At 64.9% G+C, this 57,671-nt stretch carries 53 protein-coding genes and 1 pseudogene (1 of these 54 running past the window's edge); 31 read left to right on the top strand and 23 right to left on the bottom strand.

Annotated features, from left to right (window positions below; all coding sequences use genetic code 11):
* The 4 genes in view from opcA to tkt are tightly spaced (at most 6 nt apart) and all read right to left on the bottom strand, a layout consistent with a single transcriptional unit that may run on beyond the window.
* On the bottom strand, nt 1–267 hold the 5' end (the start) of the coding sequence (gene opcA / locus RM2_RS10095; protein WP_072688762.1) for a glucose-6-phosphate dehydrogenase assembly protein OpcA. It extends 645 nt beyond the left edge of the window; the window shows 267 of its 912 coding nt (coding positions 1–267); its start codon is at nt 265–267; its stop codon lies off the left edge, out of view.
* Complete coding sequence (zwf, locus tag RM2_RS10090; protein WP_072688761.1) at nt 268–1,812, bottom strand: glucose-6-phosphate dehydrogenase; 1,545 nt, start codon at nt 1,810–1,812, stop codon at nt 268–270.
* Between the two features lie 3 nt (nt 1,813–1,815).
* Nucleotides 1,816–2,940, bottom strand: coding sequence for a transaldolase (gene tal / locus RM2_RS10085; RefSeq protein ID WP_072688760.1), 1,125 nt, complete (start codon nt 2,938–2,940; stop codon nt 1,816–1,818).
* Between the two features lie 6 nt (nt 2,941–2,946).
* A complete protein-coding gene (gene tkt, locus RM2_RS10080; RefSeq protein WP_072688759.1) occupies nt 2,947–5,055 on the bottom strand; it encodes a transketolase in 2,109 nt (702 codons plus the stop codon).
* Nucleotides 5,056–5,271: 216 nt separating this feature from the next.
* Here tkt and RM2_RS10075 point away from each other — a divergent pair, with 216 nt between their 5' ends.
* The gene (locus RM2_RS10075) at nt 5,272–6,255 is read left to right on the top strand and encodes a heme o synthase (RefSeq protein ID WP_072688901.1); all 984 of its coding nucleotides are present in this window, start codon (nt 5,272–5,274) and stop codon (nt 6,253–6,255) included.
* A 24-nt stretch (nt 6,256–6,279) separates the two neighbouring features.
* On the opposite strand, the gene RM2_RS10070 is transcribed toward RM2_RS10075, so the two are convergent.
* Nucleotides 6,280–7,242 (bottom strand): quinone oxidoreductase family protein, encoded by a 963-nt coding sequence (locus tag RM2_RS10070; RefSeq protein WP_072688758.1) that lies wholly within the window; start codon nt 7,240–7,242, stop codon nt 6,280–6,282.
* A gap of 75 nt (nt 7,243–7,317) precedes the next feature.
* Between RM2_RS10070 and RM2_RS10065 the strand changes: the two genes are divergently transcribed.
* Nucleotides 7,318–7,668 (top strand): hypothetical protein, encoded by a 351-nt coding sequence (locus RM2_RS10065; protein WP_072688757.1) that lies wholly within the window; start codon nt 7,318–7,320, stop codon nt 7,666–7,668.
* Here RM2_RS10065 and RM2_RS10060 read toward each other — a convergent pair.
* The 5 genes from RM2_RS10060 to mptB all read right to left on the bottom strand — a co-directional run bounded on the left by RM2_RS10060 (nt 7,665) and on the right by mptB (nt 14,379).
* Nucleotides 7,665–8,627, bottom strand: a complete 963-nt coding sequence (locus RM2_RS10060; protein ID WP_072688756.1) for a COX15/CtaA family protein — start codon at nt 8,625–8,627, stop codon at nt 7,665–7,667. The two genes, RM2_RS10065 and RM2_RS10060, sit on opposite strands and share 4 nt — an antisense overlap.
* A gap of 58 nt (nt 8,628–8,685) precedes the next feature.
* Nucleotides 8,686–10,230 carry a hypothetical protein gene (locus tag RM2_RS10055; protein WP_245813816.1) on the bottom strand — a complete coding sequence of 515 codons (1,545 nt, stop codon included), beginning with the start codon at nt 10,228–10,230 and terminating at the stop codon, nt 8,686–8,688.
* A 611-nt stretch (nt 10,231–10,841) separates the two neighbouring features.
* Nucleotides 10,842–11,636, bottom strand: a complete 795-nt coding sequence (locus RM2_RS10045) for an ABC transporter permease (protein WP_072688755.1) — start codon at nt 11,634–11,636, stop codon at nt 10,842–10,844.
* A gap of 7 nt (nt 11,637–11,643) precedes the next feature.
* On the bottom strand, nt 11,644–12,588 hold the full coding sequence (locus tag RM2_RS10040; RefSeq protein WP_174553844.1) for an ABC transporter ATP-binding protein: 945 nt from the start codon (nt 12,586–12,588) through the stop codon (nt 11,644–11,646).
* A gap of 6 nt (nt 12,589–12,594) precedes the next feature.
* Nucleotides 12,595–14,379: a polyprenol phosphomannose-dependent alpha 1,6 mannosyltransferase MptB gene (mptB, locus tag RM2_RS10035; RefSeq protein ID WP_072688753.1), complete on the bottom strand. Its 1,785-nt coding sequence runs from the start codon at nt 14,377–14,379 to the stop codon at nt 12,595–12,597.
* A gap of 139 nt (nt 14,380–14,518) precedes the next feature.
* Here mptB and RM2_RS10030 point away from each other — a divergent pair, with 139 nt between their 5' ends.
* From RM2_RS10030 to RM2_RS10000, 7 genes are all read left to right on the top strand, one after another.
* A complete protein-coding gene (locus tag RM2_RS10030) occupies nt 14,519–15,268 on the top strand; it encodes a helix-turn-helix transcriptional regulator (RefSeq protein ID WP_072688751.1) in 750 nt (249 codons plus the stop codon).
* A gap of 89 nt (nt 15,269–15,357) precedes the next feature.
* Nucleotides 15,358–16,818 (top strand): Fe-S cluster assembly protein SufB, encoded by a 1,461-nt coding sequence (gene sufB, locus RM2_RS10025; protein WP_072688749.1) that lies wholly within the window; start codon nt 15,358–15,360, stop codon nt 16,816–16,818.
* On the top strand, nt 16,818–18,047 hold the full coding sequence (gene sufD, locus RM2_RS10020; RefSeq protein ID WP_072688747.1) for a Fe-S cluster assembly protein SufD: 1,230 nt from the start codon (nt 16,818–16,820) through the stop codon (nt 18,045–18,047). The genes sufB and sufD overlap by 1 nt, the downstream gene beginning before the upstream one ends.
* A gap of 45 nt (nt 18,048–18,092) precedes the next feature.
* Nucleotides 18,093–18,917 (top strand): Fe-S cluster assembly ATPase SufC, encoded by an 825-nt coding sequence (gene sufC / locus RM2_RS10015; protein WP_072688745.1) that lies wholly within the window; start codon nt 18,093–18,095, stop codon nt 18,915–18,917.
* 6 nt (nt 18,918–18,923) lie between these two features.
* Nucleotides 18,924–20,183 (top strand): cysteine desulfurase, encoded by a 1,260-nt coding sequence (locus RM2_RS10010; RefSeq protein WP_072688743.1) that lies wholly within the window; start codon nt 18,924–18,926, stop codon nt 20,181–20,183.
* On the top strand, nt 20,180–20,698 hold the full coding sequence (sufU, locus tag RM2_RS10005) for a Fe-S cluster assembly sulfur transfer protein SufU (RefSeq protein WP_072688741.1): 519 nt from the start codon (nt 20,180–20,182) through the stop codon (nt 20,696–20,698). The genes RM2_RS10010 and sufU overlap by 4 nt, the downstream gene beginning before the upstream one ends.
* The gene (locus RM2_RS10000) at nt 20,698–21,111 is read left to right on the top strand and encodes a metal-sulfur cluster assembly factor (RefSeq protein ID WP_072688899.1); all 414 of its coding nucleotides are present in this window, start codon (nt 20,698–20,700) and stop codon (nt 21,109–21,111) included. Before sufU ends, RM2_RS10000 begins: the two co-directional genes overlap by 1 nt.
* A 70-nt stretch (nt 21,112–21,181) precedes the next feature.
* Here the strand turns inward: RM2_RS10000 and ku are convergent, their stop codons facing one another.
* The 3 genes from ku to RM2_RS09985 form a co-directional block, all read right to left on the bottom strand.
* The gene (ku, locus tag RM2_RS09995; RefSeq protein WP_445009099.1) at nt 21,182–22,072 is read right to left on the bottom strand and encodes a non-homologous end joining protein Ku; all 891 of its coding nucleotides are present in this window, start codon (nt 22,070–22,072) and stop codon (nt 21,182–21,184) included.
* Between the two features lie 40 nt (nt 22,073–22,112).
* Nucleotides 22,113–23,261, bottom strand: a complete 1,149-nt coding sequence (locus RM2_RS09990) for a lycopene cyclase family protein (RefSeq protein ID WP_084721714.1) — start codon at nt 23,259–23,261, stop codon at nt 22,113–22,115.
* 277 nt (nt 23,262–23,538) lie between these two features.
* Nucleotides 23,539–24,561: a phosphatidylinositol-specific phospholipase C gene (locus tag RM2_RS09985; protein WP_084721713.1), complete on the bottom strand. Its 1,023-nt coding sequence runs from the start codon at nt 24,559–24,561 to the stop codon at nt 23,539–23,541.
* Between the two features lie 1,225 nt (nt 24,562–25,786).
* On the opposite strand from RM2_RS09985, the gene RM2_RS09980 reads away from it, so the two are divergent.
* From RM2_RS09980 to RM2_RS09955, 7 genes are all read left to right on the top strand, one after another.
* Nucleotides 25,787–26,569 (top strand): SDR family NAD(P)-dependent oxidoreductase, encoded by a 783-nt coding sequence (locus tag RM2_RS09980; protein ID WP_072688738.1) that lies wholly within the window; start codon nt 25,787–25,789, stop codon nt 26,567–26,569.
* Nucleotides 26,570–26,573: 4 nt separating this feature from the next.
* A complete protein-coding gene (locus RM2_RS09975) occupies nt 26,574–27,548 on the top strand; it encodes a FadR/GntR family transcriptional regulator (protein WP_084721712.1) in 975 nt (324 codons plus the stop codon).
* 246 nt (nt 27,549–27,794) lie between these two features.
* A complete protein-coding gene (locus tag RM2_RS24445) occupies nt 27,795–27,938 on the top strand; it encodes a hypothetical protein (RefSeq protein WP_169846702.1) in 144 nt (47 codons plus the stop codon).
* Between the two features lie 5 nt (nt 27,939–27,943).
* Entirely contained in the window at nt 27,944–29,158 is a 1,215-nt protein-coding gene (manD, locus tag RM2_RS09970) for a D-mannonate dehydratase ManD (protein ID WP_072688736.1), read from the top strand.
* 33 nt (nt 29,159–29,191) lie between these two features.
* A complete protein-coding gene (locus RM2_RS09965) occupies nt 29,192–30,274 on the top strand; it encodes a zinc-dependent alcohol dehydrogenase (RefSeq protein WP_072688734.1) in 1,083 nt (360 codons plus the stop codon).
* 112 nt (nt 30,275–30,386) lie between these two features.
* Entirely contained in the window at nt 30,387–31,808 is a 1,422-nt protein-coding gene (locus RM2_RS09960) for a sugar porter family MFS transporter (protein WP_072688732.1), read from the top strand.
* Nucleotides 31,809–31,957: 149 nt separating this feature from the next.
* The gene (locus RM2_RS09955; RefSeq protein WP_072688730.1) at nt 31,958–33,589 is read left to right on the top strand and encodes an ABC-F family ATP-binding cassette domain-containing protein; all 1,632 of its coding nucleotides are present in this window, start codon (nt 31,958–31,960) and stop codon (nt 33,587–33,589) included.
* A gap of 33 nt (nt 33,590–33,622) precedes the next feature.
* Here the strand turns inward: RM2_RS09955 and RM2_RS09950 are convergent, their stop codons facing one another.
* Nucleotides 33,623–34,189, bottom strand: coding sequence for a TetR/AcrR family transcriptional regulator (locus tag RM2_RS09950; protein ID WP_072688728.1), 567 nt, complete (start codon nt 34,187–34,189; stop codon nt 33,623–33,625).
* Nucleotides 34,190–34,283: 94 nt separating this feature from the next.
* On the bottom strand, nt 34,284–37,088 hold the full coding sequence (gene acnA / locus RM2_RS09945) for an aconitate hydratase AcnA (RefSeq protein WP_072688726.1): 2,805 nt from the start codon (nt 37,086–37,088) through the stop codon (nt 34,284–34,286).
* Between the two features lie 319 nt (nt 37,089–37,407).
* On the opposite strand from acnA, the gene RM2_RS09940 reads away from it, so the two are divergent.
* Nucleotides 37,408–38,013, top strand: coding sequence for an Rv1476 family membrane protein (locus RM2_RS09940; protein ID WP_072688724.1), 606 nt, complete (start codon nt 37,408–37,410; stop codon nt 38,011–38,013).
* Between the two features lie 20 nt (nt 38,014–38,033).
* Here RM2_RS09940 and RM2_RS09935 read toward each other — a convergent pair whose 3' ends face one another.
* On the bottom strand, nt 38,034–38,408 hold the full coding sequence (locus tag RM2_RS09935) for a hypothetical protein (protein WP_139277724.1): 375 nt from the start codon (nt 38,406–38,408) through the stop codon (nt 38,034–38,036).
* A 98-nt stretch (nt 38,409–38,506) separates the two neighbouring features.
* On the opposite strand from RM2_RS09935, the gene RM2_RS09930 reads away from it, so the two are divergent.
* Genes RM2_RS09930 through RM2_RS09920 form a run of 3 tightly spaced genes read left to right on the top strand, consistent with a single transcriptional unit; the run spans nt 38,507 to nt 40,174 of the window.
* Entirely contained in the window at nt 38,507–38,824 is a 318-nt protein-coding gene (locus RM2_RS09930; protein WP_072688720.1) for a hypothetical protein, read from the top strand.
* A complete protein-coding gene (locus RM2_RS09925) occupies nt 38,821–39,024 on the top strand; it encodes a hypothetical protein (RefSeq protein ID WP_072688719.1) in 204 nt (67 codons plus the stop codon). The genes RM2_RS09930 and RM2_RS09925 overlap by 4 nt, the downstream gene beginning before the upstream one ends.
* Nucleotides 39,025–39,082: 58 nt before the next feature.
* A complete protein-coding gene (locus RM2_RS09920; RefSeq protein ID WP_072688717.1) occupies nt 39,083–40,174 on the top strand; it encodes a hypothetical protein in 1,092 nt (363 codons plus the stop codon).
* A 291-nt stretch (nt 40,175–40,465) separates the two neighbouring features.
* Here the strand turns inward: RM2_RS09920 and RM2_RS09910 are convergent, their stop codons facing one another.
* The 5 genes from RM2_RS09910 to RM2_RS25605 all read right to left on the bottom strand — a co-directional run bounded on the left by RM2_RS09910 (nt 40,466) and on the right by RM2_RS25605 (nt 45,400).
* Nucleotides 40,466–41,431 carry a beta-propeller fold lactonase family protein gene (locus RM2_RS09910; RefSeq protein ID WP_307718085.1) on the bottom strand — a complete coding sequence of 322 codons (966 nt, stop codon included), beginning with the start codon at nt 41,429–41,431 and terminating at the stop codon, nt 40,466–40,468.
* Between the two features lie 240 nt (nt 41,432–41,671).
* Nucleotides 41,672–42,760: a beta-propeller fold lactonase family protein gene (locus RM2_RS09905; protein ID WP_245813814.1), complete on the bottom strand. Its 1,089-nt coding sequence runs from the start codon at nt 42,758–42,760 to the stop codon at nt 41,672–41,674.
* Nucleotides 42,761–42,936: 176 nt separating this feature from the next.
* Nucleotides 42,937–43,515 carry a DUF4913 domain-containing protein gene (locus tag RM2_RS09900; protein ID WP_084721711.1) on the bottom strand — a complete coding sequence of 193 codons (579 nt, stop codon included), beginning with the start codon at nt 43,513–43,515 and terminating at the stop codon, nt 42,937–42,939.
* Nucleotides 43,515–44,711, bottom strand: coding sequence for a type IV secretory system conjugative DNA transfer family protein (locus RM2_RS09895; RefSeq protein ID WP_072688710.1), 1,197 nt, complete (start codon nt 44,709–44,711; stop codon nt 43,515–43,517). Before RM2_RS09895 ends, RM2_RS09900 begins: the two co-directional genes overlap by 1 nt.
* 557 nt (nt 44,712–45,268) lie before the next feature.
* On the bottom strand, nt 45,269–45,400 hold the full coding sequence (locus RM2_RS25605) for a hypothetical protein (RefSeq protein WP_281250406.1): 132 nt from the start codon (nt 45,398–45,400) through the stop codon (nt 45,269–45,271).
* Between the two features lie 364 nt (nt 45,401–45,764).
* Between RM2_RS25605 and RM2_RS09890 the strand changes: the two genes are divergently transcribed.
* The 7 genes from RM2_RS09890 (at nt 45,765) to RM2_RS09860 (ending at nt 53,396) form a co-directional block, all read left to right on the top strand.
* Nucleotides 45,765–47,261 carry an NlpC/P60 family protein gene (locus tag RM2_RS09890; RefSeq protein ID WP_169846701.1) on the top strand — a complete coding sequence of 499 codons (1,497 nt, stop codon included), beginning with the start codon at nt 45,765–45,767 and terminating at the stop codon, nt 47,259–47,261.
* A 202-nt stretch (nt 47,262–47,463) separates the two neighbouring features.
* Entirely contained in the window at nt 47,464–48,636 is a 1,173-nt protein-coding gene (locus RM2_RS09885; RefSeq protein ID WP_072688889.1) for an AAA family ATPase, read from the top strand.
* Nucleotides 48,633–49,622 (top strand): DUF58 domain-containing protein, encoded by a 990-nt coding sequence (locus tag RM2_RS09880; protein ID WP_072688707.1) that lies wholly within the window; start codon nt 48,633–48,635, stop codon nt 49,620–49,622. The genes RM2_RS09885 and RM2_RS09880 overlap by 4 nt, the downstream gene beginning before the upstream one ends.
* Nucleotides 49,619–50,599, top strand: coding sequence for a VWA domain-containing protein (locus RM2_RS09875; RefSeq protein ID WP_072688705.1), 981 nt, complete (start codon nt 49,619–49,621; stop codon nt 50,597–50,599). The genes RM2_RS09880 and RM2_RS09875 overlap by 4 nt, the downstream gene beginning before the upstream one ends.
* Before the next feature lie 62 nt (nt 50,600–50,661).
* A complete protein-coding gene (gene fabG1 / locus RM2_RS09870) occupies nt 50,662–51,411 on the top strand; it encodes a 3-oxoacyl-ACP reductase FabG1 (protein WP_072688704.1) in 750 nt (249 codons plus the stop codon).
* 48 nt (nt 51,412–51,459) lie between these two features.
* Nucleotides 51,460–52,257: an NADH-dependent enoyl-ACP reductase InhA gene (gene inhA / locus RM2_RS09865; protein WP_072688702.1), complete on the top strand. Its 798-nt coding sequence runs from the start codon at nt 51,460–51,462 to the stop codon at nt 52,255–52,257.
* Nucleotides 52,258–52,298: 41 nt separating this feature from the next.
* Complete coding sequence (locus tag RM2_RS09860; protein WP_072688700.1) at nt 52,299–53,396, top strand: ferrochelatase; 1,098 nt, start codon at nt 52,299–52,301, stop codon at nt 53,394–53,396.
* A gap of 65 nt (nt 53,397–53,461) precedes the next feature.
* Here the strand turns inward: RM2_RS09860 and RM2_RS09855 are convergent, their stop codons facing one another.
* Nucleotides 53,462–54,265 (bottom strand): Rv1486c family protein, encoded by an 804-nt coding sequence (locus RM2_RS09855; protein WP_072688699.1) that lies wholly within the window; start codon nt 54,263–54,265, stop codon nt 53,462–53,464.
* 66 nt (nt 54,266–54,331) lie between these two features.
* On the opposite strand from RM2_RS09855, the gene RM2_RS09850 reads away from it, so the two are divergent.
* From RM2_RS09850 to RM2_RS25140, 4 genes and pseudogenes are all read left to right on the top strand, one after another.
* On the top strand, nt 54,332–55,171 hold the full coding sequence (locus tag RM2_RS09850; RefSeq protein WP_072688888.1) for a DUF3097 domain-containing protein: 840 nt from the start codon (nt 54,332–54,334) through the stop codon (nt 55,169–55,171).
* Nucleotides 55,172–55,179: 8 nt separating this feature from the next.
* Nucleotides 55,180–55,614 carry an NfeD family protein gene (locus tag RM2_RS09845; RefSeq protein ID WP_072688697.1) on the top strand — a complete coding sequence of 145 codons (435 nt, stop codon included), beginning with the start codon at nt 55,180–55,182 and terminating at the stop codon, nt 55,612–55,614.
* Entirely contained in the window at nt 55,615–56,811 is a 1,197-nt protein-coding gene (locus RM2_RS09840; RefSeq protein ID WP_072688695.1) for an SPFH domain-containing protein, read from the top strand. It abuts the gene before it with no gap.
* A gap of 177 nt (nt 56,812–56,988) precedes the next feature.
* A pseudogene (locus RM2_RS25140) lies at nt 56,989–57,201 on the top strand (DUF4158 domain-containing protein); the annotation flags it as partial.
* Between the two features lie 35 nt (nt 57,202–57,236).
* Here RM2_RS25140 and RM2_RS25135 read toward each other — a convergent pair.
* Nucleotides 57,237–57,407: a hypothetical protein gene (locus RM2_RS25135; protein ID WP_245813830.1), complete on the bottom strand. Its 171-nt coding sequence runs from the start codon at nt 57,405–57,407 to the stop codon at nt 57,237–57,239.
* Nucleotides 57,408–57,671: the final 264 nt, after the last annotated feature.

Here is a 57,671-nt window from a genome sequence, read left to right as displayed (position 1 = left end):
GGCCCCTGCGTCGCCGCCCACCCGTATCTGGGCGTCCAGGCGCGCCGAGGCCTCCCGCGGACCCCGCGCGATCACTATTACGCGACACGGATGCTCACGGCTCGCCTCGTTGGCGGCGTCGATGACGTGTTCTGTGTTCTCACCGTCGCGGGTGCACACGACCAGGGTGAGAACGCGTCCCAGCGTTACTACACCGCCGGTCTTACGGACATCGATCAACTTCTTGTTGACCGCTCCGGTAGTCGTCGAAGGAATGTCGATGATCATCTACGGCCTTCTCCATTCGCGACCGGTGCGGCGCATCATTTCGTCTGCAGAAGGCGGACCCCAGGTTCCCGCCTCGTACGGTTCGGGCGCGCTGCCCGCGGCCCAGAAGTCGAGCACCGGGTCGAGAATCTCCCACGACAGCTCCACCTCGGCGTTGACGGGGAACAGCGAGGGCTCCCCGAGCAGCATGTCGAGGATCAGCCGTTCGTACGCCTCGGGTGAGGACTCGGTGAACGCCTGCCCGTAACTGAAGTCCATGTTGACGTCGCGTACTTCCATGCTCGACCCGGGCACCTTGGAGCCGAAGCGCATGGTTACGCCCTCGTCCGGCTGCACCCGAATCACCAGCGCGTTCTGCCCCAACTCATCCGTCATCGTCTGGTCGAACGGAAGGTGCGGTGCGCGCTTGAAGACCACCGCGATCTCGGTGACTCGGCGTCCCAGGCGCTTTCCGGTGCGCAAGTAGAACGGCACGCCTGCCCAACGACGCGTGTCCACCTCGAGGGTGATCGCGGCGAATGTTTCGGTGGTCGAGTCGGCCGCGAAGCCGTCCTCCTCCAACAGGCCCACGACGTGTTGTGCACCCTGCCAGCCGCCCGCGTACTGGCCGCGGGCGGTGGTTTCGTCGAGGGGTTCCGCAAGTCGCGTCGCCGAAAGGACCTTTATCTTCTCAGCCTGAAGCTCGGACGGTTCGAACGAGATCGGCTCCTCCATTGCGGTGAAGGCGAGTAGCTGCAGAAGGTGGTTCTGGATGACGTCGCGGGCAGCACCGATGCCGTCGTAGTACCCGGCTCGACCACCGAGGCCGATGTCTTCCGCCATGGTGATCTGGATGTGGTCGACGTAGTGCGCGTTCCATATGGGGTCGAACAACTGGTTCGCGAACCGTAACGCCAGGATGTTCTGGACCGTCTCCTTGCCGAGATAGTGGTCGATCCGGAATACCGTGTCCTCGGGGAACACCTCGTTCACGACCGTGTTGAGCTGCCGTGCGCTGTCGAGGTCATGCCCGAACGGCTTCTCGATGACGACGCGCCGCCACTGACCGTCCGGCGCCTGCGCGAGGCCCGCCTCCGACAGCTGCTTGAGGACCACGGGGAACGCGGCCGGCGGAATCGCCAGATAGAATCCGTGATTTCCGCCGGTGCCGCGCTCGCGGTCGAGCTCTGCCAGTGTGGATGAAAGCTTGTCGAAGGCATCGGGATCGTCGAAGGTGCCCTGGACGAACCGCAGGCCCTTCGAGAGGTGGGCCCACACCTCCTCCCGGAACGGGGTACGGGAGTGCTGGCGAACGGCGTCGTGAACCACCTGGCCGAAGTCCTCGGCGGCCCAGTCCCTGCGGGCAAACCCGACAAGAGCGAACCCCGGCGGCAGCAGTCCGCGATTGGCCAGGTCGTAGATCGCGGGCATCAACTTCTTCCGGGCGAGGTCCCCGGTGACCCCGAAGATCACCAGGGCACACGGTCCCGCGATGCGCGGCACACGCTTGTCCCTACCGTCACGGAGTGGATTGACCCATTCGTCCGACGCCACGGGTTCGCTCACGTGTCAGCTCTTCTGCCCCGCCACGCGCAGTTGCTCTGCGGTGGCGTCCAGCAGTTCGTTCCATGACGTCTCGAACTTCTCTACGCCCTCGTCCTCGAGGACTCGGAACACGTCGGTGAGGTCGATGCCAGTGGCGGTGAGTTCATCGAAGACCTTCTGGGAGGCGACGGCGGCGCCGGAAATGGTGTCGCCGTGGACCTCTCCGTGGTCGGCGACGGCGTCCATCGTCTTCTCCGGCATCGTGTTGACCGTGTTCGGTGCAACGAGTTCGGTGACGTACATCGTATCGGGGTAATCAGGGTTCTTGACGCCGGTCGAGGCCCAGAGCGGACGCTGCGGGCGGGCACCGTTGTCGCGGAGCCCTTGGAAACGTGGCTGCACCTCGAACACGCGCTGGTACGCGGCGTACGCCAGGCGGGCGTTCGCCAGTCCGGCCTTGCCGCGCAAGCCGAGAGCCGCAGGGGTGCCGATCGCGGTGAGCCTGTTGTCGATCTCGGTGTCCACCCGGGAGACGAAGAACGATGCCACTGAGTGGATGTGGGAGAGGTCGTGACCTGCGGACCGGGCGGCTTCGAGGCCGTCGAGGTAGGCGCCCATGACCAGTTCGTACCGCTCGACGGAGAAGATCAGGGTCACGTTGACGCTGATGCCCTCGCCGATGACCTTGGCGATGGCCGGGATACCGGCCTCGGTGGCCGGGATCTTGATGAACAGGTTCGGGCGGTCGACGATCTTCCACAGCTCGATGGCCTGCGCGACGGTCTTGTCCGTGTCGTGGGCCAGGCGTGGGTCGACCTCGATCGACACCCGGCCATCGACGCCGTGGCTGGACTCGTGCTGGGGTGCGAGTACATCGCAGGCGGCCCGGACGTCGTCGGTGGTCACCGTGCGGACGGTGGCAGAAGCATCCGCACCGCGCTCGGCGAGTTCGTTGACCTGCGCGTCGTAGACGTGGCCCTTGCTCAGCGCGGACTGAAAGATCGACGGGTTGGTGGTGACACCGACGACGCTCCTGGTGGCGACGAGTTCGGCGAGGTTGCCAGACTCGATGCGGTCACGGGAGAGGTCGTCCAGCCACACCGAGACACCGGCTTCGGACAGCTTTTGGAGATTGGGGTTCTGCGTCATGACGGTCTATCCCTTCACACGTGCGAGTGAGCGCTGCGCGGCTGCTGTGACGGCCTCGGAGGTGAAGCCGAACTCCCGGAACAGGGTCTTGTAGTCGGCTGACGCGCCGAAGTGTTCGATCGAGACGATCTCGCCGTCGGAGCCGACGAACCGATACCACGGCATGGAGATGCCGGCCTCGACGGCGACGCGGGCCCGCACCGTCGGGGGAATGACATCGTCGCGGTAGGCCTGGTCCTGGGAGTCGAACCACTCGACGCACGGCATGGACACCACGCGCGTCGGAATACCCCCAGCTTCGAGTGTTTCGCGGGCCGCGACGGCGAGCTGCAGCTCGGAACCGGTCCCGATAATGACGACCTCGGGAGTGCCGGATGACGCCTCCGCGAGGATGTAACCGCCGCGCGAGACACCGTCGTAGTTCGTTCCCTCGAGGACCGGGAGGTCCTGGCGGGTCAATGCCAGGCCGGCGGGTGCGCGGGTGGCCTCGTCGGCGCCCTTCTCGAGGACCGTACGCCAGGCGTGAGCGGTCTCGTTGGCGTCACCGGGACGGACGACGTCGAGACCCGGGATGGCCCGCAGTGCGGCGAGGTGCTCGATCGGCTGATGCGTGGGGCCGTCCTCGCCGAGGCCGATCGAGTCGTGCGTCCACACGTAGGTGACCGCCGTCTTCATGATTGCCGCGAGGCGCACCGCGGGGCGCATGTAGTCGCTGAACACGAGGAACGTGCCGCCGTACGGGCGGGTCGGACCGTGCAGCGCGATGCCGTTGAGGATCGACCCCATGGCGTGCTCACGGACACCGAAGTGCAGGGTGCGGCCGTACGGGGTGGCGGTCCACATGTCGGTGGAGATCGACTCCGGGCCGAATGACTCGGAGCCCTTGATGGTGGTGTTGTTGCTCTCGGCGAGGTCCGCGGACCCGCCCCACAGTTCGGGTAGTACCGGCCCGATAGCGTTGAGTACAGCGGCGGAGGCCTTACGGGTGGCGATACCCTTCGGGTCCGGCTGCCACGTCGGAAGCACGTCGGACCAGCCTGCGGGCAGATCGTGGCCGAGGAGCCGGTCGAGAAGTTTCTTGTTCTCCGGGGCGCGGACGGCCCAGTCGTCGAAGCTCTTCTGCCATTGCTTGTGCGCCTGCGCGCCCCGTTCGACGACCTTCCGGGTGTGCGCGATGACCTCGTCGGCCACCTCGAACGTCTTGTCGGGATCGAAGCCGAGCGCTTTCTTCACCGCTGCGACCTCGTCGGCGCCCAGGGCCGCGCCATGCGCCGCGCCGGTGTTCATCTTGTTCGGGGCCGGGAATCCGATGATCGTGCGCAGCAGAATCAGCGACGGACGCGAGGTCTCTTCCCGCGCCTTCAGCAGCGCTCCCTCGATCGCGACGACGTTCTCGCCGCCCTCGACGACCTGGACATGCCACCCGTACGCCTCGTAGCGGGCGGCGGTGTCCTCGGACAGCGCGATCGCGGTGTCGTCCTCGATGGAGATCTTGTTGTCGTCATAGATCAGGGTGAGGTTGCCGAGTTGCTGGACACCGGCGATGGACGACGCCTCCGATGTGACGCCCTCCTCGATGTCACCATCCGAGGCGATCACGTAGATGTGGTGATCGAACGGGCTCTCGCCCTGCTCGGGCTCGGGATCGAACAGACCGCGTTCACGACGGGCTGCCATCGCCATACCCACAGCTGAGGCCACACCTTGACCCAGCGGCCCGGTGGTGATCTCGACGCCGCGCGTGTGACCGTACTCCGGGTGTCCCGGGGTCTTCGAACCCCACGTCCGCAGCGACTCCAGGTCGGTTAGTTCGAGGCCGTAGCCGGAGAGGTAGAGCTGGATGTACAGCGTCAGGCTCGAGTGCCCACAGGAGAGGACGAAGCGGTCCCGGCCAATCCAGTCGGCATCGGTGGGGTCGTGGCGCATCACGCGCTGAAAGAGCGTATAGGCAAGGGGGGCAAGGCTCATCGCCGTACCGGGGTGGCCATTCCCCACCTTCTGCACCGCGTCTGCGGCGAGCACACGAATGGTGTCGACGGCCTTGGTGTCCAGTGCGGTCCAGTCTGCTGGGAGAATCGGGTTCGTGAGGACATGGATGTCGTCTGTGATCGACACGGGCGGAAGTCTCCTGACATGGGTGAACGTGGAGCCTGAGGATGCATGGGCCTCTTGTGCAACTCCAGCCTAGTGTGCGGTCCGATCCGGGTCGATTCGGTTCGCTCAATACGGCGGTCTACCATCTTGTGTAGTAGACCGTCGGCCGTCATGCCGGACTTCGCGAGCAGCCGACGGCATTCGGATGTGGAATTACGCGTGCTGCGAGGAGAAAACGTGCGGACAGGGCATCAGCCGAGTGGACACGGCTTCGGCAGCCCCAGCCCCGCCCCCCGCGAGACCGACACCGACACGGTGCTGGGCCGCGTCGCGGGCAAGGTCCTGGCCTACATTGCGTTGACCAAGCCGCGGGTGATCGAGTTGCTCCTGGTGGCAACTATCCCAGCGATGCTGCTGGCTGATCGCGGCAACGTCGACATCGCGCTGATCCTCAGCACGCTGTTCGGCGGATGGATGGGTGCGGCGAGCGCGAACTCCCTCAATTGCGTCGTCGACGCCGACATCGACAAGGTGATGAAGCGCACCGCGCGCCGCCCACTGGCCCGCAACGCGGTACCCACGTCCCATGCGTTCGTGTTCGGTATAACACTCGGAATCGCGTCATTCGTGTGGTTGTGGTGGCGTGCCAATCTGCTCGCCGGATGCCTGGTCGTTCTGACTATTGCGTTCTATGTGCTCGTCTACACGATGGTGCTCAAGCGCCGGACCTGGCAGAACGTGGTCTGGGGCGGGGCTGCAGGCTGTATGCCGGTGATGGTCGGATGGGCAGCGGTCACCGGCTCGCTGAGTTGGCAGCCGATCGTGCTGTTCCTTGTCATCTTCTTCTGGACGCCGCCGCACACGTGGGCCCTGGCCATGCGCTACAAGGAGGATTACAAGGCAGCGGGGGTCCCGATGTTGCCGGTGATAGCCACCGAGGAGCATGTGACCAAGCAGATTCTGCTGTACAGCTGGGCGATGGTGATCACGTCCCTGGCGCTCGTTCCCGCGGCGGGTGTCGTCTACGCTGCGGTGACGCTCGCCGCCGGCGTGTGGTTCCTGCTGATGGCTCATCAGTTGTACCGCAGCGTCCGCGGAGGAGCGGCGGTGAAGCCGCTCCGGCTGTTCCTGCAGTCCAACAACTACCTGTCCATCATCTTCGTGGGTCTCGCGGTCGACTCCGTATTGGGCCTTCAGACCGTCGGCAACCTGCTGAGCTGATCTCGCCGCTGAACCGATCTCGACTCACGGCACCAGAACGATCGATCCGGTCGTCGCACGCCCTTCCAGGTCACGGTGCGCTTCTGATGCCCGCTCGAGCGGGTACTCGCCACCAATTCGTACCGTCAACGTTCCGTTGGCCAACGCGGAGAGAACATCCCCCGCCCGCCAGTTGAACTCCTCGCGGTCCCTGATGAAATGGCGGAGCGTCGGCCTGGTGAGCAACACCGAACCCGCCGCATTGAGTCGCTGTGGATCGAAGGGGGGAACTGGACCGCTCGCCGCGCCGAACAGGGCCAGGGTGCCGCGGATGCGCACCGATGCGAGACTGTGCTCGAATGTGGTCGCGCCGACCCCGTCGTAGACGGCCGCCACTCCCTCGCCGTCGGTCAGCTCGCGCACTCGGGCCGCGAAGTCGTCGTAGCACAGCACCTCGAAGGCTCCCGCATCGCGGGAGAGTTTCTCCTTGGCATCGGAAGACACGGTGGTGATCACGCGGGCGCCCAGTTGGGTGGCCAGTTGCGTGAGTATGAGTCCGACGCCGCCGGCGCCGGCGTGAACCAGGACGGTGTCCCCGGAGCGGATCGGATATGTCGAATGCACCAGGAAATGCGCGGTCATACCTTGCAGCAAGACTGACGCGGCCACAGATGCCGGCACCGAGTCGGGAATAGCGATCGCCGCGGCCGTCGGCACGGAGACCTTCTCGGCATAGCTGCCGGGAGCAAAGCACCACGCCACTCGGTCTCCGGGCGCGAAGTCCGTGACCTCGCTGCCGACGGCCTCCACCACCCCGGAACCCTCTTCGCCCGGAACATAGGGCAGTGTCCGCGGGTACAGTCCGCTCCGGAAGTACGTATCGATGTAGTTGATGCCGATCGCATCGGAGCGAACCAGAAGATCCGATGCCGCGGTCTCCGGTTCGGGGACCTGTGCGGGTTCGAGGACGTCGGGACCACCGGTACGGGAAACCTGTATCGCTCGCATGGATTCCGTTCTACACCGTGCGTCGTCCGGAGCCTGAAGGACAGTTCGCCGCTACCGCCCAGTATTCTCGAGATCATGAGTACCGATACCCACGCGGAACATGCGCCCTCGCTGCCGTCTCACACGGTGGGCGCGATCAAGAAGTTCGTGGCCGAGCACGGCGGTTCGGCGAGTGCCGTGATTCAGCCGGTCGGTCTCGGCGGCGTCCGCATCACACTCGTCGGGGCCGACGGTGTCCTCGGCGATCAGGTGGTAGAGGATCTGGCCACAGCGAACGCCGTCGTCGCGTCCTTCGACACCGTCACGGTCTCGGAGTGGGATCGCACCATCACCAGCATCGTGACGCCCCGCAAGGGCCACTTTCAGCAAATGGCGGGCTGGGTGGCGCGGCAGACACGATTCCCGAAAGCGCGCAACGAGCGCTAGACCCTCGCGGTGTCGGGTTGCGTGACGTGCTTCCGAGTGCGTCCCGCAGCCCATACCGCGGCGGTTGCCGCTGTGCACAACCCGGCCCCCGCCACGTGGAAGGCCACGAGAACCGAGGGAACGCCCGTGAAGAACTGGACGATTCCGATCAGTGCCTGCGCCACCACCAGTCCGATAAGGACCTGCACACGTATCTTCACCGCGCGAGTGGTCCCGACGGCGTACAAGCCGAAGCACAGGCCGATCAGTAGTGCCAGGTAGCCCACCAGTAGCTGTGCGTGAAGGTGGACGAGCGTGACGACCTCGATTTGGAGACGGGGAACGACTCGGTCGACGCTCTTGTCCCCCGCGTGTGGTCCAGCACCCGTCACGAGCGTCCCGGCCACAAGCACGCCGGCCAGTGCGACGCCGGACAGGGCAGTAAGCCACCTCAGTGGACCTCGGATCACGTCGACCGCTTGCGCGTCGTCCGGTTCGCAGATCTTCGCGTACATCACTGTCGCCAGCCACACCATCGCCATCGAGGCGAGTAGATGCACCGCGACCGTCCACCAGAGCAGGCCGGTCAGGACCGTGATTCCGCCGATGACGGCCTGCATGACGGTGCCGAGGGGCATCATCCACGCGTAGACGAGGACTTCATTCCTGCGGCGCGCGCGGGTGACCGCCAGAACGATCAGGGCGGCGGCCGCGACGACGACGAACGTCAGCAAGCGGTTCCCGAACTCGACCGCCTGATGAATCACCGCGACCTCGCCGTGCCCGACCGGTACGAAGCTTCCGGGGAAGCACTGCGGCCAGGTGGGACAGCCGAGACCGGACGCCGTCACCCTCACGACGGCTCCGGTGACGGCGATCCCACCTTGCGTGAGTATTACCGCGAACGCGATGACACGCTGCGTGGTCAGCGATGGAAGGGGCAGACGGTCTACCACGCTCAGGAACCCTCGATACAGCACGACGTAGATGTTAGAGGGCCGTCAACTACAGTGCGTCGTTGGGCCGGTGGCGACAATGTCACCCTCCGCTACCTGAACCTCCGCTACCCGAACCTCCGCTACCCGAACTCCCGCTACCCGAACTCCCGCTACCCGAACTCCCCTGGCCGGGGTGATCGTCAGCGCGAAGGCGCAGAATACCGGTTACGGTCCCCTGCCAGAAGTCGCCGGCCTCGGTGACGAGGCCGGACATCTGCAAGGTGTCGTTGACGATGGTGCCGGGGAGTGCTTTGGTGTGCTTCACCGATCCGTCGACAGGATCGATTGCCGCGAACGCGAAGCCGTCCAGCGGTGTCGTGACGTCGAAGCCCTCGCGGATCACGGTGTACAGCAAACCGTCACCCGTCGACAGATGGGGCACCGCGGCGCTGCGGATGTTGTTGCCCCACACTTGATGGCAGCCGACCGGGTCGATGTCGACGCGGGTCAGGCCGCCAGTGAAAGGGGCGTTCGTCGGCACGGCCGGTCCCGCTCCGCCCGGGACGGCGGGGTATGGGTATCCGTAGGTTCCGGCGACGAACACCGAGTTGCCGATGCCGATGGGTGAGTTCTCGCTGCCACCGGGGCTGTCGAGCACGGGGATCTTGCAGATCTCGGCGCCGGTATCGGCGCGGAACACCTGGAGATTGACCTGCGGGTCGGCGTTGTCGACGATCGCGACGAAGTCGCTGCCCGTCGACGGGCCGAAGTACGTCGGCGTGGAACCGGTTCCCCAGCTGAGTTGCCCAGGCTTCCTAGCTGTGCCGCGGTCGTACTCCTGTCGCCAATCCTGGTCGACGTTGCCGTCATCGAACGAGAATTGGTACAGGGCGTGTGTCGATGCGACCGACATACCCGCGGGGGATGTGGAGATGCTGTTCTGGACCTGCTCGCCCGCCGGAAGCGCAAAGGTGTGGGGGACGCCCGCGGTGTCCACTGCCCCGACGACACCGCCGCCGGTGGCGAACCAGACGTTGCCCTCCCAGTCCGGTGTCAGTCCGGTGACGTTGTCACCTGCAGGAATGATGCCCGAGAGATCAATTGACGACTCGACGACCAGCTGCCAGGGGTCTTCAGGACGATCCTGTTTGTGTCCTACACGCAGCAACTGCTGGTTTCCGTCCACCACGACCAGACGGTTCTCGTTGTCGAGGTACGCATATACCCCACCCAGCAAACTGCCTTTCGCGAGCTTCAACTGGGCGAGGGAGCCGCCGAAGGGGACGGCGGGCGCCGCAGGATCGATCAGATGGACGGTGGGAACCCTGCCCACCACGGAGGTGCACAACGCGACGATGAGTAAGTCGGAACCCTGCAGGATCGTGGGGCATGCCGATACCAACGGATATGCGGACAGTTCGAGCGGCCCGGTACCGGGGCCGGGAAGCGGCGTCGTGTCGGACGATCCCGCGTCGCCGTGCATCGTGGATGTTCCGACGGGCCCGAGATGCGGGTTCGGTGATGCGGACGGGCCCCAGTGTGGTGCCGCACCAGCTGGGAGGGCGCTGTACACGAGCAACGCCAGGAGTATTCCGAGGACGCCTGTGACGGACCGTGCGCGTCCGCCTGCGATGGCCGCCTTCACCGAATGCCGCCCGTGAAGCCCCGGGCTTCAGCCGTGGGGAGGCAAGGGCGGCTACACGTTTCTCGGGGCATGTTTTCGGAACCTCCATTTGTGGTGAAATCTTTTGTGGGAGTTGATGATAATGGTGAGCGCGGTGCGGTAGAGTTCCGCACTGTGACCGAGGGGGTGCGCTAAACCTGCCGGTTGCGCCCTGGTGCGCGAGCCGAGAGCGCACTGCAGGTTGAAGGGCATCGTTGCAGGTTTCTGTGGAACGAAGCGGTCCACCAACACAAGTCCGGCCGGAAGCCGACGTTCGCGAAGCTGTGCAAACTGCTCACCGCCGCCCGCGGCAGGAACACATGGCGCCGCGATGGTTCCCCGGTCGCCCAACAACAGGTGTTGCGTACTTACGGGCAGGCCCTCGGCCACTCCTTCACTGTGAAAGGCCGCAGGCGTCCTGCGTTCAAAGCTCGGAAGAAGGCTTTGCCGTCCCTCGAGTACAGGGTGATCCTGGCTGTGGCAGAACGGGGCCACACTTGTGTTGACGACGTCAGACATGTGCGGCCTTCCCCCGGGTTGATTGTGTGTGCGGTCTGAGCTTGAAATCCCCCGGCTTCAGCCGTGGGGAACCGTTAAGTGAATCGGAACATCTTCGAGGCCAAGACTCCTGTGACGGAGCCCCAGACCACCAGAACCACGACACTGAGCACGTCGACCGACCCAAGGAGCGCGGCGTCGAGTGCGTGAGCCAAAGCGCCTGACGGAATCAACCGGGCGCCGGTGTGGAGAAGCCAGGGGATGTCGCCGGTGACGAACACCACACTGCCGACACCCACCATCACGAACCACAAGATATTTGCCAGGGCGAGAACGATTTCCGCCCGCAATGTTCCACCGAGTAGCAACCCCATCGCCGCGAACGCCACGGTACCCAGCGCGATCATCATGGCACCCAGAGCCAGCCCGAACAGGCTCGGCCGCCATCCGAGTGCCAGCCCTATCGATCCCAGAAGCACCGATTGAAATGCGACGACGATGACGACGGCGGCACTCTTTCCAGCGATGATGCCCCACGTCGGCAGGGGAGTGGCACCGAGTCGTTTGAGGGCGCCGTACCTACGGTCGAAGCCGACTGCGATGGCCTGACCGGTGAAGGCCGTCGACATGACGGCCACCATCATCACCGCCGGAACGACCGTGTCGACCCGCGATGTTCCGAGGTCGCCGATGGGGAGCAGGCACAGTCCGATCAGCAGCGTGATCGGTATGAACATGGTCAGCAACAGCTGTTCGCCGTTGCGCAGTAGCAGTTTCAGTTCAAGCCCGGTTTGCGCCTGCAACATTGCGGCGGCTCCGCTCGGGCGCGGGTCGGGTGTGAACGTGCCTGGAGCGAAACGATTCGTCGCCAGACGGCCGCTGGTGCTCATTTCGTTGTCATCCTCTGAGTTCTCGGCCGGTGAGTTCGAGGAAGACATCCTCGAGGCTGCGCTGGTCCACACGAATATCGCAGATCAAGGCGTCCAGGTCGGCGCACCACGCCGCGACTGCCGCCACAACTTTTGGATCGATCGGGCCTTCGACGAGGTAGGTGCCGGGTGTGGGTACTCTCACCCGGAAACGGTCGGGCAGCATTCTCTCGAGAGGTTCGATGTCCAGGTCAGCGGGCGCGACGAGTCGTAGTTGACCTTCAGCCCCTCTCCTGGTGACCTCGGCGGGTGTACCGGACGCGACGATCGACCCGTGGTCGATGATGACCAGTTGGTCGGCGAGTTCCTCGGCCTCGTCCATCAGATGTGTCGTGAGCAGCACACTGACGCCGTCCCGGCGCAGCGCGTCGATCAGTTCCCACACCAGCAGTCGGGCCTGGGCATCGAGACCTGCGGTGGGTTCGTCGAGGAATACCAACTCTGGTCGGCCGACCAGAGCGCACGCCAGCGACAAGCGTTGCTGCTGACCGCCGGACAGTCGCCGGTAGGGGGTGCGACGTGCGTCCTCGAGTCCGAGACTTCGCAACAGCCAGTTCGGGTCGAGTGGGTCTGCCGAGTAGGCGGCGACGAGGTCGAGCATCTCGCCGGCCCGTGAACCCGGGTAGGCGCCACCACCTTGGAGCATCACGCCGATGCGGGCGCGCACCGCGTCCGCCTCCGCCACGGGATCGAGTCCGAGGACACGTACGCTGCCGCTGTCCGGGCGGACGAAACCCTCACACATTTCGACGGTGGTGGTCTTACCTGCGCCGTTCGGTCCCAGCAATGCCACGACCTGTGCCTGCTCGACGTTGAGATCGAGTCCATCGACCGCCCTCACACCGTCGAAGGTCTTCACCACACTTTCCAGGCGAACAGCAGGTTGCGCCGATCGGGGCATTCGCGAGGTCACGAGGAATCAGCGTATGCCTTGGCCTGGTGTGACCTGACCGCTGCCCTGGCTTTCCGTTTCGAGGTCGATCGGGGTTCGATCCGAGCCGATCGTCGGGTGTGTCGGGTGTATCGAACCGACTCGCCACGGGAGGTTGTTACGGGTGATCACGATCAAGGTCCCCGCCGTGAAGATGGTGGCGATGGCGGCCTGCACGATGACGAAGGGCTGGTACTCGCTTCCGTTCGGCATGAGGATCACGCTGACGATCGACGAGAAGACGATGGCGGGGATACGAAAAGCGGGCGCTGTCGCCCAGGCGGCGAGCGGGAGAACGGCCCACAGCAGATACCAGGGTTGCACCACGGGGAAGAGTAGAACGACGGCCCCGAGGGACAGCCCGAGTGCCCCGACCGCGTGAATGCGGCCGACCAGCACGGCAACGAGCATGCGCATTGTGATGAATGCCGCAGCGACCGCCGCGATCGGTCGCGTCAGGCTCAGCACCGCGGTCGTGTGGTCGCCGAGGCCCAGAAGGACGCCGGCCAGTCCGGTGCCCAGCCCGAGGAGTGTGGGAATGGACATCCAACTGCGAACCGCGTTCGCCGTGCCGAGCGTGTGTACCCACCCCATGCCGAGGCCGCTGGCCGTACTGATGAAAATCGTGACTACCAGCGCCACCCCGCCGAGCAGGGCAGCAGCCGTGAGCACCGATTTCGGTGTACCACCCCACCTTCTGGCCAGCGCCATTCCGACGAAGCCCAATGCCAGCAGTGAGGGAATCTTGATCGTCGATGACAGCGCGACGAGCGCCGCGCCGGACAGTAGTAGAAGCAGCGACTGTCCGCGGATGGGATCGGACCGCTCGATGGACCGCAGCGCCAGTTCGATGCCGGCCAGCATCAGGCCGAGCATCAGCGCCTCGTTGTGAATTCCGGCGACGAGGTGGAACAGGAGTAGCGGATTGGCAGCTCCGAGCCAGAGGGCACTGACCTCCGCAACCCCGCAGCGCTTGGCCAGTCGCGGCAGCGCCCAGACGATCAGGGCCACACCGGCGAGGGCGAGAAGCCGGTGCAAGAAGATACCCGCGACGATATTGTTGCCGGTCAGGGAGCTGATTCCTTGCCCCATCCACAGGAACAGCGGACCATACGGCGCGGGAGTGTCGTGCCAGATCGTGGGCACGGTGCGAGTCAGGACATGGTCGAGGCCGAGGGCCCCCGCCGGGCCGATCTGGTAGGGGTCCAATCCGCGGGCCGCGATCTCGCTCTGGGCGAGATACGAGTACACGTCCTTGCTGAACATCGGCGGCGCGACCGACAGCGGGATGATCCACAGAAGCAAAGTGCGGTCGAGTTGGGAACGGTTGAGGCGACGCACGGCCCCGGCCCGGAGGCTGCCGATGGCGAACCGTCCGAGCAACAACCACGCGAGCACGATCATCACGGTGCCAGTCATGGTGAGCGTCAAGGCGGAGCTGGGGATCCGGGAGAGCAGGCCGAGGACGCGCAGCCCTTGGACGGGGTTCTGTAACACGGGTTGGGCGCCTGCTCCCAGGGCACCCACCGCCATCAGGATCGCGCCGGTGGCACCGAATCGTCGGATGCCACGTAGTTGCGCGGTTTCCTGAGTGTCGAGACCTGCGGTTTCCGCCTCGTCGCCGTGCAACGCCGCTGCCACCGAAGGGCGCGGAGACCGACCGTGGATGCCCAGGATCCTCCGGACCAACTCGGCCGGATGCCGAAGGGAAGCGCGAGCCGTCAGGGTCGGCTCCGCGCGGGTCGGCTCCGTATTCTCGGGGGTCTGCGGCACACAGGCAGCGTAGCGGTGCAGCGAACACTCCCGGTTCGGCCAGTATTCCGACTCGTCTCGCTCTCCCGGTGCGCGGTCACAGATTCAAGGCAGGGCAGCCTTAGTGGACCTGTGATCGGAATTCCGTCACACTGGTGTTGTGAAAACGGAAGCGACACGACGTACAGGGAAAGAAAGCGCAGTTCACGCGCCTTCTTCTACTGGCACTGTCGGAGTTGCGTCAGCCGTTGCGGGCGGCCATGAAGGCCGCACGCGTGCGGCTGTGGTGAAACTCCTCCTCGAGGAGGGCCCCATCACCGCATCGGAGATCGGAACGAGGCTGGGCCTGAGCGCCGCGGGTGTGCGACGCCATCTCGACGCACTGCTCGAATCGGGCGAAGCGCGCGAGGTTTCCGCATCCGGTACGCGCCATCGCGGACGCGGACGACCCGCCAAGTACTTCCAGATCACGGCGAAGGGTCGCGGCAGGCTCGGTCACGCCTATGACGACCTCGCTGGTGCCGCCATGCGCCAACTTCGGGAGGTTGGGGGAGACGCTGCGATCACCGACTTCGCCAGGCGCCGTGTCCAGGCCATCATCGGAGACGTGACCCCGGCAGCTGACCAGGGTGCAGAAGGTCTCGAAGCCACCGCCGATGCCATCGCCGGGGCATTCTCTACCGCCGGATTCGCGGCGTCGACTCGCCGGGTCGGTAACGGTGTGCAGATCTGCCAGCACCACTGCCCGGTCTCGCACGTGGCCGAGGAATTCCCAGAACTGTGTGATGCCGAGCAGGAAGCATTTGCCCAGTTGCTCGGTACCCACGTCCAGAGGCTCGCGACCATCGCAAATGGTGACTGCGCATGCACCACCCACGTTCCACTCGTCCCGCCCGCCAGCCCGAAGTAGCACCGCACTCGACAGCCCGCTTTTCCGACAGAAACTACCGGCGACCAGCCCTCGCCGGTCTCGTAAACAAGACTCCGGAAGGAGTTCGCATGACAGTCACATCAGACCAGGTGACATCCACTGCGTCGGCCACCGCCGAACCGCTCACGCAGGAAGAGACCATCGCGTCGCTCGGGCATTACGGGTACGGCTGGTCCGATTCCGACGTGGCCGGGGCCAGTGCCCAGCGAGGTCTGTCCGAAGACGTCGTACGCGACATCTCGGCGAAGAAGAGCGAACCGGACTGGATGCTCGACATTCGGCTGCGCGCGCTGAAGACGTTCGACAAGAAGCCGATGCCCAACTGGGGCTCGAACCTCGAGGGCATCCACTTCGACAACATCAAGTATTTCGTGCGCTCGAGCGAGAAGCAGGCCGAGAGCTGGGAAGACCTGCCCGAGGACATCAAGAACACGTACGACAGGCTGGGCATCCCGGAAGCAGAGAAGCAGCGCCTCGTCTCCGGTGTCGCGGCTCAGTACGAGTCGGAGGTGGTCTACCACTCGATCCGTGAGGACCTCGAGTTGCAGGGCGTCATCTTCCTGGACACCGACACCGGCCTGAAGAAGCATCCCGAACTGTTCCAGGAGTATTTCGGCTCGGTCATCCCGGCCGGCGACAACAAGTTCTCGGCGCTGAATACCGCTGTGTGGTCGGGTGGCTCCTTCATCTACGTTCCGCCGGGCGTGCACGTCGACATCCCGCTGCAGGCGTACTTCCGTATCAACACGGAGAACATGGGCCAGTTCGAGCGCACGCTGATCATCGTCGACGAAGGCGCCTCGGTGCATTACGTCGAGGGCTGCACGGCACCGATCTACAAGTCGGACTCCCTGCACTCCGCGGTCGTCGAGATCATTGTGAAGAAGGGCGGCCACTGCCGCTACACGACCATCCAGAACTGGTCGAACAACGTGTACAACCTGGTGACCAAGCGCACCAAGGTGGAGGCCGGTGGATCCATGGAGTGGATCGACGGCAACATCGGGTCCAAGGTCACCATGAAGTATCCGGCAGTCTGGATGATGGGTGAACACGCCCGTGGCGAGGTCCTCTCCGTGGCATTCGCCGGTGAGGGTCAGCACCAGGACACCGGTGCCAAGATGCTGCACCTCGCGCCCCACACGTCGTCCACCATCATCAGCAAGTCGGTGGCGCGTGGCGGTGGGCGGGCGTCCTATCGCGGACTCGTCCAGGTCAACAAGGGTGCCCACGGCTCCAAGTCGACGGTCAAGTGTGATGCCCTGCTGGTCGATCAGATCAGCCGCTCGGACACCTACCCCTACGTCGACATCCGCGAAGACGACGTGACCATGGGCCATGAGGCCACCGTCTCGAAGGTGAGCGACGATCAGTTGTTCTACCTGATGAGCCGTGGTCTCACCGAAGACGAAGCCATGGCCACGGTCGTGCGCGGATTCGTCGAGCCGATCGCCAAGGAACTCCCGATGGAGTATGCCCTGGAACTGAACCGCCTGATCGAACTGCAGATGGAAGGGGCGGTGGGTTAGTGACCACGCCAGAAGCTGGTGTCCAGAATCTCGGAGTCGCCGGAGCAGTCGTGGGTGAGAATCCACGGGTAGCGCGCACAGCCACCGGTTCGCCGATCGTCAACAAGGGCGAGGTCTTCACTTCGTTCGATGTCAATGCGTTCGAGGTTCCGGGTGGTCGTGACGAGGTGTGGCGGTTCACTCCGCTGCGCCGCCTCCGTGGACTGCACGACGGTACAGCCGTCGCAAACGGAGCTGTCACCGTCGACGTGGTGGCCCCGGACTCCGTGAAGGTGGAGACCGTCGGACGCGGGGACGATCGCCTCGGCAAGGCAGGTGTTCCCGCCGACCGGGTGGCTGCCGCCGCATACTCCGGGTTCGAGGCGGCCACCGTCGTGACCTTCGGCCGCGAGGTCGAGGTCGCCGACACCGTCAACATCACCGTCACGGGCCCCGGCGAGGGCAAGGTGGCCTACGGGCACCTGCAGATTCGGCTCGACGCCTTTGCGAAGGCGACCGTAGTCATCGACCAGCGCGGCAGTGGCACGTTCGCGGAGAACGTCGAATTCGTGCTCGGCGACAGCGCCCACCTCACCGTGGTTGCCGTGCAGGACTGGGCCGACGACGCAGTGCATGTCGCGGCGCATCATGCGCGACTGGGCCGTGACGCGGTTCTGCGGCACAACGCGATCAGTCTCGGCGGCGATCTCGTCCGACTGTCCGCGACCGTCAAGTACGACGGTCCCGGAGGCGATGCCGAACTTCTGGGTCTCTACTTCGCTGATGCAGGACAGCACTTCGAGCAACGACTGCTGGTGGATCACTCACAGCCGCACTGCAAATCCAATGTGGTCTACAAGGGCGCACTGCAGGGCGATCCGCATTCCGGGAAGCCCGACGCCCATACCGTGTGGATCGGCGACGTACTGATCCGGGCCGAGGCAGAGGGCACCGACACTTTCGAACTGAACCGCAACCTCGTCCTCACCGACGGAGCGCGCGCAGACTCGGTTCCGAACCTCGAGATCGAGACCGGTGAGATCGTCGGTGCCGGCCACGCCAGTGCCACAGGCCGATTCGACGACGAACAGCTGTTCTACCTGCGCGCCCGAGGAATTCCCGAGGATGCGGCGAGGCGACTCGTCGTGCGCGGCTTCTTCCACGAGATCATCAACAAGATCGCCGTCGCCGAGATTCGCGAACGCCTCGAAGCCGCTGTCGAGGCCGAACTCGCCGCGGTCGGCGTCTGAGCCGCGCCGCGAACCACTACCTCCCTATTTCTTCTAAGGATCACAATGCCTACCCCTGATGCCTCCACTCCCGACACTTCGGTCCCGGAATCCTCTGTCCTGGAAATAAAGGACCTGCACGTCGACGTCGCGAACACCGACGAGAACGCCGACGCGATCAACATCCTCAAGGGCGTGAACTTGACAGTTCGCTCCGGCGAGACGCATGCGATCATGGGCCCCAACGGGTCCGGCAAGTCGACGTTGTCCTACGCCATTGCGGGCCACCCGAAATACCGGATCACATCCGGTTCCATCACCCTCAACGGCGAGAACGTCCTCGCGATGAGCGTCGACGAGCGCGCCCGCGCGGGTCTCTTCCTCGCGATGCAGTACCCCGTCGAGGTTCCCGGTGTCTCCATGTCCAACTTCCTGCGCACCGCCGCCACCGCAGTCCGTGGCGAGGCCCCGAAGCTCCGTCATTGGGTGAAGGAAGTCAAGGAGGCGCTGACCGAACTGGACATCGACCCGTCGTTCGGTGAGCGCAGCGTGAACGAGGGATTCTCCGGCGGTGAGAAGAAGCGCCACGAAATCCTGCAACTGGGCCTACTCAAGCCGAAGATCGCGATCCTCGACGAGACCGATTCGGGTCTCGACGTCGACGCCCTTCGCGTCGTCTCCGAGGGCGTCAACCGGTACAAGGAGCGTCAGCACGGCGGAGTCCTGCTGATCACGCACTACACCCGCATCCTGCGGTACATCACCCCGGACCACGTCCACGTGTTCGTCGACGGTCGCATCATCGAATCGGGTGGCCCGGAACTGGCCGATGAACTCGAAGCGAACGGCTACGAGCGCTTCACCCAGGCTGCAGCAACGCAAGGGGCATAGACGCAGATGACCATCTCGGCGCGCGTACTCGACGTCACCCGGATCAGGGAGGACTTCCCGATCCTGGCGCGTACGGTCCGCGACGGAAAACCGCTGGTGTATCTAGATTCGGGTGCGACATCGCAGCGTCCGAATCAGGTGCTCGACGCCGAGAGAGAGTTTCTCACCACCTGTAATGCGGCAGTGCACCGAGGTGCTCACCAGTTGGCCGAAGAGGCGACGGAGGCATACGAGAACGCGCGTGCGACGATCGCCGCATTCGTCGGAGCCGACAGCGACGAACTCGTCTTCACGAAGAACGCGACGGAATCGCTGAATCTCGTCACGCACGTCTTCGGTGACGATCGCTTCGACAGGCACCTCGGCCCCGGCGACGAGATCGTCATCACCGAACTCGAGCATCACGCCAATCTGGTCCCGTGGCAGGAACTCGCGCGGAGCACTGGGGCCACGCTGCGCTGGTACGGCGTCACCGACGACGGACGAATCGACTTGGGCTCGTTGGAGTTGACCGATGCCGTCAAGGTCGTCGCGTTCACCCATCAGTCGAACGTGACCGGGGCGGTCGCTCCTGTCGAGGAGATGGTCCGCCGCGCCCACGCGGTCGGGGCGCTCGTCGTGCTCGACGCGTGCCAGTCGGTGCCGCACATGCCCGTCGACTTCCACCGTCTCGGAGTCGACTATGCGGCGTTCTCCGGCCACAAGATGCTCGGACCTTCCGGTGTGGGTGTCCTCTACGGCCGACGCCGGTTATTGGATGCGATGCCGCCGTTCATCACCGGTGGTTCGATGATCGAAACCGTCACGATGGAAAGCACCACGTACGCGCCGCCGCCGCAGCGGTTCGAGGCCGGCGTTCCCATGACCTCACAGGTGGTCGGGCTCGCCGCTGCGGTGCGTTATCTCGAAGCGGTGGGGATGAACGCCGTTGCCGCGCACGAGCACACCCTCGTCGAGGCGGCCCTGGCGGCGCTCGGTGCCATCGACGGCGTGCGCATCATCGGTCCGACGACTGCCGAGGATCGCGGCGGAGCGGTGTCGTTCGTGGTCGATGGAATCCACGCCCACGATCTCGGCCAGATCCTCGACGACGAGGGCGTTGCAATCCGCGTCGGCCACCACTGTGCCTGGCCGCTGCACCGTCGGTTCGGGCTGGCAGCCACGGCGAGGGCGTCGTTCGCGCTCTACAACACGGTCGACGAGGTTGACGCGCTCGCCGCGGCGGTACGGCGCGCGCAGAGGTTCTTCGGGGTGGTGCCGTCATGAGAATGGAACAGATGTACCAGGAAGTGATCCTGGATCACTACAAGCATCCGCACGGCCGTGGTCTACGCGAACCGTTCGGCGCCGAGGTGCATCATGTGAACCCCACCTGCGGCGATGAGGTGACGCTGCGCGTGCACCTGGCTGACGACGGCACGGTGGCGGACGTGTCCTACGACGGTCAAGGTTGCTCCATCAGTCAGGCATCCACGTCGGTCCTCACAGATCAGGTAGTGGGAATGCCAGTCGAGCAGGCCCTACAGACCGTTGCTGCATTCACTGAGATGGTCGGTAGCCGCGGTACCGTCGAGGGGGACGAGGATGTCCTCGGAGATGGCATCGCTTTCATCGGCGTCTCGAAGTATCCGGCCCGCGTCAAGTGCGCGCTGCTGGGGTGGATGGCTTTCAAGGACGCGGTTGTTCGGATAACGGACAGCCGTTCAGAGATTGTGAACAACAGGGATTCTGCCGTTCGTGCAGAAGACGGCGAACCAGTTCGAATCGGAGGACAGGAATGATGAGCGAGACGCAGACGCCAGGGGCGGATGCCACTGCTGCACCGGAACAGATGTCGACCGATCAGCCCGAGGCCGCAGAGGCGGCGGGTGCGATTCTCGACCAGGACCGCCTCGAAGAACTCGAAGAGGCGATGCGCGACGTCGTCGATCCGGAACTCGGCATCAACGTTGTCGACCTCGGTCTGGTGTACGGAATTACCGAGCACGAGGACGTCGTCACAATCGATATGACCCTCACGTCGGCGGCTTGCCCGTTGACGGATGTCATCGAGGACCAGGCCCGCGGCGCACTGGTGCGTAGTGGCCTCTGCGACGAGATGAAGATCAACTGGGTGTGGCTTCCGCCGTGGGGCCCGGACAAGATCACCGAGGACGGCCGCGAGCAGCTGCGCGCGCTCGGCTTCACTGTCTGATCAGACCTGCACCTACGCGGACTCGGCGAGATTCTCTCTCGCCGAGTCCGTCGTGGGTTGCCAGGTGGGGTCAGGCGCGCTTGCGCTCAGAAGTGGTCGACTTGGATGAGTTCTTTTCTTCCGCAGTGCCCTTGATTGCAGCAGTGCCGGCTGACTTCTTCTTCGCGGGCGCAGCTTTCTTCCCGGCCGCATCCACACTGCGCTGAAGTGCTGCCACCAGATCGACTACCTCGGCGTCCTCGCCGCCCTTGTCCGCTTGGGCCACGGGGATGACCTTCTTGCCACCCGAACTGATCATCTCGTCGAGCAGGGCACGCAACTGCGTCTGGTAATCGTCGGTGAACTCGGTGGGGTCGAAATCCTCGGCCATGCTGTCGACGAGAGTCTCGGCCATCGCCAGTTCCTTCGCCTTCGGTTTCTCGACGTCCTCGAGTGAAGGAAATGTGGCCGCGCGTACTTCGTCCGGCCACAACAGCGTCTGAATCACCAGCACACCGTCGCGGGAACGCATCGCTGCCAGTCGTGTGCGCTGACGCAGCGTGAAGTGGACGAGGGCTGTGCGATCACTTACCGCGAGCGCTGTCGCGAGCAAGACATACGCCCGAGGTGAAGTGGAGTCCGGCTCCAGAAAGTAACTTTTCTCGAACAGAATGGGATCGATCTGTTCCGTCGGAACGAATTGCAGAACTGGAATTTCGTGTTTCTCGGCTGCAGGCAATTTCCCGAAATCGTCGTCGGTCAACACCACGCGGACGCCGTCGTCGGAATCGTAGGCCTTGTCGATATCAGCGTATTGCACGACGTTGCCGCATTCCGTGCAGACGCGGTTGTATCTGATCCGGCCGCCATCCTTCCCGTGGACCTGGTGAAACTTGATATCGTGATCCTCCGTTGCCGAGCAGACTTTGACCGGCACGTTCACGAGACCGAATGCTATCGAGCCCTTCCATATCGACCGCATGTATTCCATGATGGTCTGCTTCTTGTATTCTCGCGACAGTTCACCGAATTTCCCGGCGAAGCGCCAAACGCAGAATTACCCCGCGGATATCGCCGGAAGAAGCCAGAAACATTCGGCGCATTGCAGACAGCATTCCAACCGGATTCGACCGGTCGGACAGGTACGCCGCCTGTAGCCGTGGCGGCAGGTCGAAGAAATGCTCGAAAAATTCGGGGGCCTGTTCCGCGTTCAGATTCAGGAGGACGCGGAGACCGAGCGATCGGAGAGGGGCAACAGTGCGAGCCCGCCACGGCCACAGACCTTCGGACGATCCGTCACGCAGTTGGTGGGCAAGAGCATCCGCACACCGCAGTGACGCTGCGACGCTGAAGCCGGTTCCGGGATGCATCAACCCTGCTCGGGCACCGAACCGTACCGGGTCCGATGTACGGGAACGTCCGGCCTCATGCGGTGGTTCGACCGCGAATCGGACCCGCTCGACGTTCGAGTGAGACGGAATGAGCACGCCTCTGGCATGAAGTCGGTGGTAGAGGCGAGAGGCCAGTTCCGACATCGGAACTGGCGGCCGACCGACCAGGCATGTCTCCTCCAGCAGGTACGCGTCCGGTGCGAGCGGAACTCCGTAGAGAAACGACGGTGCGGCAGAAGGCGACGTGCCGTTGTCGCGGCGCCAGTCCATGAACACTGCGTCCTCACCGGCCAGTGCTTGTGCAGCGGTGTCAGGCTCGACGACGACTCCGAACGCTGTCTGCTGCGCGAGGTCGGGGCTGTCCCCGGTTCCGCGAGCATCGACCACCACACGAGCGTTCAGGGTGGAGCCGCCCGCGAGGCGGACGGCAGTGGGGGAGAGGTTGATTGCTCTACCTGCGAAAACACTGCCGGATTTCTCCGCAAGTATTGATTGCAGTACAGGTGTGTTCAAAACACAGTAGGTGCGATCGATAGTGTGCCGCCGCGTGGTCCAGGCCGTCGGCCGCGCAATTCTCGAGGCGACAGCGTGGCTGGGCAGCCAAGCCGGGAGTTCGTCTTCCCAGGCCGCATACGTTGCGGTCCAGGACCGTCGGGGGAGCGGATCGACCGACGCCACCGACAATCCGAGAGCGGTGCTGCGGTGGGCGAGCGCCCGACCCGCCGGCCCGAGGCCGACGATTGCAACGTCCCAGGTCTGCGATGGCACGGCACTTGTCACGCCGTCAGCATGCCATGTGAGCAAATCGATTTGAGTCGGTGACAAACGGAATGACCATAATTACCGAATTACGAACCCACGGCCGGCTCGCGTAAGGAAGGACTATCTACCCGGGCCCCCTCACTGTTCGATCGCCTTATCGCTTCGGAGCTGGCCCACGGGGCAACGAATGCGATCACTGTTTGGCGGAGTCGGCCCGACAAGGGAACCAAACAGTCGCCGAAAGATCGCGACGATCGTTTGCACCGCTCGCTCCGCGAGGCGCCGGTGTCGGCGGTCAGCTGAAGTTACGGGCGATGACCGCCTCGACTAGACCGGCGGTCGGGAAGTCCGCCATCACGACACCGGTGCGGCCAGTGCCGTTGTCGCGCAGGTATTTCTCCGTCCGCTCGAGCATTCCGATAGTGCTAGGGAAGCCCTTGGCGATTGTGATCGGCAGCACGCCACCGGCTATCGCCCTAAGGTTTTCCCCGCTGGTCGCGTTCAGACCGTTGACAAACAGGGTCTGCGTCGACCCCTGCGCAGAGCGCTCGAACTGGGTGCGGACCTTCGACCACTTCGTCTCGATTGCGGCGAGGCTCTGGAGAAGGTAGTCGTCCTGTATATCCACCAGCGTGCGGCCCCAGCGTGGCCCGTAAACGCCGGTGGCGTCGAAGTTCTGCAAAATGACGACCTTGCCGTGGGTTTCGCCGAGGTCCGGGATCCGACCGTCGTAGCCGGCGGGCGGCGTCCACAGGCGTTCAGCCAGTAGGTTGCGAGTGTCGGGGTTCTCGTGGATGTACCAGTTCAGCGTGTCCTCGTACGAACGGGTGTTCTCGGCTGCCGTGTGCTCCTTTTGCATCCGCATGAGCACCGTTTCGCTCGGATTTTCGCCCAGGAAATCGGTGACCATTCGCACGACGTCCGTGAAGTTGGCGTGCAGGTATTCGAGCCCGTGGTGGATCGGGAACGCGTCCTGGAAGTGGCGGGTGCGGATGTCGAGCACCCGTACGCCGGCACGCAGCTGGGTAGTCAGATCGAAATCTTGGGTGGCGCCCACGATCGACGCGCTGTGTGCCATGGTGTCGTGGGTGCCCGGCAGGGACAGTGTCGTGGGGTTCGACGTGTCGGGAAGATCCCCCATCCAGTCGGGCGCGGACGTGGTGTGGAGGTCGCCGCCGCCGAAGCTGCCTGCAGCGAGTTCGCTACTGCTTACGCTCGAGTTCGCTGCTGCTGCGGCGGGAAACATCGGAGTCAGCACCAGCAGCAGGGTCGCGGCGAGTGCCCGCAGCACGGTGTGGCGTCTGGGGCGGGCTGTCATCTCGGTCTCCTTCTGAGGGGCGTGCCCGCCTACTATCTGCGCGCCGCCGGGCTGCGAAGGGCCCAGTATTACAACGAATGCGCTGGCGTGGAGCGAGTTTCGTTGAATTCGTTTCATACCCGGGTCAGAATGAAGCGAACAGTCCGTCCGTGCCTACACGGCTCCCTCTCGAGTTTCGTCGGCGGGCGGGCCGTTTGATGCTCGACCACGTCGGCGGATACCGCGGCGATTCGCTCAGTGCATACCGTCCGCCGAGTGTGGGGCCAACCACCACGCTCTATGCGAGCCCCCGACCCCTCTGTCAGTGTCTGCAATCGCACCCGTGGCCCAGTTTCCGATGTGCTCCAGCCGACCACCGGCAAGGGGAGTGGGGCCGGCGACGCACACACCGATCGGCGACGGGGAAGGGAAAAGCCCACCAGTGACGGCGGGAGCTTGCCGTGGAGGCCGCTCCCATGAATCGTCAGTTCACTGTCTCCCAGTTGCAGGTGAAAATCCGGGATGGATATAGGTCCGCCCCGGACGGAACTGCGGGTATTACAGAACCATCGGTGGCGACAACCGACCAACCATCAGCATCACCATCCATTCAATATCCTCTTCCAGACCACTCACCACACCCGGATCCCCGACGCGGTGGTCCGTCGACGGACGGAGAGTGGGGGAGTGGGGGAGTGGGCCTGGCGCGCGGGGTCCCGCACCAGCCTGCGTGGACAACTTCTCGGATGACAGGAGGCTCCCCGCTGTCCACGTTGCACTGCGGGGGGAGGGGTGATGCTGGTTCCGGCACACGCGGTCGCGCGGTCGGCGGCGGAAAGATGCGAATCTGCACGCACCGCCTTACTCGGCCCGCGACGGAACCCTGTGAAATGCAGAATTAGGCCATTCCGACCAGCCTTCGAACAACACTCATCACCCATCTCTCGCACCTCACCAACCGACGCAACCCAAAGTGCCACGCCAAGAGTGAACAGGCCGAAGCGGGCCGCGGATGCAGTCTGTTGCGGGCGAGATGAGTAATTCCGAGGAGCGATGCGATCAGGCGTTCCGTGAGTTTGGTCTCTGTTCGACACGTGCGTCGTGCGCGGGCCCCTTGGGGGGGGTACTGGTTGCCGTACTGTGGTATTACCGGTAAGACCGAAGTTGCAATGCAGTGACAATACCTTGGGTGTGTCGCCCAATCCATCGCCCGTTGAGCGGGCCGTCTACAAACCGAGGTGCGCGCATGAATATCCCTGCTGGACTCGGAGTCGTCGTCACCGGAGGAGTCGGTGACATCGGACGTGCGATCGCATCTCTCCTACTCGACTGCGGGGCGCAGGTTACGCTGCTGGACATCGTGGAAGACGATCAGGCCGCGCCGGTGGTCGACAGTCTTGTCGCGCGTGGGACGGTCTGCTACCGGAAGATGGACGTACGCGACCCCGACGCCGTTGCCAAGACGCTGGCGGCCATCGATCCGCTCGACGTGGTGGTCAGCAACGCCGCGATCGTCGAATCCGCTCCTTTCCTCGAGATCACCCCGCAACAGTGGGAAAACCATTTGCAGGCGAACCTGACTGGCTGTTTCCATGTGGGGCAGTCCGCGGCACGCATCATGGTCGCTCGCCGCAGGCCGGGCCGAATCGTGTTGACATCGTCCTTTATTCAGGAAATGCCATGGCCGGAGGTGGCCGCATACTCGGTCACCAAGGCCGGTGTTCGAATGCTCACCCGTTGCATGGCAGCGGAACTGGCCGAGTACGGAATTCTTGTCAACGCTGTGGCCCCGGGGATCGTCTACGCCGGAATGGCCAAGCACCAACTGGAGACCGAACCACAATATGCTGCACGGGTGGCCACCGCCGTTCCACTGGGCCGTCTGCAGACCGCCGAACAGGTCGCCCGTTCCGTCGGGGTGCTGTGCTCCGACGCCGGCGACTACATGACCGGCAGTGTGCTACTCGCCGACGGCGGCGCATCACTGCGCATCCCGCAGGCCGCTGCCGCGACCGGTGAGGATTTGTGACGGCATGCCGGGGTCGACATGCGCCTTCGGTGTTGAGGAACTCGATCGTCAGCTGATCACGACCTCGCGCAAGAGGTCGGGCGGGCGTACTGTTCAGGTGCCGCCCCCGGCGTCCGCGGGCAGCTATTACTGCATGTCGTCGGCTGCCCCTGCGGTCATACCGGTCCATTCTGATGGGTTCCCCGAGGAAGGCTTCGCTGCCATGGAATTACCGTCCGCGCCACATGGCCACGCACGGATGCCGTACTTCACCCAGGAGCAGGTGCTTCGTCAGCTCGAGCAGCGGGTCCTCAGCGGCGCTCTCGCAGTGGGCGACCGATTACCGTCGGAGCGTGCTCTGTGCGCCGAGTACAGAGTGAGTCGCCCGGTAATCCGGGAGGTGCTGCGCGGATTGCAGGAGCGCGGCTACATCGATGTATTCGCGGGCCGCGGGTCGTTTGTGCGCGAGGTAGCGGCCAGTGATCTGGCGCGGCCGCTGGCGAGGATGGCGCAACGCAGCAACGTCACGGCCCGCCACCTGGTCTCCTCGCGCACGATGCTCGAATGTGAGGCGGCCGCGATGGCCGCTACATACGGCAGTGACGAACAGATCGCAGTAATTGGGGACGCCCTGCGCCGCCATCAAGCCACACGGATCCTGTCCGAGCTGGCGCGCACTGATCTGGAATTCCACGAAGCGGTGGCTCAGGCCAGTAGAAACCCGGTGATCGCAGTGATGTTCGGGGCCATCCGGCCCCTGGTCTACGGGCTGATGCTGCGCAGCCTCAGCGATCGGAAAGTGATGCAGGCCGGCGATCCCTGGCATGCTGCCATACACGACGCGATCGCACGGCGAGACGCAGACAAAGCACGTGCGGCGATGGCCGAGCACCTACGGCTCGCACTGGATTTCTACGGCGACGACCTGGACGTCCCGCTCGACGACGTGCTGGCCGCTCGGGGCATCGACGCCGCTCGGATCGATCACGAACTCGCCTAGACGGCTCGAACCCGTTAGTCGTCCCGTTTACTGCATCGAGCGAGTATCGGCGTCACACCAGCATTTCCGGCAGGTGGATCGACGTCGTATGGCCGAACGCGGCACCGGCCGGATGCCCTAGTCAAGTGCTGGATGCTCAGGATTTTCGCCTCGACGTATTGACAGTGGAGGGCGGGGGCCACACAATATTGGTCAGACCGGTAATACCACACGCACCTTGTTAGTCAGTCCACAGAATGGATTAACGTGGCCGACCTCGACTCCCACCCAGCGCAGGCATCCACCGTCTTCCTCTGTGAGCCCCTGGCCGTGCTGCGCCTCGAAGATCCAGGTAGCAGCGAGGACTGCGGCATCAACACACAGCGACTCTCGCGTACCGAAAGGAACTGACTGCAGTGAAGATCGAGGACGTCCAGGTCATCGTCAGCAGCCCGACCCGCAACTTCGTGACCCTGAAAATCAGGACCTCCGACGGTGTCATCGGACTCGGAGACGCCACTCTCAACGGCCGCGAACTGGCCGTGGCGTCATACCTGCGCGACCATATCGGTCCGCTGCTCATAGCCCGTGACCCGAGCCAGATCGAGGACACCTGGAACTATCTGTACAAAGGCGCATACTGGCGGCGTGGCCCGGTCACCATGGCCGCGATCGCCGCGGTGGACATGGCGCTGTGGGACATCAAGGGCAAAGTCGCAGGGCTTCCCGTATATCAGCTACTCGGTGGCGCTTCCCGCGAGGGCTGCCTCGCCTACACCCACGCCACCGGAGCAGATATGCCCGAGTTGATCGATTCGGTGCACCGGCAACTCGAACTCGGCTACCGCGCCATCCGCGCGCAGTCCGGGGTGCCCGGCCTCGACGGCGTCTACGGGATCGGGCGCTCGGACGATGTCGATTACGAACCCGCCGGCCGGGGCGCCCGGCCCTCCGAGGAAACCTGGGACACCTCGGCGTATCTACGCCATATCCCGTCGGTCTTCGAGCAACTGCGCAATCAGTTCGGCCATGAGCTGCCGCTGCTGCACGACGCACACCATCGGCTCACACCCCAGCAGGCGGCACGACTGGGCAAGGACCTCGAACCCTACGACCTGTTCTGGCTAGAGGACGTCACCCCGGCCGAAAACCCCTCCGCCCTGCGATTGGTGCGCCAGCACACCACGATTCCCCTCGCTATTGGTGAAGTGTTCAACAGCATCTGGGACGCCGAACTGTTGCTGCGTGAACAGCTGATCGACTTCATTCGCTGTGCGATCGTGCACGCCGGAGGCATCACACACGTCCGCAAGATTTGGTCGATGGCCGAGCTGTACCAGGTGCGCACCGGTTCCCACGGACCCAGCGACGTCTCTCCGATCGGCCTCGCCGCCGCCCTCCACATGGGCCTCTCGGCCCCGAACTTCGGCATCCAAGAACATATGCGCCACCAACCGCTCGTTGACGAAGTGTTTCGCCACGCCTACCGATTCGATGACGGTTACCTGCACCCCGGTGACGAGCCGGGGCTCGGAATCAGCCTCGACGAGGAACTCGCGACCCGCTACCCCTACGAGTGCGCCTATCTCCCGGTCGCCCACCTACCCGACGGAACCGTCCACGACTGGTAGCTACCCGGCACCCCGCCTCAGAAGGAACGCACTATGAAGGCTGCACGTTGGTTCGGCCGTGACGATATCGCCGTCGTCGACATCGCACCGCCAATACCGACCCCGGAGCAGGCGCTGCTGCGTGTCCTGTGGTGTGGGGTCTGTGGCTCCGACCTCGAGGAATACCGCAACGGACCACTGACCATCCCGGTCACCCAACCCCACCCAGGCAGCGGACGTGTCGCACCGATCACTCTCGGACACGAGATCGTCGCCGTCGTGGAACAGGCCGCCGCCGGTGGCAGCGGATTCCCCGCCGGCACCGTCGTCATCCCCGACGTCGTCATCGGCTGCGGCGCCTGCTGGTGGTGCAATCGCCACGACGAGGGATTGTGCCCGCGACTCACGGTGCTGGGCCAGCACGACGACGGCGGCCTATCCGAGTACATGGTGGCCCGCGCCGACCGCTGCATACCGGTACCGCCCTCGCTCGAACCCGCCCACGCCGCGCTGGCCGAACCTACGGCAGTGGCCGTGCGTGCCCTCCGCAAAGCGCCGCGCGTCGTCGGTTCCACCGTCCTGATCCTCGGCGGCGGTACGACCGGACTGATCATCGCCCAGATCGTCCGTAGCCACGGCGCCCACGCAGTGTTCGTTGTCGACGTCCGCGCCGACCGCCTCGCCATCGCCGAGCACTTCGGGGTCAGCCCCGTCCACGCCGACGAGTTACCGGCGCTGCTGGCAGCCCTACCCGAACCGGGAATTGACACGGTACTGGAATGTACAGGCAGCCCCGGTCTGCTCAATCAGGCCCTTCGAGCCGTTCGACCCGGCGGCACTGTCATCGTGGTGGGACTGCACGGCGGTGACGGACCGGTCGACATCCCGGCACTCGTCATCGGTGAACGACGCATACTCGGCACCGCCGCACACATGTACGACGACGACGTCCACACGGCGGTCCAATTGCTGGCAACGAGAACCGTCGACCCGGAACCGCTCATTACACACCGGATCCCACTCGGCGACGTCGCCACCGTCGGCCTGCCGCTGCTCGCCGACCCCACAGCCGGCGCGGTGAAGGTTCTCGTCCGCTGTTCCGACACAACCGGACCGGAAACCGGAGAACATCCATGACCGCCTCCGCGCCAACCCGATTCGACCGCCGCGTCCATCCCCCTGAACCATCGTCCACCCCGACCCCCCTTACGTCCCCCTGTAGCTGCGCCGCTCCCCAGGAAACCTAAACATGCCCAACATCATTAGCGCCGTCCCGCCCACCGCTCATAGTGCACACCGCCTGCGCCACGTCCTGTTCATTTCCGCCGCCGCTGCCATGGGGGGGTTCCTGTTCGGCTATGACAGCGCCGTCATCAACGGAGCCGTCGAAGGCATCCGCGGGAAGTTCGATATCGGGTCCGCAAGCCTCGGGACCGTGATCGGGATCGCCCTCCTCGGTGCGGCTGCCGGTGCAATGACAGCTGGACGACTCGCCGACCGCATCGGCAGGCCCCGCGTCATGCAGATCGCCGCCGTCCTCTTCGCGATCAGCGGTATCGGCTCGATGCTCCCATTCACCGTGTGGGACCTCGGTGTGTGGCGCGTCTTGGGCGGAATCGCGATCGGGATGGCATCCGTGATCGGACCTGCCTACATCTCCGAGATCGCACCCGCCGAGTACCGAGGCAGGCTCGGCTCCCTCCAACAAGCCGCGATCGTGCTGGGCATCGCCATATCCCAGCTGGTCAACTTCGCGATACTCGGCCTAGCCGGCGGCGACCAGCGCGGCGCACTCCTCGGCCTCGAGGCATGGCAGATCATGCTCGGCATCGAAGTGCTGCCCGCACTCGTCTACGGGTTGGTGGTAATGCGCATCCCCGAATCACCCCGCTATCTCGTCGCACGAGGCCGCATCGTCGAGGCGAAACTCGTGCTCGCCGGTATCGAACCTGCGGGCACCGATCTCGATGCCGAGGTCGCCCGGATCGACGCCCTGATGCGGTCCGAACACAAATCGTCACTGCGAGACCTGCTCGGCGGACGCGCAGTCCTGCTGCCCATCGTCTGGATCGGCATTGCCTTGGCCATCTTCCAGCAGATGTCCGGAATCAACGTCATCTTCTACTACAGCGCCACATTGTGGCAGTCAGTCGGCATCGACCCATCCGACTCCTTCTTTTACTCGTTCACCACGTCGATCATCAACATCATCGGCACCGGCTTGGCGATTGTTCTGATCGACCGGATCGGGCGCAAGACGCTCTGTGTAATCGGCTCGGTCGGTATGGCCATCTCGCTCGGCGTGGCCGCATGGGCCTTCTCCTTCCTCGTTGGGCAGGGTGACGACGCCGCCCTACCCAACCCGCAAGGCACCATCGCGCTTTTTGCGGTGCATGCATTCGTGCTGTTCTTCGCGATGACTTGGGGTGTCGTACTGTGGGTCCTCCTCAGCGAGATGTTCCCCAACCGAATCCGTGTCGCCGCGCTCAGTGTCGCCTGTTCGGTTATATGGATCACCAATTGGCTGATCACCGTGTCCTTCCCCAGCATGGCCGAGTGGAGTCTGTCCGGTTCGTACTTCATCTTCGCCGCATTCGCCGCGTTCTCTGCTCCGTTCGTCATCTGGTGCGTGCGTGAGACGAAGGGAAGGACACTCGAGGAAATGGGGTGACTGCGATTCGCCGACCAGAGGATCGAACGTTAGGGGAATCACTGGCCGGCAGGTTATCCACTCGCCGAAGTTCAGGGTAAAATCGCTGGTTCGTGTGTTCTGTGCGCGGGCTTTCTTCAGCGCGAGCGTCATATTCCTAGGAGTCTTGTTTGATCACCGCCACCGACCTGGAAGTTCGAGCGGGAGTGCGGACGTTGCTGTCTGCTCCCGGGCCGGCCTTGCGGGTGCAGCCCGGCGACCGGATCGGTCTTGTCGGCCGCAACGGTGCCGGCAAGACGACGACACTCCGCATCCTGGCCGGCGCGGGTGAGGCGTACGCCGGGTCGGTCATGCGCACCGGCGATCTCGGTTACCTCCCGCAGGACCCCAAGGAAGGCGACCTCGACATCCTTGCGAAGGACCGGGTGCTCTCCGCGCGGGGCCTCGATTCGCTGCTTCGGGACATGGAGAAGCAGCAGATCCTGATGTCCGAGGTCGTCGACGACGCCGAGCGTGACAAAGCGGTGCGCAAGTACGGCAACCTGGAGGACCGTTTCTCGGCCCTCGGTGGATACGAGGCCGAGAGCGAGGCGGCGCGAATTTGCAGCAGCTTGGGTCTGGCAGACCGTATCCTCGGACAGCAATTGCGCACCCTCTCGGGTGGTCAGCGGCGCCGCGTCGAGTTGGCGAGGATCCTGTTCGCAGCCTCGGATGGTAGCGGCGGACGGTCCGACACGACGCTCCTGCTCGACGAACCGACGAACCACCTCGACGCCGACTCGATCACGTGGCTGCGCAGTTTTCTGCAGAACCACGAGGGCGGACTGATCGTCATCAGCCACGATGTCGACCTGCTCAGCGACGTCGTGAACCGGGTGTGGTTCCTCGACGCGGTGCGCAGTGAGGCTGATGTCTACAACATGACCTGGAAGAAGTATCTGGATGCTCGTGCCACTGACGAGCAGCGCCGACGCCGTGAGCGCGCCAACGCGGAGAAAAAGGCCGGTGCACTGCGCGTCCAGGCCGCGAAACTTGGCGCCAAGGCGACCAAGGCCGTGGCAGCGCAGAACATGGCAAAGCGCGCCGACAAACTGATGTCGGACCTCGACGCCGAACGGGTGTCGGACAAGGTGGCGCGGATCCGCTTCCCCGAACCGGCCGCGTGCGGCAAGACCCCGCTGATGGCGGAGAATCTGACCAAGGTCTACGGTTCGCTCGAGATCTTCACCGGCGTCGACCTCGCGATCGACCGTGGTTCGCGGGTCGTTGTCCTCGGACTCAACGGCGCAGGCAAGACGACGCTGCTTCGCGTCCTCGGAGGCGTCGAAACGCCGGACGCCGGGGGGCTGGTCCCCGGACACGGCCTGAAGATCGGATACTTCGCGCAGGAGCACGACACCCTCGACGACGCCGCGTCTGTCTGGGAGAACATCCGCCACGCCGCGCCGGACACGGGGGAGCAGGAGCTACGTTCGCTGCTCGGTGCCTTCATGTTCACCGGACCACAACTCGAACAGCCTGCAGGGACACTGTCCGGTGGAGAGAAGACCCGTCTCGCGCTGGCCGGTCTGGTGTCGTCCGCAGCCAACGTCCTACTGCTCGACGAGCCGACGAACAACCTCGACCCCGTCTCACGCGAACAAGTACTGGATGCGCTCCGCAGTTACACCGGCGCCGTGGTGCTCGTGACCCACGATCCCGGAGCCGCTGAGGCGCTCGATCCGGAGCGAGTCATCCTCCTTCCAGACGGCACCGAGGACCACTGGTCTCAGGACTACCTGGAGCTCATCCAACTCGCCTGATAAGGGAAGTGTCCTGGTAAGGGGAGTGTGAGGTCAGTCTCGCCGCCGGACGGATTCCTCGACGAGGTCGAGTACGGCCGAGAGATTGTGACCCGCGTGCCCTGACGCGATGCGTGCGACCAGTCCGTCGAGCACAAGGTCCAGGTACCCGATCAGAACGTCGGTAGGCACATCGTCGCGGAGGCGGCCTGCGGACTTCTGCCGCGCGAGACGGGCGATGGTCGCATCGGTAAGTTCGGCCGATCGCTGCGACCAGCTTCTTCGGAACTCTGGGTCGGTGCGCAGCCTGCGGGCGATTTCGAGCCGGGTTCCCAGCCAGTCGAACTGCTCGGGCTGGGCCAACATGTCCCGCATGACCTGGACGAGGCCCTCCTGGGCAACTACGTCGGCCATCCTGGTTGCGTCCTCGTGGGCGAGTGCCAGGAAAAGTCCGTCCTTGTCCTTGAAGTGGTGGAAGATCGCCCCGCGCGAAAGGCCGGTGACCTCTTCGAGGCGGCGAACGGTTGCGCCGTCGTATCCGTATTCGGCAAAGCATCGACGGGCGCCGTCCAGGATCTGACTGCGCCGGGCCGCGAGATGGTCTTCACTGACCTTGGGCACTTTCCCGTCCTCGTCTCACACTGCATATGCCGACAGCGCGCACGGCGGACCCAGCCTGTAGCTGAACCCGCCGTGCGCGTCGGTCGCTAGCGGACTAGCTCTTGATCATGTTGCGGAGCACGTACTGCAGGATGCCGCCATTGCGGTAGTAGTCGGCCTCACCGGGAGTGTCGATACGCACGACCGCGTCGAAGACGATTTTCTCGCCGTTCTCACGAGTCGCCGTTACCTTGACGGTCTTCGGCGTGACGCCCTCGTTGAGCTTTTCGACGCCTTCGATGTCCAAGACTTCGGTGCCGTCCAGCTTCAGCGACGCAGCGGACTCACCGGCCGGGAACTGCAGCGGCACGACGCCCATCCCGATGAGGTTGGAGCGATGGATGCGCTCGAACGACTCGGTGATCACGGCCTTGACGCCGAGGAGGCTGGTGCCCTTGGCCGCCCAGTCACGAGACGAACCCGAGCCGTACTCCTTTCCGCCGAGTACGACGAGCGGGATTCCCGCAGCCTGGTAGTTCTGCGAGGCGTCGTAGATGAACGCCTGCGGTCCGCCGTCCTGGGTGAAGTCGCGGGTGTAGCCGCCTGAGACGTCGTCGAGGAGTTGGTTGCGCAGACGGATGTTCGCGAACGTGCCGCGGATCATCACCTCGTGGTTGCCGCGACGTGAGCCGTAGGAGTTGTAGTCCTTGCGCTCGATTCCGTTCGCATCCAGGTACTGCGACGCGGGCGTTCCGGCCTTGATGTTACCGGCGGGGGAAATGTGGTCCGTCGTGATCGAGTCGCCGAGCAGTGCAAGGACGCGCGCGCCCTTGATGTCGCTGACCGGGGTCGGCTCCTTCGGCATGCCGTCGAAATAGGGTGGCTTGCGTACGTAGGTGGACTTGGCATCCCACTCGAAGGTCTTGCCCTCCGGGGTGGGCAGTCCACGCCAGCGCTCGTCGCCCTTGAAGACGTCGGCGTATCCCTTGGTGTACATCTCCTGGCTGATCGAGGAGTTGATGGTCTCCTGGATCTCCGTGGCGGAGGGCCAGATGTCCTTCAGGAACACGTCGTTGCCGTCGGTGTCCTGGCCGAGGGCGTCGTGTTCGAAGTCGAAGTCCATCGTGCCGGCGAGGGCATAAGCGATGACCAGCGGCGGGGAGGCCAGGTAGTTCATCTTCACATCGGGGGAAATGCGTCCCTCGAAGTTGCGGTTGCCCGACAGCACCGCGGTGGCGGTCAGGTCGTTGTCCTGGATGGCCTTCGAGATGTGCTCGTCCAGCGGGCCGGAGTTACCGATGCAGGTCGTGCAGCCGTAGCCCACCAGGTAGAAGCCGAGCTTCTCGAGGTACGGCCACAGGCCCGACTTGTTGTAGTAGTCGGTGACGACCTGCGAACCCGGAGCCATGGAGGTCTTGACCCACGGCTTGGCCGACAGGCCCTTTTCGACCGCGTTGCGGGCGAGCAGAGCCGCGCCGAGCATGACCGACGGATTGGAGGTGTTGGTGCACGAGGTGATCGAGGCGATCACGACGGCGCCGTGGTCGAGAACGAACTCGCCCTTCTCCTCCGAGACAACCTTGGTCGGCGTGCTCGGGCGTCCCTCGGAACCGTTGGCGGCCGACTGCACGTGGACGGCGCCGTCGTCGGCGAACGACAGGGCTGCGGGATCGCTCGCGGGGAACGACTCCTCGACCGCCTCGTCGAGCTGGGAGTGGTCCGCGGGGTGGTTCTCCTCCACGTAGTTGTGGATGTCCTTACGGAATGCGTTCTTCGAGTCCGACAAGAGGATTCGGTCCTGCGGACGCTTCGGTCCGGCAATGGACGGCACTACGTCGCCGAGATCGAGTTCGAGATACTCGGAGTACTCGGGCTCGTGCTCGGGGTCGTGCCATAGGCCCTGTTCCTTGGCGTAGGCCTCGACGAGTGCGAGCTGCTCGTCGGAGCGGCCCGTGAGCCGGAGGTAGCTGACGGTTTCCGCGTCGATCGGGAAGATCGCTGCGGTGGAACCGAACTCGGGGCTCATGTTACCCAGCGTGGCGCGGTTGGCCAGGGGCACCTCCGCCACACCCTTGCCGTAGAACTCGACGAACTTACCGACCACGCCGTGCTTGCGGAGCATGTCTGTGACGGTCAGCACGACGTCGGTAGCGGTGACGCCCGGCTTGATCTCGCCGGTCAGCTTGAAGCCGACGACGCGCGGGATGAGCATGGAGACCGGTTGGCCCAGCATGGCTGCCTCGGCTTCGATGCCGCCGACCCCCCAGCCCAGCACGCCCAGGCCGTTGACCATGGTGGTGTGCGAGTCGGTGCCGACGCAGGTGTCGGGGTAGGCCTGGCCGTCCCGCACCATGATGGTCCGGGCCAGGTGCTCGATATTGACCTGGTGGACGATGCCGGTGCCCGGGGGAACGACCTTGAAGTCGTCGAACGCGCCCTGTCCCCAGCGAAGGAACTGGTAGCGCTCTCCGTTGCGGGCGTACTCGATCTCGACGTTACGCTCGAATGCGTCGGCGCGACCGGCGACATCGATGATGACCGAGTGGTCGATGACCATCTCGGCAGGGGCCAGGGGGTTCACTTTGTTCGGGTCGCCGCCGAGTGCGGTAACCGCTTCACGCATGGTTGCGAGGTCCACGATGCAGGGAACGCCGGTGAAGTCCTGCATGATCACGCGGGCCGGCGTGAACTGGATCTCGACACTCGGATCGGCAGACGGATCCCAGCTCGCGATGGCGCGAATGTGGTCGGCGACGATGTTTGCGCCGTCCTCGGTGCGAAGCAGGTTCTCAGCGAGAACCTTCAGTGCATAGGGAAGTTTTTCGGTGCCGGGCACGGCCGCGAGGCGGAAGATCTCGTAGGAGTTCTCACCGACCTCGAGGGTGCCTTTGGCGCCGAACGAATCAATGCTCGTGCTCACGTCAGCTCCACTCGTCTATGAGGGTCGCCGCCGACGGGGCTGTGTCGGCGGCTGGAGGTACTGCGGGCGCGGCTGATCCGTGTCTGTGATGCTGACGATTCCGGAATCGGCGCGTACCGCGATACCGCCGACAGTCTAACAGTACGCTTGTCCTGTGAAAATTCGGGGCGATGTCGTTGGGGCGATGTCGATTGCGAGCCCTCGCCAATTATCGGCGAACCCTCCACGTGCGGCGCACGTGGAGGGGATGAGACTTCGGCGACGCCTCACGTAGGGTTCACGCGAGGCCGATGTTCCTTAGCGCAAACCCGGATGAGAGATGACTACCCTGATCGCCACAGTGCTCCCCGTCAGTGCCACGCTTTCCGCCCACTCGGCTCTACCCCTGGCAACAGATCTTCCGGAGGGCGTCGATCTCTCGGACGTGATTACGGACGTGTCCCACGACGGCGTATCGGCGCCGGCGGGCGAGGTTGGCGATCTCACTGCCGTGGTGGACCGGGCGTCCGAGCACAGCATCAAGTTGAGCATCGTCGTGCTGGACAGGGATCCCGGCCGAGATTCGCAACTACGCGACCTTGCCACCGAGGTGGGGGCGGAAGAAGGTGGCACGGTCTTGGTGCTGAGCCCTAGTTGGGTCGGAACCTACAGCGACTCGATCAGTCGAGTTCTGCTCGAATCGGGTCAGGATCACACCTACACCGGCAACGCTGTGGTCGCCGCCAACAACTTCGTCGACGATGTCGTGGAACCCGGCCTCCCATGGACTCTGTTCACGGCGATCCTCATTGCCATTGTTGTCATAGCCTCGGCTGCCACTTTCTTCGCGAAGTCGCGTCGGACGACCACTCGCCGCGGCGAGACACCGGGGGAGGGGAGTGGCGCCACCGCACCTCCCGCCCCGCCCGAGGAACCGAAGCCCTGACGCGATAGGGCGGGATCAGCTTACGGGCAGCAGCACGCGGTGTGTTGCCGCGCCGTCGCACCGACACCCTCGCCGGGTACCGGGTGCCCGCCCCCTCCGACGCCGCCGCCGGACAAGACCCGATCCTGGCCGCGTACGCCCACCGGCACGCCGAGCAGATGCACGCCCACGTCGACACCTACATCACCCGGGCGACCGAAAACCGGGCACCGTGGATGGTGGCGCTCGGTGGCCCGGGCACCGACCCCCGCAAACAGGCCCTGTTCGAGTCGGTGGCCACCGAGATCGCGGTCTCCCGAATCCTCGCCGACGTCACCGACGAGGTGACCGACCCGTGCGCACAGTTGAGCGAGGTCCGCGCCGACGCGGTCGGAAAGAAGATCGAACAGATCCACCACCGCCGCCCCGCCGCATCCGTGTACTCGGCGTACACGGCCGAGGAACTACGGACCGCGGCCGCGTCGGCGCGCCGCCGATCTCCGATGCCCGGCAAATGCTCGGGTTGGCCACCGCTGAACTCGCCTCCGCTACCGGCGACACCACAGTCAGGGTCGTCGACGCCGGTGTGGCCGCCGCCGAAGCCGACGCCCACAAGATCGCCGCCGCCCGCCAGGCACGGGCCGAACATGAGCGGATCCGGCATGATCCGAACGCCACCGACGACCAGATCCAGCAGGCGTACCGGGCGCGGGTGGCCGCCGAGACCGACGCCCCGGAGAACGAACCTGGGGTGCGATCGAGACCGCCGCCACCTACAACCGTGCCCACCAGAGCCGCCGCGACCGCGCCCACCACACCGACGAACGAGTGATCGGGCAGTTGAACACCCGCATCGAGAAAACCATCGCCTCCGACCGGAAACGGCTCACCCTCATCGAGGCCGAACAACGCGGCCGCCCCGGCACCGGCACCCCCACCAGGCGGCGCCCGACCGCACCCGACACCGACCACCAGCCCGCACCCGAACCACCCGTCCACGGCCCAGAACACGACCGGGGACCGGAACTGTAAAACACCACCACACCAACCCTCCTCGCCCACGCCAGCGAGGAGGAATCAAGGAGAAGGCATGGTCGACGACGCAGACAGCCCGGTCCCCACGACCGAAGCTGACCAGCCCTACATCTTCGTCCGGTCCGAGGAACCCTCCTTGCGGCCCATGCAGGTCGACGAGGACGCATCCTGGACGAAACTCGTCAAAGAATCCGCACCGGCCGCAGGCCGGGAAGCCGCCGTGGACGACGGAGTTCGGATCGACCCGCTCACCGCACCGGCCGCCGGGACACCACCGCAGCGAACCCCGCGCCGGACCGCCCCGCCGCCAAATCAGCAAGTGCACGACATCGCGGCATGGCTCACCGACGCCGACCGACGCCGCAGCGCCGGCGAGGACATACGCACCCCGAAACCGATCCGAGAGGTGCTCGGCGCGTTAGCGGGGGCACCGATCGAGCAGACCCGAATCAAGGTCCTCGCCGACGCCGCAGCAGCCCGGCACCTCGAAGGCGAACACTCCGCCAGCGCGCAACGGCTGAACCAGATCGCCAGCGACAACGACGCCCGCCTCCGAGCCCTCCGCGAGCACGAACGCCGCACCGCCGCCGCCACCCACGCGGCCGCACAAACGCCGAAGGACGACATCGCCGCCTCCGCCGAGGAACGGATCGCACGAGAATCCGCGAACGATCGCCGAGTCTTCGACGCCGCCGCCGCTGTCGCAATGGGATATGTCGCAGCGAGAGGACTACCCGCCTACGACCGGCTCGCCCAACTTTCCGACGAACAGCTCGGACCCCTCCCCGAGACACCGGCGGAACTCGCCGCGGCGCCCGCACCAGGTGGGCCATCGACCGTCGACCAGGCCAAGAGCACACTCGACTCGATCGGCCGCGGCCTCGCCCAGGCGGCCGGACCGGTAGCCGGCGACGACGACATCGCCGCCAATCTCGCACCGGTCAACCTCACCCAACTGGGCGAGGAAATCACCAACCTGGCCGCCAGCATCGCCCCCGCGATGAACGCAGCCATGTCCAGCCACCCCCGCACCATCACAGAACTCCTCAACGTCGAACAACGCCCCGACGAAGAGAGCACCATCGCGTTCGAGCAGGACACCGAACTGCACCGACAGGCCGAACGCGACACCGCCCGCGCACTCTAAACCCCCACCCCGATGCCGGCCGAAACCGCAAAAGAGGTCGCCGCACCCCGCCGATCCGAGAAACCTTCCCGGATCAGGGCCGACAGGGAATGTTCCCTGTCGACCGAGGCAGTGTGCGGCGACCTCTTACTCGTCGCATCAGCAGTGTAAACCGGGCCCACGACACGGTCGGCCGCCAGTTCACCCGACCACCGCCCGGTCCCGTCGACACACCGGATGACGCCGCCACCCTCACGGCCGGGGTGGCGGCGTCATTCGGCTACAGCATCATTCGTCTCTACGGTGCGGGTGTCAGCTGAAGACGCTGCCCGCACCCGAGCCGCTGCCGGTCAACGAACCGAAGTCCAAGCACAGCGACCCGAGACACTTCTCGATCGCGATCACCGACACCGTGCCGTCATCGAAGTTGGTGACGTAGGCGCGGGCCCCGTCCGGGGTGATCGCCACCCCCTGCGGGTTGCTCCCGACCAGGACGGTCTCGACCACGGTGTTGGTGCCGGTGTCGATTACCGACACCGTGCCGTCCGACTGGTTGGTGACGTAGGCGCGGGACCCGTCGGGGGTGACCGCCACCCAGATCGGGCCGATTCCGACCGGGACGGTCGCGGCCACGGTGTTGGTGTTGGTGTCGATCACCGACACCGTGTTGTCATTGATGTTGGTGACGTAGGCGAAGGCCCCGTCCGGGGTGATCGCCACCTCGATCGGGTTGGCCCCGACCGGGATGGGCGGGCCGACCACCAGGTTGGTGCCGGTGTCGATCACCGACACCGTGCCGTCCGACTGGTTGGTGACGTAGGCGAAGGCCCCGTCCGGGGTGATCGCCACCCCCTGCGGGGCGTTCCCGACCGGGATGGGCGGGCCGACCACCAGGTTGGTGCCGGTGTCGATCACCGACACCGTGTTGGCACCGATGTTGGTGACGTAGGCGAAGGCCCCGTTCGGGGTGATCGCCACCCCGAACGGGCTTCCGACCGGGACGGTCGCGGCCACGGTGTTGGTGCCGGTGTCGATCACCGACACCGTGGCGCCATTAAGGTTGGTGACGTAGGCGCGGGACCCGTCCGGGGTGATCGCCACCCCGACCGGGTTGACCCCGACCGGGATGGTGGCGATGACGGTGTCCGCTGCCGCGGTCGCCGCCCCCATTCCGGCCATACCGAGCACCATTGCGACCGTGGCGGTCACCCCGAGCATTACACGTCGGGTGCGTCCCCTGACCGTGGGATACCCGCGAAAACCAGTGTGGCGATTCACATTTTTCTCCTGCCTCAGAGGAACAAAACGGATCAACCGTGCAGTGGCACAACTGGTGATCGGATCCGACTACCAGCCCAGGAGAGGCTAACAACCGAAATCCCGATGTCGTCTCAGGACTCGCCGAAGCACTCACGGCCACTAGACCATTACGAGGCCTGATCGAGCACCCAGCACCCAGCACCCGTGCGGTGCCCCGCACATGTGCTGGGGTGGTCTGCCGCCTCTCCCGTGTGGGTGTCAGCTGAAGACGCTGCCCGCGCCCGAGCCGCTGCCCGTCAACGAGCCGAAGTCGAGGCACAGCGATCCGAGGCACGTCTCGATGGCGATCACCGACACCGTGCCGTCGTCACGGTTGGCGACGTAGGCGTGGGACCCGTCCGGGGTGATCGCCACACCGAGCGGGAAAACCCCGACGGGGACGGTCTCGATGACGGTGTTCCCGGCCGTTTCGATCACCGACACCGAACCGTCGGAACCGTTGGCGACGTAGACGCGGGACCCGTCCGGGGTGATCGCCACTCCGTCCGGGTCGTTCCCGACCGGGACGGTGTCGACGACGGTGTTCCCGGCGGTCTCGATCACCGACACCGAATTGCCGACACGGTTGGTGACGTAGGCGTGGGACCCGTCCGGGGTGATCGCCACCCTTCGGGGGTTGTCTCCGACCGTCACGGTGTCGATGACGGTGTTCCCGGCGGTCTCGATCACCGACACCGAACCGTCACCACTGTTGACGACGTAGGCGTGGGACCCGTCCGGGGTGACCCCCACTCCGAACGGGAAAACCCCGACGGGGACGGTCGTGGCCACGGTGTTGCCGGCGGTCTCGATCACCGACACCGAACCGTCAAAAAGGTTGGTGACGTAAGCGTGGGACCCGTCCGGAGTGACCGCCACCCCGACCGGGCTGTTTCCGACCGCCACAGTCGTGGCCACGGTGTTCCCGGCGGTTTCGATCACCGACACCGAACCGTCACCACTGTTGGTGACGTAAGCGTGGGACCCGTCCGGGGTGACCGCCACCCCGAGGGGGGAAACCCCGACGGGGACGGTCGCGGCCACGGTGTTGCCGGCGGTCTCGATCACCGACACCGTGCCGTCATCAATGTTGGTGACGTAGGCGTGGGACCCGTCCGAGGTGATCGCCACCCCTTGCGGGGCGTTCCCGACGGGGATGGTATCGATGACGGTATCGGCGGCGGCGGTCGCCGCCCCCACCCCGCCCATACCGAGCGCCATCGCGAAAATAGTTGTCACCCCGAGCATCAGACGTCGGGCGCGGCCGCTGACCGTGGGATACACGCGGAAACTCCTGTGGTGATTCACATTTTTCTCCAACCTGAGAGGAACAAAACGGATCAACCGTGCAGTGACGATGGCCGACCTCCGAAGCCTGCACACCAGCCCATCGGAGGCTAACAACCGAAATCCAGATGTCGGCCCAGGACTCGCCGAAGCACTCACGGACACAAGGCCATCCGAGAGGCAGATGGCTGGCGTTCTCAGTCGGCGAGCAGGTCGGGAAGCAGCTCTTCCGGTACGGGTTGGTGTGGGAGGGCGGGCCAGCCGGAGAACGAGCCGTCGGGTTTGGCGTGGGCCATCGGACCGGTTTCGCCGTCGAGGATCACCCGCAGGTGTGGTTCGAGGTGGTGGATCCACCAGGAGGACATTGCGGATGCCTTGTAGGAGACGCGGGCTTCCTCCCACGCGTACCAGAGGATTTTGAGTCGGCCGGCGACCTCGGGGTAGAGCCACCAGCGTTCGTCCCAGGCCAATCCGCCTTCGCCGCCTCCGGCACCGAGGCGGCGGCGGATGACCTGGGTGAAGAAGTCTTCGGCCCACTCGACGACGCTGCCGTACATCGGTTGGGTCTTGCCGCCCTTGCCGTCGCCGCCGTCGCCCTTGCCGTCGCCGCCGTCGCCCTTGCCGTCGCCGCCGTCGCCGTCGCCGTCGGCGGTGTCGGCTACCGCGTTTTCGTTGTTCTCGTCCTCGCCGGGGTCGGTGGGGTCGTAGTCGTCCGGGTTCTGATACCCGGTTTCGTCGGCGGTGTCCCAGCCTGCTTCGGCGGTGTCGAGTTTCATCAGGGTGTTCCTTCCGCGAAGAATTCGGAGTCGAAGATGTCGTCGAGGGTGTGGGCGGGAGCCGGCGGGCCGGTCTGCCCGTCGACCTGATCGGCGGGGAGTGCGCCCAGATCCTTTTCGGTAAGGGTGTCGATACGTGGTATCGGGCCGGTGACCTCCGTCGCCGCAGCCCGGTCGGAGATCCCGGGCGGGAGTGCTTTCTGCTCGGCCCGGTCGACGTCGGCGGCGCATTCGGCGAGTGACCGTGTGATGTCGTCGGCGAAGCGGGTATCGCCCCAAAAGTTCTTCCTGACCAGCAACGGTTTGGATCCGCCCATCGTGACGATCGTCCTCCGCTGTGGGAGTGCCTTGAGTTCGTCGACGGTGAGGATCTTCTCCTTCTGCCAGGACGTGCTGACCGTGGATTGACCATTGCCCAGAATGCCGGCGTCCCGGCTGCGGGATTCGGTCTGCACGTGGTGGTCACCGATCTCGTCGGACAGGGCGGCCAAAAATTCGCGGTCTTGGACGTTGCCGCCGTACCAGAGCATGTTGCAGGCATCGAGCATGCCCGCGAAGTTCGTTTCCCCCCACACCTTCTTCGCTTGCGAGGGCGACTGCAAGATGGTGATCAGGACGATGCCGCGGCTACCGAAGTGGGAGTACCAGTCGGGGAGTTGCTGCAATTTGCAGATGTTCGCGGCCTCGTCGAGGACCATCACCGCCGGGATCGGCAGACGCCCGCTGGTGTGCTGGGCACCGTATTCGAGGGCGGCGTCCCCGATTGCCCCGACCAGGGCCGTGGTGAGCGCGGACGCGGACCCGGGACCGTTCTTGCTCATCGCGTAGACGGTGTCGGTGCTGCGCACGACGTGCTCGATATCGAGTTCGGGCAGGTCGTGGACCTCACGTCCCGGGTTGATGGTGATTCTGCCGTTGCTGCCGGTCCCGATCGTGATCCGAGTGTTAGGCAGGATCGTTTCCTCGTAGCGGGGCTCGTCCAACGTTGAGAGGAACCGGCGGGCCATGTCGTAGAAGCCGTCTCGCTGTTTGGCGTTGACGTTCTGCTTTCCCTGCATCGTGTTCGCCAGATCGGGATACCCGTTCTGGGCCAGCACCTGCACGGGAATCTGGGACTGTGTTTCGCGGGGTTTGTTGGAGGTGCCCAGGAGGAAGCCGGGGGCATAGCACATCGCCGGAATCGCCAGTGTCGCCAACTATCCCGTCCTCGACCCCGCGATGGCCAGCGGGAAACGTTGTCCGAGAGCCGGGTGCCCAAAACGACGATGAGCCCGATCAACCCGGACAGCACCGTCGCCCCGGCGAGTTGCTGAAAGCCTTCGGTGGAAACGTCACGAATGGTGCCCGACCGGGCCATCATCAACCGGATGCCGAGGAACATCAACGACACGGTCAAGAACGCGACCTGAAGCCAGTAGGTGTACTGCGTGATTTCCCCGAGCGTGGCCATGAACGCGGTTTCGTCCTGGCCGGGAATGGTGATCCACCAGCCAAGAGCGAACTTGAGCACTGACACACCGGCGTCACCGAAGCTCAACCCGACAGTCTCGAATGCCCCCGACGCCGCATTCTTGATAAACTCACCCGCCGCATCGACAACGGTCTGAACGCCTTCTGTGCAGCTGGGAAGCTCAGTTCCGGTGGCACCTCCGATGAGCTCGACCCCGGTCTGTATGCCGTCGCCGAGCACCGCAACTGCGGAACACATCGCGAGATCACCGAGGGTGTCGCCCGCCGTGAGACCGGCGTCTTCCTAAGCGAGGGCAGCCGGCGCGGTGCCGACCAGGGTGGAGACATTCACGATCTTGCCCATGGCGTTCTGGCTCATGTTGTGATCCTGCCGTGCGTGCTCAAAACCGAAGGCGCCGTATCCGTCCCATTTCATGCATCCAGGCGGCCCTCTCGAAGAAGGACCACCACGCCATAGCCGTCCTCAAACGCCGCCGCTGCAGACATTCCCGCTGGTCGAATTACCCATGTGTGATTTGTGACTAATAGTTCCAAAAGAGTCAGATGTGTCGTACGGTGCAATTGGCGCTCTTGGGGAAGAAGTGTCACAGACTGGTGATTGATATCCAGAGTGACGATGACTCCGCATTGATCGGGGTCGTCCGAACTCGCCCAAGGGGTGTCTGCTGGATTTCTCCCCACAGCGAGCACAGCGATGTGCGAGAGGTTTCGCGCGACGCAACTGCGTGGTCGGTGCAGAACCGAGGGAGAAAGTTGTGAAGCGACAAGCACGATGTGGAGTGAGGCACCGTAAGATTTCAGGTGGACGTCGTCGCGGTGTGCGTCTTCTGATCGGATTGGGCATCGTCGGCGCCCTGGTCGGGGGGACACCCGGTCTAGCCACCGCACTGCCGCCTCCGCCCCCGAATCCGTCGGATTCCGCGATCGCCCAGGCCCAGGGTCGGGTGATCGCGGGTGTGGGTCAGGTCAGCGATCTAATAGAGCAGGTGGCATCGGCGGACCAGCAACTTGCGCAACTCGACAACAAGGTCGCGATCAAGCGTGAGGACGTCAACAAGGCTCTGGTCGATCTGCAGAACGCGCGGAGCGCCGCCGACGTCGCGGCGGGCGCCGTTGCGGTATCACAGCAGGCGTTGCGTGACGCCGGCACGCAGATCGAACTCGTGCAGAAGGACTTCGACCAGTACGCCCGGTCGAGTTACATTCGGGGCACCAATGTTTCGGCGATCTCAACGTATCTCGGTGCGCAGGGGCCTGGCGACGTCTTAGATCGCGCGCTGGTTCTGAAACTCCTGGCCACGAGCCAGAAGTCGGTGCTCGACGGCCTGCAACGGGCACGTACCGAGCAAGCCAACCGGGATTCCGCGGCCCGAGAAGCCAAACAGCAGGCGGACGCGGCCGCCGATCGAGCAGTGGTGATGAAGTCGGTTGCCGAGCAGGCGATCGAGGTGGCGCGGTCCGCACTGCAGGATCAGGAAGTCGTGAAGGCGCAGATCGAGAACAACCGCGCGGCCGTGCAGGCCCAACTCGACGCCGCCCGAGGCAACGTCGCAGGTCTGCAGGGCCAGCGTGAAGCGTATGCGACTTGGGACGAGCAGCGCCGCGCCGAGGAGGCGCAGCGGGCCGCGCTCGCCGCGGCAGCACAGGAGGCTGCTGAGCAGGCTGCGGCACGGGCCGCAGCCAACGAGGCGGCGCAGCAGCGCGCCGCGGTACTCGCCGAGGGACAGCGTTCGCACACGACGATCGACGAGGATGCGGGGAAGTACACGGGGGACGACTCGACCGACAAGGTGGCGACACCCCCGAAATCACCCCCGAAATCAAAGCCTTCGGGAGGCGCCCGACCGACCGGAAGTGCGGCCATCGAAACCGCGATCGATCGCGGCCTGTCCCAGTTGGGTGTCCAGTACGCCTGGGGAGGTGGCGACGCGAACGGGCCTACCAAGGGGATCAGGGACGGTGGCGTCGCCGACAGTTACGGCGACTTCAACAAGGTCGGCTTCGACTGTTCAGGCCTGATGATCTATGCCTTCGCCGGAATCGGCATCTCCCTTCCGCACTACTCGGGCTATCAGTACACGGCAGGCAAACAGGTGCCCTCGAAGGAGATGAGGCGCGGTGACATGATCTTCTACGGACCGAACGCCAGTCGGCACGTTGCCCTGTACCTCGGTGGCGGTGAGATGCTCGAAGCTCCGCAATCCGGATCGCGCGTCAAAATTTCGCCGGTGCGGTGGGATGGCATGACCCCCTACGCTGTCCGTATGGTGTCTTGATCCATGATGTCGATGTCGTAGTCTGCGGTGAGGATCGCGCGTGGTTGGCGGCGGGGGTTGCTTGCACCTGGAATAGTTGAGCAAGTACGTGTAGTGGCGGAACAAAATAGGTGGAAGCGGTGGATTCTTGGTGACCTCACGTGATGATGCGGTGTCGGAGGGTGTGGGCGGGGAGTCACCCGCACAGGCCGCTCCCGAAAGTGTGAAGAACGGCGATACGGGAAACGGATCGGGTCCCCAGAGCGCCACTGAGTCGAATGCACCCTCACAGAAGTCCGGCCCACCTGCCGCTCCGACGGTATCCGCCACACCCAGTCTCGCGACCGACGTCCAGATATTGGAACGGGCGATCTATGAGGTCAAGCGCGTGATCGTCGGGCAGGATCGGCTCGTGGAGCGGATCCTGGTGGGTCTGCTGGCGAAGGGCCACGTGCTACTCGAGGGTGTGCCCGGTGTCGCGAAGACCCTGGCCGTCGAGACGTTCGCGCAGGTGGTTGGCGGCTCCTTCTCGCGTGTCCAGTTCACACCCGACCTGGTGCCCACCGACCTCATCGGTACGCGAATCTACCGGCAGGGCCGCGAAGAGTTCGACACCGAACTCGGACCTGTCGTCGCGAACTTCGTTCTCGCCGACGAGATCAACCGCGCGCCTGCGAAAGTGCAGTCGGCTCTGCTCGAGGTCATGGCCGAGCGGCACCTGTCGATCGGCGGCAAGCGGTACCACATGCCCGACCCGTTCCTGGTCATGGCGACGCAGAACCCGATCGAGAACGAGGGCGTCTACCCATTGCCCGAGGCGCAGCGCGACCGCTTCCTGTTCAAGATCCTCGTCGACTACCCCACGGTCGAGGAGGAGCGCGAGATCGTCTATCGGATGGGTGTCGCCGCACCGGTGCCCCACCAGGTACTCGATCCCCAGGAACTTGTCCGCCTCCAGAAGGTCGCGAGCGGCGTTTTCGTCCATCATGCGCTTGTCGATTACGTGGTTCGGGTGATCGCCGCCACGCGTACACCGATCGAGTTCGGTCTACCGGATGTCGACGGCTGGATTGCGTACGGTGCGTCTCCCCGCGCCACGTTGGGCATCATTTCCTCGGCGCGTGCTCTCGCGTTGTTGCGCGGCCGCGACTATGTCGTGCCCCAGGATGTGCTCGACGTCATCCCCGACGTGCTGCGTCACCGTCTTGTGCTGTCGTACGACGCGCTGGCCGACGAGGTGACCCCCGACGTCGTCATCTCGCGTGTTCTACAGACTGTGGGTCTCCCGCAGATCTCTGCCCAGCCGACGACGCTTCCCACGGTCGCCGGTCATGACGGATCTTCCGGTCAGCCCGCATCGGTAGCCGGACCGACGGCGATGAGCCAGTCACGGTGAGTGCGCGCACTGCCGGTGTTCCGAACGCAGGCCCGCCACCGTCGTTTCGCTCCGGAAATCTTCGTGACCCCGAGCTCTCCGCCGCGCTGCGGACGCTGGAACTGACCGTGCGCCGTCGTCTCGACGGCGTGCTTCACGGTGATCATTTCGGCCTGATCCCGGGTCCCGGCTCGGAGCCGGGAGATGCGCGCGAGTATCAGCCCGGCGACGACGTGCGTCAGATGGACTGGTCAGTGACTGCTCGGACGACGCACCCGCACGTCCGTCAATCGGTGGCGGACAGGGAACTCGAGACTTGGCTCGTCGTCGACCTGTCGTCCAGCCTCGATTTCGGTACCGCAGGCTGTGAGAAGCGCGATCTGGTGGTGGCGGCAGCGGCTGCCGTGACGCATCTGACCAGTGGTGGTGGCAACCGGATCGGGGCGATCGTCTCGACCGGCCATCAGACCACCCGCATCCCGGCGCGCGGCGGTCGGACCCATGTACAGGCGATGTTGCGGAAGATCGCGACGACCCCACACGCCCCGGACGGGGTTCGAGGGGACCTGCAGGGTGCGGTGGAGTCTCTGCGGCGACCGCAGCGTCGGCGCGGTCTGGCCGTCGTCATCAGTGACTTTCTGGGACCGATCGACTGGGAGCGATCCCTGCGGGCGATCTCGGGACGCCACGATCTGCTGGGTGTCGAGGTTCTCGACCCGAGAGATCTTGAACTACCCGACCTGGGGGATGTAGTGCTGCACGATCCGGAGTCCGGACGTACTCGAGAGTTCACGACCACACCTCAACTGCGTGCCGATTTTGCGCGGGCGGCAGACGAGCACCGATTGCAGGTGTCGCAGGCGCTGCGCCGGTGCAGCGCTCCGATGCTGAGTCTGCGGACGGACCGGGACTGGATCTCGGATGTCGTACGCTTCGTGGCCGCCCGCAAGCACAGTTTCGGGACCACGATGAATCAGGGTTCGCGGAATCAGGGGTCGCGCCGGTGAGCCTGTCCCAGTTCACGACACCGTGGTGGTTGCTGTTCCTCCTGATCGTCATCGCGCTGGTCGTGGGGTACGTGTGGGTGCAACGTCAGCGGCACAAGCACACACTCCGTTTCACGAACTTCGATCTTCTCGAACGGGTTGCGCCGTCGAGGCCGGGACGGACCCGACACATCCCGGCTCTTCTCATGGTGCTGGCGTTGGTGTTCTTCAGCGTCGCGCTGGCAGGTCCCACCGCGGACAAGCGGGTTCCGCGGAACCGGGCCACGGTAATCCTCGTCATCGACGTGTCGCTGTCGATGAAGGCGACCGATGTGGAGCCGACCAGGCTCGCCGCGGCGCAAGAGGCTGCGAAGTCGTTCGCCGACGGTCTCACACCGGGAATCAACCTCGGTCTCGTTTCCTTCGCGGGTACGGCGTCGGTGCTGGTTTCGCCGACGACGAACAGGGATGCTACGAAGGTCGCGATCGACCATCTCCAATTGAGCGAACGCACGGCCACCGGGGAGGCCATCTTCACGTCGCTGCAGTCGATCGACACGCTGGCCGCGGTGCTCGGCGGCGGCGATCAGGCTCCACCTGCCCGTATCGTGTTGCTGTCGGACGGCAAGCAGACGGTGCCCGAGAATGAGGACGACCCGCGTGGCGGATTCACGGCCGCACGGCAGGCGAGGGATGAGAACGTTCCCATTTCGACCATCTCATTCGGGACGAGTTACGGCACGGTTGAGATCGAGCAGCAGCGCATCCCGGTGCCTGTCGACGACCCCTCGCTGCGGGAGATCGCAGATCTCTCCGGTGGCAGTTTCTTTACCGCCTCGAGTCTCGAGGAGTTGCGGGATGTCTACGACACGCTCGAGGAACAGATCGGATTCGAGACCACGCGCGGCGACGCCAGCCGACCCTGGCTCGTGCTGGGGGTCCTGTCCGCGACCGCCGGGCTGATACTTGCGCTGGTCCTGCGTCAACGGCTGCCGTGACCACTGCTCCACCCCGCGGGTGCATTCAATTCCGACATTTCTGAACAGATAGGTTGATTCCCATGTCTAACCCACACATTAGTGACGCGCCGGTCAGAACGGTGTCCACTCCGCGTTCGGTACTCGTCACGGGCGGTAACCGCGGGATCGGCCTCGCTGTCGCGCAGCGTCTCGCGGAAGACGGACACAAGGTCGCCGTCACGCACCGAGGATCGGGCGTGCCCGACGGTCTGTTCGGCGTCAAGTGCGACGTCACCGACTCTGCCTCCGTCGACCGCGCCTTCAAAGAAGCCGAAGCGCATCAGGGGCCGATCGAGGTCCTCGTCGCCAACGCCGGTATCACCGATGACACGCTGATCATGCGGATGACCGAGGAGCAATTCACCTCGGTCGTCGACGCCAACCTCACCGGCGCGTTCCGGGTGGCGAAGCGGGCCACCCGCTCGATGCTGCGGGCACGTTTCGGCCGATTCGTGTTCCTCGGGTCCGTCGTTGGGCTCGCCGGCGGCCCCGGACAGGTGAATTACGCGGCCTCGAAGGCCGGCGTGGTCGGCATCGCCCGTTCGCTGACTCGCGAACTGGGCTCTCGTTCGATCACCGCCAACGTGGTGGCACCGGGATTCATCGACACCGACATGACCGCGGTGCTGGACGACAAGTACAAGGACATGATCACCGGCGCCGTTCCGCTGCAGCGGCAGGGCAAGCCGGAGGAGGTGGCCGCTGTGGTGAGCTTCCTGGCGTCCGACGACTCCGCGTATGTCTCCGGCGCGGTGATCCCCGTCGACGGCGGCCTTGGCATGGGTCACTAGACCGCACACTGTTTGCTACCCGGACTCATTCATCACAGGAGGACCCCAATGGGCGGATTGCTCGAAGGTAAGACCATTCTCGTCACCGGCATCATCACGGACGCGTCGATCGCGTTTCACGTGGCCAAAGTCGCCCAGGAGCAGGGCGCCAAGGTGATCATCACCGGATTCGACCGGCTCCGGTTGATTGACCGCATCGCGCAGCGCCTGCCGCAACCGGTGCCGCCGGCCCTCGAACTCGACGTACAGAACCCCGAGCACCTCGCGAGCCTCGCTGATCGGATCCGTGAGATCGCCCCGGAAGGGGTTGATGGTGTCGTACACTCGATCGCCTTCGCTCCGCGGTCCTGCCTGGGCAGCCCGTTCTTCGACGCGCCGTGGTCCGATGTCGGGGTGGCGTTCGAGGTGTCGGCCTACTCGTACGCGTCGTTGTCGAAGGCTCTACTGCCCGTGCTGAACGACAACGCGTCGATCGTCGGTATGGACTTCGATCCGGCCCGCGCGGTCCCGTTCTACAACTGGATGGGCGTCGCGAAGGCAACACTCGAGTCGGTGAACCGCTACGTCGCCAAGGAGGTGGGCGAACGCGGTATCCGCTCGAACCTTGTCGCGGCAGGCCCGATCAAGACCCTCGCAGCCAAGGCCATCGCCGGTACCGCCACCGATGACGCCAAGCAACTGGACGAACTCAACACGGCATGGGACGAGCGCGCGCCCATCGGCTGGAACGTCGACGACCCGGAACCGGTCGCCAAGACCGTCTGCACCGTGCTTTCCGACTGGCTGCCCGGCACCACAGCCTCGATCATCTACGTCGACGGCGGCGCCCACGCGATGGCCGGCTAGGACCCCACTCGAAGAGTGCGCCCCGATCGACACCACGAAGGATGGGCATCATGAGCGCTGTGAATTCGACGGACGGATTCGAGACGCAGTTCGACGCCCTGCTCGTGTTGTCCTTCGGGGGCCCGGAGAAGCCCGACGACGTGCGCCCCTTTCTCGAGAACGTCACCCGAGGCAGGGGGGTGCCGCCCGAACGCCTGGACGCCGTCGCCGAGCACTACATGCACTTCGGGGGTGTGTCGCCGATCAACGCTCTCAACCGAGACATCATTGCCCGCGTCGAGATCGAAATGGCAAGTGCCGGAATCGATGTCCCGGTTTACTTCGGAAACCGAAACTGGCATCCGACAGCCGAGGACACCGTCTCGCGGATGGCTGGCGACGGCGTGACTTCGGCTCTCGTGTTCCCCACCTCCGCATGGGGCGGGTACTCGGGTTGCCGCCAGTACCACGAGGACATTTCGCGGGCGCGCGCCGCGGCCGGCGATGGAGCGCCGGCACTCGTGAAATTGCGGCACTACTACGACCATCCGCTGCTTCTCGACGCAATGGCCGACGCGGTACGTGCCGCCCGTGAGGAGTTGCCCGCCGCGAACCGTGACATTGCTCGGGTGGTGTTCACCGCCCACTCGATTCCCACCTCGGCCGACGCGACCGGAGGCCCGCCCGAGGCAGGCGGTCACCTATACAGCAGGCAGGTCGCCGAGGCTGCGCGGCTGGTGGCGCAGATCCTGGGCTTGGACGACTACGACCTGGTGTGGCAGTCCCGTTCCGGGCCGCCGCAGGTGCCGTGGCTCGAACCCGACATCGTGGACCACCTCGACGAACTCCACGTCCGGGGGGCGGGCGGCGTGATCGTCGTACCCGTGGGGTTCGTGTCCGATCATCTCGAGGTGGTGTGGGACCTGGACACCGAGGCCAGGGGTCGCGCCGCCGAACACGGCATGGCCTTTGCCCGCGCTGCGACCGCCGGCACCGATCCCCGCTTCGCGCAACTCGTGGTCGACTTGGTGAGGGAACGGTTCTCGGGCGAGACTCCACGCCGCACCGGCATCGAGCCGCTGCTCGGCGCGGGATGCAACGGGCAGTTGTGTGTGCCTGGATGCTGTGCGCTGCCGGAGCGTCGACGTCCAGTGAACTGATCACCGAGCCCCGCGACGTCCAACATCCGTTTCCCGGTTTCCGCGGGTTTGCTCGGACGGCGGTCTCAGACTTCGGTGGTCGCGGCCCCGTTGATCGCGGCGGCGCGCGCCGAGCGGACCGCCGACCAGAGTGGGCGCAGGAGGTCTTCGATGGCGACGGCACCGGTTGCGCTCACAGTGCGGCCGGGTGCCGATTTCTCGGCGACCACGAGGATGGCGGCCACCTGATCGGCGGAATCCAGGATCCGGACCGCGCGTGCCGGCATCTCGGTGGGGTATCGGTGGCCGGCGGTGCGGGCCATTGCGCCCGCGATGAGCACCCGCGGGTCGGCGTCGGAACCGGTCTCGAGCAGGTTGAGGGTTTCGAGCGCCGTTGCGGCGTCCCGCACCGCCTCCCGCATGCTGTATTCGGCCTCGCCGAGGCCGGGGTGATGAAGGCCGACAGGGATACGGTCGATGGTGTACGCAGTCCACCGGAGCACGTCCGGTCCTTCCACGTGCGGGACCAGTCCCACACCGGGTCGCCCTGGCGTGCCGATCAGAATCCCCTCACAGGCGTCGACAGCCGCGGTCGCGAATTCCGTTCCCGCCGGGAGCCCGCGCACATCGCCGGGGCCGGGAAGTACCAGGCGCAACTGTGATCCCGGGTCCGCCGCAGCCCGTCGAATGGACGGCAGCAGGGCGGCGACCCCGTCGTCGCGAGGATCGGGCCACGGCAACCCGGTGCGCTCCGCCGTCGCCTGGTTCTCCGCCCACACCAGATGCATCGGCGCCCACGCGTGCAGGGCGTCGATGACGTCGTCGGGGGCACTGTTCCCGGCGAGCCAAGAACTGGCCCACATGGTGAGAGTCGCGCTGGGTGAAGTCACGATAAACGAGCATAGGTCGGCGTGGCGCCGTGCGCGTCACCGCGCCGCTGGCATAACGTCACCGCGGTGAGCGGAGGCGACAGATACGGCGACATCTTTTCCGGACATCTCCGGAAGAGGAAGCAGGTGGTTCCCACGGTGGCCGCGGACCGCGACCTGGTAGTCGAGGATGCGGGCACCGGTTTCTGTGGTGCAGTGGTGGGGTTCGAGAGGACGTACGACGGCGACTTCGTCCGGTTGGAGGACGGTGCCAGCCGGACCCGGTTGTTCGCGATGCGTGAGGCGGCGTTCCTGATCGACGGCACGCCGGTGACTCTGGCGCGGCCGACACCGAAGTCGCCCGGTCCGGCACGGACGAAATCTGCGTCGGGCTCCACCAAGGTGGAGGGGCTGCGTGCGCGGACGGCTCTGGAGAGCCGCATCTGGGTGGAGGGCGTCCACGACGCCGCCCTCGTGGAACGCGTGTGGGGTCACGACCTCCGCGTCGAGGGTGTCGTCGTTGAACATCTCGAGGGACTCGACAATCTCGCGGATCGGCTGGGAGAATTCCGTCCCGGCCCAGGTCGGCGCGTCGGAGTGCTCGTCGATCACTTGGTGACCGGCTCGAAGGAGACCCACCTGACCGAGGGGCTCGGGCCCCACGTGCTGGTGACAGGGCATCCGTTCATCGATGTCTGGGAAGCCGTCCGACCTTCGACGGTGGGCATCGACGCGTGGCCGAAGATCCCGCGTGGTGAGGATTGGAAGACGGGTGTGTGTAGGCAGTTGGGCTGGGGGACTCCGCGGGACGGTTGGCGGCGAATCTATTCTGCCGTCAACAATTTCCGCGATCTGGAAGCGCCGCTGATCGGAGCGGTCGAACAACTGGTCGACTTCGTCACCGTCGGTTCCGGAGAGTCTGGTTAGATGGTGTTGTGGCTGCATTGATTTGGCTAATAGCGGGTGTCCTGCTCGCTGCCGCGGAGGCCTTGACCGGGGATTTCTTCCTTCTCATGCTTGCGGGCGGCGCCTTGGCCACCGCCGGCGTGACGGCGATTGTGGACTTTCCGGTCTGGATCGACGCGGTGATCTTCGGGGTGCTCTCAATCTCACTGATCCTCGGAGTGCGGCCGGTTTTGTTGCGCAGGTTCGCAAAACCGCCGGCCATTCAGATCGGGATGGAGGCGCTCTCGGGGAAGCAAGCATTGGTCCTCGAGGAGGTCGCGGAGCACGGCGGGCAGATCAAGTTGGATGACGGAGACGTGTGGACGGCCCGCCCGCTGGACACCACCGAGGTGTACCCACCGGGAACGACCGTGACGGTAATGCAAATTGACGGCGCAACTGCCGTCGTATGGAGAGGACCTTAGATGAATCCAGCGCTCATCGTGCTGATCGTGCTCGTGTTGTTCATTGCCTTGGTGGTGTCCAAGTCGGTGGCCCTGGTGCCGCAGGCCGAGGCTGCGGTGGTCGAGCGCCTCGGCCGGTACTCGCGGACGATATCGGGGCAGTTGTCGTTCCTCGTCCCGTTCGCGGACCGCATTCGCGCCAGGGTGGATCTGCGCGAACGGGTGGTGTCTTTCCCGCCCCAGCCGGTGATCACCAAGGACAACCTGACGCTCAACATCGATACCGTCGTGTACTTCCAGGTGACCAACCCGCAGTCCGCGGTGTACGAGATCAGCAATTACATCGTCGGTGTGGAGCAGCTGACCACCACCACTCTGCGCAACGTCGTCGGTGGCATGACGCTCGAGGAAACCCTGACCTCCCGTGACTCGATCAACGGCCAGTTGCGCGGCGTTCTGGACGAGGCCACCGGGCGATGGGGCCTGCGCGTCGCCCGCGTGGAACTCAAGAGCATCGACCCGCCGCCGTCGATCCAGGAGTCGATGGAGAAGCAGATGAAAGCGGACCGTGAGAAGCGGGCCACCATCCTCACCGCCGAGGGACACCGTGAGTCGGCGATCAAGACGGCGGAGGGCGACAAGCAGAGCCGCATCCTCGCCGCGGAGGGCGGCAAGCAGGCGTCGATCCTCACCGCTGAAGGTGAGCGGCAGTCCCGCATCCTGCGGGCGCAGGGTGACCGGGCCGCCAAGTACCTGGAGGCGCAGGGCCAGGCAAAGGCAATCGAAAAGGTCTTCGCCGCAATCAAATCCGGCAAGCCCACCCCCGAACTCCTCGCCTACCAGTACATGCAGACCCTGCCGCAGATGGCGCAGGGTGATGCGAACAAGGTGTGGATGGTGCCGAGCGACTTCGGCGACGCACTCAAGGGGTTCGCGAAGAACCTCGGCGCACAGGGCACGGACGGTGTGTTCCGCTACGAGCCGTCCAAGATGGAGGAGGATCTGCCGAAGCCCGAGGACGATTCGGCAGAGGTTGCCGAATGGTTCGAGACGAAGTCCGACCCCGCGATCGCGCAGGCTGTGCGTGCGGCCGAGATGGAGGCACGCAAGCCGGTCGCGAGCCCCGGATCGCTGGGCACAAAGGCTGGCTCTGGCGAGCAGGCTCCACTCGAAGGTGGCGGGTCGCCGGGACAGCTACCACCACCGGCCAACACCTGACTCGCTCCCGAACCCAGGCTTTGCGACTACTACCCAAACGGACGTCCGGCGAGGCTACCGGGGGCGGGGTCAGTGTCATCAGGGTCTGTAAGGCACCTGTGGGCCAGTCGCGCGAAAAGTAGCCATAATAGGTGACGCCGAACGGCGTTTTGCCGCCGGTGATTTTTTGTCTGTGTGATGGATGAGGGCGGCTACGGCAGGTTCGATGCGTTCTCTCGGGTCGAGTTGGGACGGTTCTTCCATCTGGACGGTGAGGGCCGTCGCCTTGTCGCGGCGCCGGGCTACAGCCGTTTGGGTTTCGCCGTGCAGGTTGTCACGGCCCATCTCCGGGGCATGTCCCTGCTTCACCCGCTTGACGTACCATCGGAGCTGGTGGACTACCTCGCCGAGCAGTTGAATATCGAAGATCCGTCCTGTGTGAAGCGCTACACCGACCGGCGGATGACCCGACCCGTGTCCAACAGTGCCACGTTCGTGTCGGCCCCGAAGTCGGTCACCAACCGGTCGAGGGCGGCTGCGTAGGTGGCGCGGGCGTTCGCCACCGAGACGGTGCCCAGAAACACCGCCACCGCATCGGCCAACCGCACCGCGCTCACCCAGCTTCCTCCCGCGCTTAGTTTCCCGAGTCGACCGCCTGGAACCGTCCGTCGCGCCAGTCCGACATCGACTCTGCCACACATAGTGCGCTGCAATCTGCGGCAAATCCTTAGCGCTACTTTTCGCGTCACTATCCCTCAGGTGCCGAATCCCACTCCTCTGCCAGAATCAAATCCATGTCCGATTCTAATGTTGAGCTTGCGGCCGGTTCCAGGGTCAGATTGAAATTCCCAGTTGCCGGAGTCCCGTGAAAATCCGAAATG

It is taken from the genome of Rhodococcus marinonascens NBRC 14363 (assembly GCF_001894885.1).
Classification (GTDB): domain Bacteria; phylum Actinomycetota; class Actinomycetes; order Mycobacteriales; family Mycobacteriaceae; genus Rhodococcus_F; species Rhodococcus_F marinonascens.
The sequence above is the reverse complement of the archived record's forward strand: the minus strand, read 5'-3'. Positions and strand labels throughout refer to the sequence as shown.

What these genes read in the sequence shown, in the direction of transcription:
- tal (WP_072688760.1), bottom strand. Translation starts at nt 2,940, where the DNA reads ATGACGCAGAACCCCAATCTCCAAAAGCTGTCCGAAGCCGGTGTCTCG.
- RM2_RS10070 (WP_072688758.1), bottom strand. Translation starts at nt 7,242, where the DNA reads ATGCGAGCGATACAGGTTTCCCGTACCGGTGGTCCCGACGTCCTCGAA.
- RM2_RS10065 (WP_072688757.1), top strand. Translation starts at nt 7,318, where the DNA reads ATGAGTACCGATACCCACGCGGAACATGCGCCCTCGCTGCCGTCTCAC.
- RM2_RS10045 (WP_072688755.1), bottom strand. Translation starts at nt 11,636, where the DNA reads ATGAGCACCAGCGGCCGTCTGGCGACGAATCGTTTCGCTCCAGGCACG.
- sufB (WP_072688749.1), top strand. Translation starts at nt 15,358, where the DNA reads ATGACAGTCACATCAGACCAGGTGACATCCACTGCGTCGGCCACCGCC.
- sufC (WP_072688745.1), top strand. Translation starts at nt 18,093, where the DNA reads ATGCCTACCCCTGATGCCTCCACTCCCGACACTTCGGTCCCGGAATCC.
- RM2_RS10010 (WP_072688743.1), top strand. Translation starts at nt 18,924, where the DNA reads ATGACCATCTCGGCGCGCGTACTCGACGTCACCCGGATCAGGGAGGAC.
- sufU (WP_072688741.1), top strand. Translation starts at nt 20,180, where the DNA reads ATGAGAATGGAACAGATGTACCAGGAAGTGATCCTGGATCACTACAAG.
- RM2_RS10000 (WP_072688899.1), top strand. Translation starts at nt 20,698, where the DNA reads ATGAGCGAGACGCAGACGCCAGGGGCGGATGCCACTGCTGCACCGGAA.
- ku (WP_445009099.1), bottom strand. Translation starts at nt 22,072, where the DNA reads ATGCGGTCGATATGGAAGGGCTCGATAGCATTCGGTCTCGTGAACGTG.
- RM2_RS09985 (WP_084721713.1), bottom strand. Translation starts at nt 24,561, where the DNA reads ATGACAGCCCGCCCCAGACGCCACACCGTGCTGCGGGCACTCGCCGCG.
- RM2_RS09980 (WP_072688738.1), top strand. Translation starts at nt 25,787, where the DNA reads ATGAATATCCCTGCTGGACTCGGAGTCGTCGTCACCGGAGGAGTCGGT.
- RM2_RS09975 (WP_084721712.1), top strand. Translation starts at nt 26,574, where the DNA reads ATGCCGGGGTCGACATGCGCCTTCGGTGTTGAGGAACTCGATCGTCAG.
- RM2_RS09965 (WP_072688734.1), top strand. Translation starts at nt 29,192, where the DNA reads ATGAAGGCTGCACGTTGGTTCGGCCGTGACGATATCGCCGTCGTCGAC.
- RM2_RS09960 (WP_072688732.1), top strand. Translation starts at nt 30,387, where the DNA reads ATGCCCAACATCATTAGCGCCGTCCCGCCCACCGCTCATAGTGCACAC.
- RM2_RS09940 (WP_072688724.1), top strand. Translation starts at nt 37,408, where the DNA reads ATGACTACCCTGATCGCCACAGTGCTCCCCGTCAGTGCCACGCTTTCC.
- RM2_RS09930 (WP_072688720.1), top strand. Translation starts at nt 38,507, where the DNA reads ATGCTCGGGTTGGCCACCGCTGAACTCGCCTCCGCTACCGGCGACACC.
- RM2_RS09920 (WP_072688717.1), top strand. Translation starts at nt 39,083, where the DNA reads ATGGTCGACGACGCAGACAGCCCGGTCCCCACGACCGAAGCTGACCAG.
- RM2_RS09900 (WP_084721711.1), bottom strand. Translation starts at nt 43,515, where the DNA reads ATGAAACTCGACACCGCCGAAGCAGGCTGGGACACCGCCGACGAAACC.
- RM2_RS25605 (WP_281250406.1), bottom strand. Translation starts at nt 45,400, where the DNA reads ATGAAATGGGACGGATACGGCGCCTTCGGTTTTGAGCACGCACGGCAG.
- fabG1 (WP_072688704.1), top strand. Translation starts at nt 50,662, where the DNA reads ATGTCTAACCCACACATTAGTGACGCGCCGGTCAGAACGGTGTCCACT.
- inhA (WP_072688702.1), top strand. Translation starts at nt 51,460, where the DNA reads ATGGGCGGATTGCTCGAAGGTAAGACCATTCTCGTCACCGGCATCATC.
- RM2_RS09860 (WP_072688700.1), top strand. Translation starts at nt 52,299, where the DNA reads ATGGGCATCATGAGCGCTGTGAATTCGACGGACGGATTCGAGACGCAG.
- RM2_RS09840 (WP_072688695.1), top strand. Translation starts at nt 55,615, where the DNA reads ATGAATCCAGCGCTCATCGTGCTGATCGTGCTCGTGTTGTTCATTGCC.